A 57,444-nucleotide genomic window follows, 5' to 3' on the forward strand; every position below is an offset into this window, starting at 1 on the left:
TCAGCATCCGCCGCAACCCGAACCCGGCTGCGCCGCCTTGTCGATAGCCCAACTCGATCAGGCGCTGCTGCCCCGCAAAGACCTTTTGCGAAAGCTCGCGACTATATTCGCCTGCCATTGCCCGCTTTAAACCTTTGACGACGGTGGACATTGGGCTGCCATCATTCTCGAACTGTTCCGCGCAGTATTCGACCGAAATGCCCGCCCGTTTGCAGATATACTCGTAGTAGGCGCTTTCATCCGCGTCCTGAAAGCGCCCCCAACGGCTGACATCGTAAACGAGAACAGTTCCGAATGCGGCCTGGCCAGTTTCGATGTCGTCGATCAATTGCGATAGGCCTGCGCGGCCTTGAATTCTCAATCCGCTTTTACCTGCATCAGAATAGGTTCGGATAATTCTGTAGCCGCGTTCATTGGCATAGCGCTGGATGGCGTCGGCCTGGTTTTCGGTCGAGTAGCGCTGATGCTCTGTCGACATGCGAACGTACTGTGCGGCGTTCCAGCGGTTTTCCCTGTCTGTCTTGTTCTTCGGCCAACTCAATGCTGCGGCTCCCACCACTCAAATTTGCAAACCTGTACGGGAACTCTGCGATTCCTTTCTCAATCCTAAAGGGAGAGGTCCGGAAACATGTTTCACAAAAAGGGCAACACGTTTCATCGAAAGTGCGACGAGCGCGTTTCGGCGTCAGAATACAGAGAGGCGATCAGCGACGCTCTTTCTCAAGAACTGGGTGGGGCAGGGCGAGCTACAAAATCAACGATGCGGTGGACTGGAGCAAGTGAACGAACGGCTAAGAACTGGATATCTGGCTCCTACGGACCAACAGGCGAAAACCTGATCGCATTGATGAAGCATTCAGACACAGTTTTTGCGGTTGTACTCGAATTGGCGGGACGGAGCGAAGCGATATCGGTAGCCCGGCTAAAGCTTGTCAGAGAAGAACTGGCCGGAATTTTGAGTGATTTAGATACGATTTGCGCCGATGGGGGCGATCAAAAACCAGATTAGCCGCTTTCGATTGCTCCAACGCGATGGAAAGCCTTTGAGTCGCAAATGGCAAAACCCGTGCGTCCATGAAAATCTGAATGACTCAAAATCAGTGACTTAGCTGTCGATTAATGGCAAAACTATGTGTCGCCTGACAATCCAACAAAATCAGTAACTTATGTGGTGCTTTGGGTGCCATTGGTTGTATAGTAACTCCATACTGTTCCCGATAGTGTGCCATGTCTTTTTTGATCAGGCGACTTTACGTGCGTTGAGCATTTGCCGTGCTTTATCAGCCACTTCCTTCTTGGCGAACTTGGCGTACTTCTGAGTCTGGACAATGGTTGCATGACCCAGAAGGTGAGAGACTTCTTCCAGCCTCATACCGTTGTTCAGCATCCGCGTAGCATAAGTGTCCCGGCAGGAGTGGATCGTTGCCTTGCCTTGGGTAGCCAAAACACGGGGGCTTGAAGGACAGCATTCGGTCATGGCTCGCCTTAGGTTCTTGATGGCCCTGTCCATACTGACGAAAGGCTGGGGTTGGTTTTGCAGCAAGGACAACACCTCAAACAGGCGGTCAGAAATGGGAACAAAGACCTCCTTTTTGGTTTTGAAGTTGTAGTTGTCGATATAGCGCTCACGCATGTCGATGGCCCCCCAATCGACCAGTGTCGCCTCTCGAAGGCGAACCCCTGTGTCAATCAGGTAAATGAATAGGTCGTGGGCCTTCGACCATGCTGAGGCGTCGGGGTATTCGGCCTGTTTGGCAATGCAGTATTCAATGACCGTTCGTTCTTCTGCTTCTGACAGGGAGCGACATTTGACGAAGCCTTCGAGATTGGACAGAACGGGGTGTCGGGCCAAGATCGACGAAACCACGTCCTTCAGCTTGTACCGATCCCTAGGGTGGTAGCCATGTTCGGCAATGAAGTCGTCGTTGAAAGACCTCGGCCAACGGGATGGGGGCTTGCCTCGCCCGATAGAGGCGACAACGATCCGTTTTGTGACCTCTCTGGGTATCCCGCCGATCTGGTAAGGATTGCGCTGGAAAACGGTTAGTCTTGCGGCCCATTTCATTCAAGCCCCACTCAGTTATCGGGACGGCCGGATCGATAGAGACTCGGGGGTGCGTGATGACAATAAGTTTCGGCATTTAGTCCGGCAAAAGAACGGGCCCTTTGTCAGCGAAGCCCATTTTGATTTCGGCGCCGGGATCAAGCGGCGCATCGACGTCATCGTGTACGGCAAAAACCTGTCCAAATGCACCGATCAGCGTATATTCCATCCGAACACCAACATAGGTCGCCTTCGCCACCTTGGCCGGTATGCCTTGGTCTGAGCCGATCACCAGACGTGAGGGTCTCACTGCAATGGTTGCGGATCCTTCGGACAAACCGCGATGTGGCAGCGTATAGCGGTAGCCTTCTATTTCTATGGTTGCCGCATCGCCATTGATATCGACGATTTGGCAATCCAAAAGGTTCGCCTCACCTATGAAATCGGCAACAAATTGGTCGTTCGGGGCATCGTAAAGCTGGCGTGGTGTGCCCATTTGGGCGATCGCTGCGTTACGCATGACGACAATCTCATCTGAGACCGCCAGAGCCTCCTCCTGATCGTGGGTGACGTAGACAACTGTCAAACCAAGATCTTTCTGGATTGCCCGAATATCCTCTCGCACCTGACGGCGAAGCTTGGCATCGAGATTGGACAGCGGCTCGTCAAACAGCAGAACCTGCGGCTCAAGAACCAGCGCCCGGGCGACGGCAACACGCTGTTGCTGCCCACCTGAAAGCTCAGAGGGAAGACGGTTGTCGAACCCCTGAAGACCAACCAGTTCCAATCCATACAGGGCGCGGCTGCGGGCCTCGTCCTTTGCAAAGCCCGAGAATGTGAGGCCATACATCACGTTTTCCAGAACGCTCATGTGAGGGAAAAGCGCGTATGACTGGAACACCATGGATACGTCACGGTCGGTGGCAGGCAATTTGGTCACGTCCCGATCACCAATTAGAATCTTGCCCGAGCTTGCCATTTCTAGTCCGGCAATCATGCGCAGAGTCGTTGTTTTCCCACAGCCTGACGGACCAAGCAGTGTGACGAGTTTTCCTGCCTCGACATGCAGATTGATATTGTCAACGGCGACGACGTCCTTGCCGAACACTTTCGACACGCTCTCAAAGCGTACCGGGGCGGCCTTGGAACCGATTTTGGTGTCGGTCATCGCGATGTCTCCGTTCCATGTTGCGTGCGCCGGCCAATCTGAACCCGGCCGACAAGCAGTTGCAATAAGCCGACCGCCGCGAGCATCACAAAGATCAGCGTCGTCGAATAGGCGATCGCAAGGCCATAGTCGTTATTTTCGACCCGACCGATGATGTAGCTGGTCGCCATGTCATATTCTGCACTGACCAGAAAGATGACGGCCGAGATCGCCGTCATGGCGCGAACAAAGCTGTAAACAAGGGCAGCAAGGATGGCGGGGCGTAACAGCGGCAGGATCACGTTTCGAAACGTCTGCCACGAGTTTGCACCAAGGGTCAGCGAGGATTCATCAAGACTGCGGTCCAGCTGCGACATGCTTGCGATCCCCGCACGAACGCCAACCGGCATATTGCGGAAAATGAAGCTGACAACAAGGATGACGCCCGTGCCAGTGATTTCGATTGGCGGAACGTTGAAAGCCAGAATGTAGCTAACGCCGATTACGGTGCCCGGGATTGCAAATGACAGCATGGTACCGAACTCAAAGGCGTTCTTGCCTGCGAAGCTCTGCCTCGTCAAAAGGTAGGCTGTTACCAACCCAACCGCGGCGGTTAATGGCGCTGCAATGGCCGCGATTGTGATGGTGGTCCAGAAACTGTCCCAAGCGGCCCCGGTCCAGCGTATGCCCTCCTCTTCAAAACGGACTGAGAAAGCGGTGATGTAGTGCTTGATTGTCAGCGAGTTATCGACTCCCCAGAGCTCGACCACACTGCCGTAGATGATCATCGCGTAAACAACAATTGTGAACAGCGCCCAGCCCAAAGCGATGAGCAGCACGGGAACCGAAAGACCAGTCGGCATTAGCGGATGCACCCCGGCATCCCCTTTGCCGGTGACGGTTGTATAGCTTTTCTTCCCCAGCCAAACACGCTGTGCGTAAAAGGCGGAAAGAGTAAAGAACAGCAGCACCATGGCCAGAACCGCGGCCCTGCCTTGATCGTATTGAGCGCCAACGATGGCGAAGAATATCTCGGTCGAAAGCACGTCGAAATTCCCGCCCAATACAAGCGGATTGCCGAAATCGGCCATGCTTTCGATGAAGCCCAGAAGAAATGCGTTCGCAAGACCGGGCCGCATCAGGGGCAAGGAAACCGTCTTGAATGTCTGCCATCTGCTGGCGCGGAGCGTTTGGGCCGCTTCTTCCATCGACGGAGAGACGCCTTCAACAACACCTATCAGAACAAGAAACGCAATTGGCGTGAACGCGAGTGTCTGCGCGATCAGGATGCCTGGCATTCCGTAAAGCCAGCGTGTCGGCTGGGTGCCGAAAAGCTCGGCAACGAAGCGGGTGACAGACCCGGACAGGCCAAAAAGCAGGATGAGCGCCAAGCCGATCACGAATGGCGGGGTGATTATTGGCAGAACGGTCAGAGCCCGCAGCGCGCGTTTATGGCGAAAGCCTGAGCGCGTCACGACCAGTGCAAAGCAAAGCCCCAGGACCGTGGTGATGACGCCAACGAGGATGGCAAGGAACAGGGAATTCCATGCGGCACCGCAGCGCGCGCCCTGAAAGCACCCCAAACCCCAAAGTCGATCATCGAAAAATTTTGAGAAGAAAACTGCAATAGAATAAGCGCCGTCTTCGGTGATGAAGGCAGCGAAAAGCATCTTGGCGATGGGAAAAAAGACGAAGGCCGTGACAATTGTAATTACGCCGCCAATGGCACTGACGACGAAAACGTCGCCGTTAATGGCACCTCTTGCCGCGATCCCCTGAGTGAGCAGGAACAGAAAGCTTGAGGCGCATATCATCGCGCCGTAGCCCATTCCGAACTGACGGTCGCCAAGTTCGCCAAACATCGCCTCCAACCAATTGAAGTTGAAGCCTCTGATGCCAATGCTGAACCCCTGAGCGATCAGCCAGCCGAAGCCAAGTGCCCCTGACAGGATCAGTATTCTGGCGTACATTGGATCAGATTTAGGGCGCTTCAACACCAGAAGCGGCAGGGCGAGTGCGATCAGGAGCGGAGCGAGCCAGAGTTTTTCGCCTTGGCCGATCAGAAACGCGGCCGGGGCATAGTCCTCATCGAATGGGTAGCCGTCCACCAGCCACTCGAACGACCACAGGCCGCCGTCGATCATGTACCAGGGCAACAGGCAGTATCCGACCCACCCGGCGATGATCCAGAAGATCAGGACCGGATGGGTCGTTTTTGAGGTTTGGTCAGTCATTTACTGCGGCAGAGTCGAAACCTCTTCGTCCCATTTCTGCAATAGACGCTTCCGTTCGTCTGAGGAACCGTACTTTTTGAAGTCATAGTCGATCAGCTTGATCTGACTCATGTCAGGCGCGCTATCCGAAGTTTCCGCGCTCTTATTCGAGGGTACCTGAAACGCATTGACCTGAAGAGCAAGGTTCTGAGCTTCGGGTGACAATGCCCAGTCATAGAACTTTTTCGCTTCTTCTTCGTTGCGGGCTCCTTCAATAATCGACATCGAGCCAATTTCGTATCCTGTGCCCTCGCACGGTGCGACGACCTTAATCGGGAATCCTGAAACGGCCTGCTTCACAGCGTCATGCATGAAGACGATACCAATGGTGTTCTCACCACGACCGGCGGCCTTGATCGGCGCAGAACCAGACTTGGTATATTGGTTGATGTTCGAATGCAGACCTTTCATGAACTCAAAGCCTTCATCTTCGCCAAAGATCTGCACCATCGACGCAAGCGTGGTATATGCCGTACCTGATGAGTTCGGGTTCGCCATCTGAACGTGGCCCTTGTATTCGGGCTTCAGCAGGTCTTTCCAGCAGGCTGGTTCGGGTAGGTTATTGGCAGCAACAAGATCGGCATTGTAGCCATAGCCGAGTGCGCCTGAATAGATGCCGATCGTCTTGTTGCCCGCGCTTTCTGCCTGGGATATCGCCCAATCATGAAGCTGGTCGCGCATTGGCGAAACGTATTCCATCGTCAGGCCCTCTTCGGCAGCCTGCAAATGCGGATCACCCGTACCGCCCCACCAAACGTCTCCTTTCGGGTTCGAACTCTCGGCGCGGATTTGTGCAAAGGTTTCACCTGACGACTTCCGGGTCATGTTGACGTCGATGCCTGTCGCATCTTCAAAGCTTCGCGCCATGAGTTGGCACCAGTCTTCCTGTGCCGAACAATAGAATGTCAACTTATCGGCCTGTGCCGCCGACAATGACGCAGCCAGGGCAATCACCGATCCAACCGTAATGGATGTCAATTTACTCATTTTTTTCCTCCCTTTGAGCTTAATGCGTCCGGGTTTCCCGGTTCTTTCATGCCCTTCCTCATGCAGCCTTGCGAAGTTTCTTTATGACAATTTTGACTTCTGGATCGTCTGTTAGATTATTCAGCAAATCTGACAGGTCTCTTTCTTGAACCAACTTTGCGGCCTTTGCCGGTGAGAACCAATGACGCGTTCGTTCACCTTCTTCCTTCCAGCGCCGCTTCAACTTTTCGACGACCAGAGGATAAAGGGTGACGCGGCAGCGAACGCTGCTTCGCTCCTCGTATCGCTTATCATAGAAAAAATGACCGATGGGCCGTTTCGATATGGTGCCGACAGCGCCTGCTTCTTCTTGGGCTTCTATTTCGGCAGCATGCCATGGTTTTTTGCCGTCCACTAGCCAACCCTTCGGGATGACCCACCGGCCGGTATCCCGCGAAGTGACCATAAGAACGCGCAACTTGCCAGTCTTGTCCCAGCGCATCGGAAGCGCCGCAATCTGATCTGCCGTTTCGCTGTCGCCCATGCCGCCCCTCAATGCCACACGATCAAAAACCAAAAGGAAGCTGTCTTATTGGCAAGTCGGCCGGTTAACGCTTTGCCTTGGCTCGTATTCTGAATTTGATCAACCTGTGCATCTTCGCTTTGCGCTTCGAATTACTTGTGTTCGCTCGAATTCTCACAACCTTCTGAGGGTTATGCAACAAAAAATATTGCATTATGACCGAAAGCCCACAAAAGTAGGTTTCGAAGCCTAGTCGGGTCGTCGGATGTCCAAAACAAAAACGCGCGGCAAAATGTCTGAAAAGAACCAGAGCCGGGTAAAGAAGTCCGACCGGCGCCAACAGATATTGTTGGAGCTGAAGCTGCGCCCGCACGTTCGCATCAACGAACTGGCACAGCGTTTCAACGTCTCCAACGAGACGGTACGTAGAGATTTCGATGCTCTGTCGAATGACGGCTTGATAGCGCGTGCACACGGGGGGGCATCAGCCGCTGCGCAAGGGCACCATCCGGGATTGGATGAACGGACAAACGCTCAGGTTGAGGAACGCGAACGGATAGGTGCAATAGCGGCAGAACTGATTCAGAGCGGAGAAACGGTTATGATCGATTCCGGCTCGACCACAATCGAAATGGCGCGTGCACTGGCTTATATTGGAACCCCTTGTACGGTAATCACCAACTCCATTCCCGTCGCTATGACCCTTGGCCATGGGGCTGCACAAGTCCTGTTATGCCCAGGGGAATATTTGGCAACTGAGTCTGCAACTATAGGAACCGAGACGCTGGAGTTTCTGTCCCGTTTCAACGTCGACAGGTGCATGATTGGTTCCTCGGGGTTCTCGACGGATGGTCCTTCAGAAACAGTGCGGGGCTTTGCAGCAGTAAAGAGGATGATGCTGACGCGTGCCGAGAAACGGCACCTTCTTGTTGATTCCGGGAAATTCGGCCGGAAGGGCCTGTCTCAAGTAGGAGATCTCAACGACTTGGATTCCATAGTCACCGACAAAAAACCAACAGGAGAATTGCGTAACGCTATTGAGGGCGCCGGGGTCGACGTTCTCGTTGCCGGGTAGATATGAAATGACCGATTAACAGCGGCCAAAAAGCACCGCATATTACTGGGAGGAAAACATGAAGATCGATATCAAACTATTGCTTGGGGCATCTGCAATCGCGCTCATGTCGATAAGTGGAACGGCATCGGCGCAGGATTGTCCACGCGGTGACTTGGACGAGCGTTTTTGCGATGCCGACGGGGATCTGATCGCGGATATCCCCACAGATCCTTCCGAGCAAATCGATCCAGACACCTTGATCTTTGCTTATACACCGGTTGAAGACCCCGCCGTTTACAAAACTGCGTGGTCAGACTTTCTTGACCATTTGAAAGCAGAAACGGGCAAGGACGTTGTCTTTTTTCCAGTCCAGAACAACGCAGCCCAGATCGAGGCGATGCGTTCGGGTCGTTTGCATATTGCCGGCTTCAACACTGGTTCCAACCCACTGGCGGTAAACTGTGCCGGGTTCCGCCCGTTCACGATCATGGCCTCAAAAGACGGTAACTTCGGCTATGAGATGGAAATCATCACCTTTCCAGGCTCGGGCATCGAAAAGGTTGAGGACATCAAGGGCAAGCAACTGGCTTTTACTTCACCTACATCCAATTCCGGGTTCAAAGCGCCCTCTGCGATCCTGAAAAGCGACTTTGATCTTCTGCCCGAACGCGACTTTGAGCCTGTCTACTCGGGCAAGCACGACAACTCGATCTTGGGTGTTGCCAACAAAGACTACCTGGCGGCCTCAATTGCGAATTCGGTTAAATCGCGGATGATCTCACGCGATGTGATCAACGAAGACGATGTCATTACAATCTACAAGTCGCAGACCTTCCCGACCACTGGGTTTGGCACCGTTTACAACCTGACGCCCGAGTTGCAGGAAAAGATCCGCAATGCCTTCTTCAATTTCGATTGGGAGGGGACGACACTTGAAGCTGAGTTCTCGAAATCAAACGAAGGCCAATTCCTTGAGATGACATATCAGGAATTCTGGGACGTCATTCGTAAAATTGACGCTGCAAACGGCGTTTCTTACGCCTGCCAGTAACCTTTGGCTCATCCGGCGGGCCCGAAATGGCCCGCTGTTCACCCTAATCTGGGGCATTTCATGCTGTGTCTTCAAAAGCTCACGAAAACATACAAGACCGGAGATCAGGCCCTGAAGGCCATCGATCTTGAGGTCCCAAAAGGACAGGTTCTTGCCTTGATTGGGCCTTCGGGCGCGGGCAAATCAACCATGATCCGTTGCATCAACCGCTTGGTTGAACCTTCAAGCGGCGGTGTCCTGTTGGATGACGTGGACCTGACCAAACTCGGATCGGGTGCATTGCGGAAGGCGCGCCGCGAAATGGGCATGATCTTTCAGGAATATGCTTTGGTCGAACGCCTCACGGTGATGGAAAACGTCTTGTCCGGCAGGCTGGGCTATGTGGGGTTCTGGCGCAGTTTTCTACGGCGGTATCCGCAGGCAGATGTGGACGAGGCCTTCCGGTTACTCGATCGGGTTGGACTGTTGCACATGGCGGATAAACGGGCGGATGAACTATCGGGTGGTCAACGTCAAAGGGTAGGCATCTGCCGCGCCTTGATTCAAAATCCGAAACTGTTGCTCGTTGATGAACCGACTGCGTCGCTAGACCCCAAAACTAGCCGTCAGATCATGCGCCTAATTACAGAGCTATGTCAGGAGCGCGGGTTGGCGGCCATTATCAACATCCATGACGTGGCGCTCGCCCAAATGTTTGTTCCGCGCGTCGTCGGCCTCCGCTTTGGTGAAATAGTGTATGATGGCCTTCCAACAGGCCTTACCCCAGAGAAGCTGACCGAGATCTATGGGGAAGAAGATTGGGAAGCGACCATCGAAAAAGTAGACGAAGATGAAGATGTCGAGGCTGCAGAATGAGTCATCGCGAACTAGACGACATGCTCGGAAAAGGCTGGCGCAAACCTGCCTTTGTCAAAAACCCGTTGCTCCGCTGGTCATTGCTCCTCGGCTTTTTCGCCTACCTGATCGCCGCCTTTATGACCATCGAAGTTGATTGGGGCCGTGTCTATGAAGGGTTGGATCGAGGGTGGGCGTTTGTACTTGCGTTCACCAGCCCGGACTTCATTTCACGGTGGTCAGATATTTGGAGCGGCCTTCTGGAAAGTATCGTAATGACCGTGGCCGCGTCGGTCGTGGGCATCCTGATTTCGATCCCGATTGGGTTGGGGGCTGCCCGCAATATCGCGCCATTGCCAATCTACATGTTTTGCCGAGGCATTGTCGCGATAAGTCGGGCATTACAAGAGATTATCGTTGCCATTTTGCTTGTGGCTATCTTTGGCTTTGGCCCGCTGGCCGGATTTCTGACGCTTTCTTTCGCCACCATCGGGTTTCTCTCAAAACTTCTGGCCGAAGATATCGAAGCCATGGACAAGGTTCAGGCCGAGGCGATTAAGGCCTCTGGAGCGCGTTGGCCACAATGGATCAACTATGGAGTTCAGCCCCAGGTTATGCCGCGACTTGTGGGCCTTTCCATGTATCGGATCGACATCAATTTCAGAGAAAGCGCGATCCTCGGGCTCGTAGGGGCTGGTGGAATTGGTGCAACATTGAACACCGCATTCGACCGCTATGAATACGATACCGCGGCGGCCATTCTTATCCTCATCATCGGCATCGTCATGGCGCTTGAGTACCTTTCCGGAATTATCCGAGCGAGGGTTCAGTAATGCCGGTTCTAGGACGCGATGATATCCAGATCTGGCGCCGACGGACAACGGGTCAGAGTCTGGTTAGATGGTTCGGCTGGCTGTTGGGTGTAGCAGTCTTTGTTTACTGCTGGCAGTTGATCTCGGAATCGACGACTTGGTTTTTCGTCTGGGATGCGCCCCGCATCGCCAACGATATTTGGACCCGTGCAACGCCTCCTAAATGGGATTACATCACCCAGTTGGGTCGCCCGATTTGGGACACGCTGAACATTGCCACTCTGGGTACAATAATTGCCCTATGCATGGCGGTACCAGTTGCCTTTTTGGCCGCCCGCAACACTACGCCGTCGGCTCTGTTCGTCCGGCCGATTGCCCTTTTGGTCATTGTCTCGACCCGCTCGATCAACTCGCTGATCTGGGCGCTTCTTCTTATCGCGATTATTGGTCCCGGCGTCTTTGCCGGTGTCATAGCAATCGCCATCCGTTCCATCGGGTTTTGCGCAAAGCTTCTTTACGAAGCGATTGAGGAAATTGATCATACGCAGGTCGAAGCAATCACGGCGACAGGTGCTTCACGCTGGCAGGTCATGGCCTATGGAATCGTTCCGCAAATCCTGCCTGCTTTCGCGGGCATTGCCGTCTTCCGTTGGGATATCAACATCCGAGAATCCACGGTGCTCGGGCTGGTTGGAGCCGGAGGTATCGGGTTGCAATTGTCTGCTTCGCTCAACGTACTGGCTTGGCCGCAGGTCAGCCTGATCCTGATTGTAATTCTGGTCGCGGTTATGATCAGCGAATGGGTTTCGGCGAAAGTACGAGGAGCCATCATTTGACCGGGTTCGCTGCGCAAGAGGCATTTAACGCCTACGAGGCTGTGCGACATCGCCTTCCGCAAACCACATCTACTGAAGTGAGCTATCGACGAGCGGACACTCTGGAGGACATAGCGCATGAGTTTGATGTGTTCCTCCTCGATGCCTTCGGGGTTCTCAATATTGGTGATACGGCAATCCCGGATACACCAGATCGGGTCAGGTCGCTGAAAGCCGCCGGCAAACGTGTTCTGGTTGTGTCAAATGCCGCAGGGTTTCCCCACGCAACTCTTATGGAGAAGTATAGTAGACTTGGGTATGATTTCGCGCCGCAAGATGTGATCACCAGTCGGGCCACATTGTTGTCGGAACTAAACGGCCAAAGTGAGTTGCATTGGGGACTAATGGCGACCCCCAGTGCCGGACTTCGCGATCTGGAGGAGCTAAAACTATCCTATCTGGAGGATGACCCGAAGCCCTATGAAGCCGCCGACGGTTTTTTGATGATCGGGTCAGCGGTTTGGACTGACACTCGGCAAGCCATGTTGGAAGCTGCTTTACTAGAGCGTCCCCGCCCAGTATTGGTCGGCAACCCAGATATTGTCGCTCCGCGCGAGTACGGTTTTTCCAAGGAACCCGGTCTTTACGCGCATCGGCTAGCAGACCGGACAGGCGTCGCCCCTCAGTTCTTTGGAAAGCCTTTCGCCAATATCTATGATCTTGCATTCCATCGTCTCGGGCGCATCGACAAGTCCCGGGTTCTGATGGTTGGCGACAGCCTGCACACCGACATTTTGGGTGCACGAAATGCAGGCATAGCTTCCGCACTTATTTCTGGATTTGGTTTCTTCGCAGGGCATGATTTTGAAGCAGCGATCATGAAGGCAGGGATAATCCCGAACTTTGTCGTAAGCCGGCCTTGATTCTAGGGCGTTCCTCTTAGGCACGCCTTTCGGTTGACTCGAATGTCGGGTGAATCTGCGGGGCAAACATGCCGACCGTATGCTTGCAGCACCGCGTGTGAAAGGCAGCTTTGGGGAACCCCACCGCAACAACTTAACTCTAAAGGCACGTTCGGATTGGGCAGCGAGGCGTACTTTGCAAAGCCCGCTTTACTGCGCATTGCTGTCATAGGAGCTTCGCGCAGCATCAGTCAATTTGGGCTCGAACCGAACCGCTGCTGCGGTGCGACCGTAGGTCTGGTCTGGATTGGCGAACGGCAAGTGCCGCCCGCCAAAATGGTTTAAATGTCGATTTGCTCGGCGATGCTCAGCGCATCTTCAAGCTCGACACCAAGATATCTGGCAGTGCTGTCGACCTTTGTATGCCCGAGCAGCAGTTACGCATACCTCGCGACTATCGTCATCTGAGATGTTGGCGGAAAGCGTATCCAAAAACTGACCGAGACGTGAGACCCTCGCAAGCCACGACGGTCGCTCCCCGGCACCCGAGTTATGTGAGATCACTGTAACATCTGACAGCTTAAATCTTGAGGCGATCACCAGATGGCTATTGATATCCCCATAGATTGCATCTCGCGCAGTCGCGACAAAAGGAAACCTTTGCCGTGCAAAATCTCAGAGCTTTATGCACATGAATCCCGCTTGATTGAGCGCCCAATCCCAAAGAGATTGAGCGAGTGGGCTTAGCGCATGGTGAAGGTTATCATCTGGTCTCGATACGCGCGGTGTTTGCCTTTATCAGCGCGTCACCTATCCGCTGATCGTCGAATGGGACTCATTTGACATCTGACATCCATGGAACAACTCTACTCTGAGGGCTATTTCATGGATCGAGAGCCGACAGGCAAACATTCGCTCATAATTTGTAAGTCCCTTGTTTGTCAAATTTCTTTTACATAGCGTTTCTCATTAATTTACAACTTAAGCGAGATTTTTATGTTTGATGTTATTGTCATCGGTGGCGGTGTTGCAGGTTTAATGTCCGCCTATAAGTTCACACAAATCGGACTGTCCGTAGCCGTCATTGAAAAAAGTCCCACGCTAGCCTCGGGACCGTCAACCCGAAACGAAGGATGGTTGCATCGCGGTTCGTACCATGCCGCATCGATAGCAGATCGAACAACAGCGATACAGGTGGCTCAGCGTTGTATTTACGGTCACGAGCAACTGTTAAGCTTCTGTCCTGAAGCTATCGAAGATAGAGACAAGCGGCCCTTGGCAATGCTCGCTGATGGCCACAGAACAAGTGAGGTGATGTCTCGATGGGATGAAGCTGGCGTGTATTACCGCCAACTGACGACCAAAGAGGCACAAGCGCGCTGCGAAACTGCCGATTTCTCCAGGGCAGCTACTCAGTTCGAAGTCAAAGACGTCAGTATCAATACACGACTGCTGTACAGAAAGCTTGTCGCGCAAGCCAAGTATGCGGGCTGCGAATTTTACCTCGGATGCGAGATCCAGGCCATCGACGGTACGCAGGTGGTTGTTGTCGATGGGGATGCTCAGCGTAGAACACTATCCGCACAGAAAATTCTCTACACTGCAGGCGGAGGCGCCGCCGCATTGCTTCAGAGGTTTCATGCCGTGACATTGCCGGTTCGGTACTGGAAAAGTCACCTCGTGGTAACCCGCCGCCTTGCGGATATGGGTGTATTCTATCTGGACCCGAACCAAGCTGCCATGATGCATCATGGTGAAGTCAGCGTCATTGGGTTTAACGAAGACGCATTGCTCAGCGAAACGCCAGACTATGATGTAATACCTGAACGCGCCAACAATCTCCGTTTGGGCATCGGCCGAATTTTTCCCAACTGGCGACCTAATGGCGCCATTGATGTAGCATGTGTGAAAGTAGACTTGGCCGTCGATCGCAAAGACGCCCGATCCTTGAATATTGCAATTCAGGAGCCGGTCAAAAATCACATCGTTGCACTACCAGGAAAGCTAACCGAGACACCCTACCTCACCGACATTCTTGCGTCAAAAATTCACGGGAGCATTGAAGAACCTTTAGTGGCTAAAAGGCCATGCGATGCATTTGAAACAAACGCGTTGGCGGCAGAATAATGCTGGACTTTAAAAGGCTGGATGCGGCCCGTGAACACAAGGGTTTCCTGAGTATTGACGCAACAATGGAGCTGGGAACCAACAATACGATCCTTGATCCGTTTTCTGTTTTGATATCGTCGAATGTGACTGTTGGTGACGGCAATGTTTTTTATCCGGGTGTCACAGTAAACTCAGCCGCCGATGCTCAAATCGACATCGGGAACGGCAATGAATTTCACAGCGGAACATTGCTTATCGCGACACATGGCGGAATCTCAATAGGGTCTCACAACCAATTTGGGGACGGCGGCTTCACTGCCAAGTCTAACCGACCCGGCGCTTTTGTTGTTATTGGTGACCGCGGTCGATACGCGAACAATCCATCAGTGTTTGGTGAAACCCGCCTTGAAGACGGTTCTCAGATACTTGGCAATATCGTCGTTGACTCCTGCATTCTGGAGTCAGGAGCGTCGTTCGAAGAGATCGAGCCGGATAAGAGAGGCGCCGTGCTCAAGGGCTGGGGGGTCGCGCGCATGATCAGGGTCGCAAGAGGGCATGTCATCAACGGTGAAGGCAATTTCGACGAGGAATTCACACTGCCGCAATCCCATTTCCACCCGAAAGTAAAATAGCATGAGTAGGTTCAATCTCGGACTCGGACTGCTTTCAGTTGGCAGGCCCTGGGGAGTGAGTCAAAGTACCCCTCCATCAAAAAACGACGCTATCGATCTGATAACTGAGGCCAGGGCAATCGGTGTGAACTTCTTCGACACAGCGCCAGCCTATGGCGCCAGCGAGGAGATCTTGGGAGAGGCGATAAACTCTGTTCCTAACGATTTTTCCAACGCCACGGTGGCCACCAAAGTCGGCGAACACTGGATTCCCGAAACGCGATCGACATACGTTGACCACAGCTACGATTGTATGCGCCAAAGCATTGATCGCAGCTTAGATTTGTTGGGTCGTATCGACATCCTGCAAATCCACAAAGCAACGTCCGATGTACTCGCGCGAAAAGAGATCGAAAAAGTTGTTTCCTATGCTCGTGGTCTTGGCATCAAAGAGTTTGGCGCATCTGTTTCGGATCAAGACGCCGCGATGCGGGCAGCGGAAAGCGGACTATTCAACTGGTTACAGTTTCCACTTAACATCAGAAACCAGAAATTGAAGTTAGTCCCCAGCCTGCTCAGGCGAGCTGGTATCAAGGCTATAATCAACCGCCCATTTGCTATGGGAGAAATTGCTGAAGACGGTGCTCTTGGTCGGGCCAAGGCTTTTGAATTCCTGTTCACAGCTGATCTACCACCTGGGTCCGTGATATTGAGCGGGACATCTTCTGTCTCACACCTGATTGAAAACAAATCCAGTTTTGAGAGTGCATTGAATGAGTTGGATAGCCTTCGGTATTCTGGCGGGCATAGTTCTAGGATTCTATGACTACTGGACAAAGAAGGCCATGGAAGGGAACGGTGTCTTTGCCGTTGTCTTCTGGTCATCGATGTTTGGTGCTGCAGCCTGGTTACCATTTTTTACCCCCTTAACTGCATCCAGCTCCTTTCATGTCGATATTGCACAAACAAACTTCGCCGATCAGATTCTGATATTGGTGAAAGGCTTGGCGATGACAGCATCTTGGCTATTTGCTTACTTTTCTGTTCGCGAGTTACCAATGTCGTTTTCCGGGGCCGTCAGGGCATCCGGTCCGATTTGGACTCTACTGGGAGGAATGGTGGTCTTTGGCGAATTTCTCTCGCCAATCCAACTCACAGCTGTTTTTGTCTCTGTGCTCGCTTACTATATTTTGTCACGTATCGGAAAGTCGGAAGGTATTTCTGCACTCAGAAGCCTTCCGCTCGCGATGATGCTAATTGCTACCATTCTTTCGGCAATGACGACTGTCTATGATAAGTACATCGTTCAAATGATCGGGTTGGCTTCAGGTGAAATTCAAGCGTGGTCGGCGATACATCGGTTTTTGATGGCAGGCGTAGTATTCGGCTTCGTAGCCTGGAAACAAGAAGCCGTTCCCAGCCTCCAATGGTCAATATGGATTCCCCTTACGGGGCTGTCGTGGGTTATTGCCGAATGGATTTACTTTCTTGCCATAGCAGACCCTGCAGCGAATGTGACTTACTTATCCATTTTTCGACGCACCAGCCTTGTCGTAGGATTCTTGCTGTCGGTTACTCTGATCGGAGAACGTAACGTCGGAAAAAAATCCATCGTAATTGCCCTGATTCTGGTCTCGACGATTACACTGATTCTAGAAAATTGATCATAACCGTTTAAGCCAATTTTACAGATCGAGTTGCGAGGACGGGCACAATCCCTATGGGATTGGGCGGCAGTGTTGTTGGGAATTGCGTGGCATTTCCCTGGGAATACGCATGCCGAAAAAGGTCGATGTGTTCGGGCTTGATTTCCTGCAAAACAGCGACGTCAGGTTGCAGCGCAGCAAAGCAATCACGAATGAGTTCGCCATTCTTATTCGTGTCACACATGTTCCAGCATAGGAGTTTCAATGTGACTCTCCGGTATTTGGCCGTCGATGTACCGCGGCCTAGCTAATCATTTTCGGACCGCCAGTAAACCTGCCCCGATTACCATCGAAATCCCGAGCAGTGTCACAAAATCAGGGACTTCTTTGAAGAAGATCATACCCCACAAAACAGCAAAGCCGACATAGGCGAAGTCGGAGGTCGAAACTACGGAAGACCGCCCATACTGATAGGCAATGGCAGTACCCACGCCGCCAATCAAGATGACGATTGTGAGCAGTCCTAGAGCCAGCGCTTCGCCTGCGCCTATGTGAACCCATTCTGCCGGGAGAAACGGACTGCCGAAATCAGGCACTACGATCGAACCGACCAATCCAACCAGAATAAACGCTATATTCAGTACTATCGCCAAGATGAGCGGATGTTCCTGCTGGCATTTGGTGCGGGTACGGACACGAATTTTCGTTTGCTGAGGATCAACTTTATCGCACCTCTCAGATGCTAAAATGCTCGCTTTGCGTGGCGATATCGCTATGAGAAAGTGCCACCGCCCTGTCTGGCATGGTCGTTGCGGTCGAACCAAACCAAAGACAATTGTATCAAGCCATTATCGTCGAGGGTCCACTCCTCCCAGCCCAACAGGCGAACAGGAGAATCTTCACGCCTTCCGGGACCGACGAGCATACCGGTAAAGAGAGCGTGGTTCCCTGATAAACGAAAATCATGCAGTAACACAGAAGAACCAGGAAAATCGCGGAAGAACGGTGCTGCGTAATCCGAAGCAATCGCTCCCCGACCTCGAATTGCTTTGCCGGAATTGAGCCGTGCCGCCCCATCTTCAGCGAAATGTGCTGCTACCTGCGCCGGATCGTTGGAACTCCACGCAGCAGCATACGAAGAAGCTTTCTCCAGCGCATCAGCAAACAACATTTCGGTTGCCCTTTCTCGAACATGGCCACTCTTTGGCTTTGAGGGTGAGACCATGGATGTATCTTAGACGCGTACGTGCAATAAGTCATAGGTCTCCGCGTTTTTTTGGCGTTCGATCACAGCACAGCGAAAAAGCCGCTCCTCCGAGCCGGGCGCTCGCAATACTCGCAACGACAGCGTCGGACGCACACAATTTTCTGTTTTCTGCGGAGATGACGAAAGTCGGCTACACATTTGAGCCAACCGATATTCCATCAGCACATGTCTCACGCGCTTCACTGCCACGTTCCCAAATTCGTGAGCGCTATTCCGTGGACCCAATCAGAGCATACGACTAGCATCTGTGATTACACAGCACGAAGGGGAGACAAACATGTCGAAGTTCACCAAAAGAACAACTGCTCACGCGGTAGTTGCACTCGTAGTCTGCTGTTTCGCAACGGCCGCACAGGCGCAATCGGCAGGCGACGAGATGTCGTTTTTCATCACTAGTGTGGGCAAGGGGGATGGTGCCAATCTAGGCGGCCTCGAAGGTGCCGATGCTCATTGCAATGCACTTGCTTCGGCGGCCGGTTCTTCCAAAACATTTGCGGCTTATCTAAGCACCTCAATGTCCATTGATCGCAGCACTGACCCGATGACAATCACCAATGGCATTTCTGCACGCGACCGGATCGGGTCGGGTCCTTGGTATAATGCCAATGGAGAGCTTATCGCCAACAATGTTGAAGACCTGCACAGTGACGGTGTGAATATCAGCCTACAGACTGCGCTCGACCAAAACGGTAACCCTGTCAATGGGCGCGGCAGTCAGCCGAACAAACATGACATTCTGACTGGATCCGATTCCGCAGGACACTTCTCGACGGCAGGTGGCGATACGACATGCAGCAACTGGACTTCGAATAGTGAAGACGGATCTGCGATTGTTGGGCACCATGATCGTGTAGGTCTCAACGATGCTCGAAATATGCTGTCCTGGAACTCATCGCACGGCTCGCGCGGTTGTGGAGAGGAACATCTGCCACGTTCTGGCGGGGCGGGCCTGTTTTATTGCTTCGCAACTAACTGATCGTGCAGCATTGGTGCGCGTGTCGCCCGCATTGAACCTAATATTGCCAAGTCAGTTTTGGGGATCGCGTTCTGGAAGCGGTTTTTGGGCAGCAAAGCCCAATTGCCCTTTCGGCCTGTGGCCGACACTGAATTAGGAGATTTGAATTAGGAGATTTGCAATTTCTATCGACAGTTTGGCGGACACTGAGATTGGAAGACACTTGGCCGACGCTGCACGCCATTCCCGCATGGTTTTCTTCACCGGGCTACCAGCATCAGGAAAGTCATTCCTGTTGCGCCAGCAGATACCCGTTTCGGTCTCCTTGGGACGTCGTGTGCATATCATGCGTTGGGATACGGGGCTCGCGGCGTTTCAGACCGAGGACATTCTCGCGAGGTATCCAGATGTTTCAGATGGAACTCATCCGTTGATCCGAAAGGCAGCCGGACTGTGGGGCCGGAGAGCCCTGGCGCGATGGCAGGTAGAGCATACCGACCCCACAGACATGATTGTCGGTGAAGTCCCTATCATCGGAAACAGGTTTTCCGAGTTCATCCAGGCGCAGCCGGATCAGGTTGAACCAGCCTTAGCATCCGAGGAAACCACATTCATCTATCCTGTTCCCACAAAAAGCTTGCGTGCCAATCTCGAAGCCATCCGAAGGTCTACGTTTGCGAACCCAAAACATCCTGATGAGGCCAGAGATGCGCCTCCATCGACAATGGAACTGGCTTGGCGCCAGACATGCGCCAAGGCTGCGGAATTGGGCTTAGTCTCTGAGGTGGATATCCATTCTCCGTACGAGGAGACGATCTATGTCCGATTTTTTGAGCACCTGCTGCAACACCGAAACTCCATCGGAATTGGGTTCGATACGATTTATTCCGATGCCGGGTCAGCCCATGACCTGAATGCGAACTTCTTGGAACTCCGTGCAAGCCCGGATGAAGTACAGAGTGCAATCGCGGAGGTCGAGGCTGTTTCTACAGTAGAAGAAGCGGCCCGAGACGTTGAAAACTGGTATCAAGTTTAGTTTCAGGCAATATTCCGCTCCTTAGGGTATCTCGAAAATTGCAAAGTCCGGTCTGGGCTGCGAACCAGCCAATCATGCAAGCTGCGGAGAACGGCAACTCTGAGCCCTGAGCGGAAGTGTCAAAACCTTGCTGCGTGCGCTCGCGGCACGAGAATCGCCGCGACCGCATCATTTTCGGCTCGGCTGCGCGGCGCGAAAACCAGCCGTTCCTGCATGCCGCAGCGAAGTTGATTAAGGCAATCTACAGGGTGCGGACATAGCACCAATTCGCTGCGTTTGCTCGAAGGTCGGCAAATTAGCCAATGCTTGGGTTGGAACCGAGCCTTCAGCGCGGCTTCCGAATTTTACCAGTCATTCGTAAACCATCACGAATGTTTAATCCCATCATCGTGAGGTTGGCTGCGCCAGCGATCAACTCAATCACCTGAATCGTGCAAAATGTGCTGTCGAATTCGCCAGCAGCGGCTTTACCCGCCAGAAACCAGGCGGCGGGTACAAGGATCAGCAAACCATTCAACGCAATGACAGGCATTCGGGTTTTCTTGGCTTTCGTAAGCGCATCTTTGCGTTTCCGGCCCATTGCCATGCCCGATCCGCCAGCGATGGCCATTGCCGGGATGAGAATGAACATGCCTTTCAGGATCAAGGCCTTGACGGTTGTGACAGCTTCATGGCTCGCAAAAAGTTCGCTGGTGACCGTTGATGTCCAGAAGAGGAGGATCATCACAAAGCCGATGCCGCCCGCGATGGCGTGAATCTTTGTTTTCATAGCGGCTCCCTCAAATTGGCTTTTGGAAAGGGCTTCGTCAGGCCGTGCAGCAATTCGGCACCGCAACCTTCTCGAACAGGTGGGGTGCTGTCACAGCGCTTGAGGGATAGTGGCTGAGCTGCCGCTGGAACTTGGGGTTTGAAAACGCGATGCGGAAGTCCGCAACAGAGTCCCAGACCGCGTAGTTCAGGTACATGCTTCCGTCACCAATGGCCTTATGCAGTTGAGTGCTGATGTATCCGGGCTGCTTCTTCATCCATTGGGCATCGCTCTTCCATGCCTCTACCAAGGCGTCTTGGTCATCGGGATCGACTGTGAAGAGATTGACGAGAACGACGGGTCCAGCGTCGATGTCCAATTGCCGTTCAATGGGAAACTCCGGGTCGAGGTGTTTGAAACTTACCATTTCGGTGCTCCTTGAAAGTAGCTTCATTTTGGTGTCGTGTTGTCATATTTAGGAAACATCAAGCACATTGACAACACGTTGTCAATAAAATGAGGAATCGACATGCCGGATGAACGAAGGACCGAAGAAGGAGAAGCCGTGACAGCGCTGATACTGGATGTGTTTCGGTTGAACGGTCGATTGCAGCTTGCCGGTGATCGCCTCGTATCAGAACTCGGTCTGACAAGTGCCCGATGGCAAATCCTTGGCGCCATTGCTTATTCTGATCGGCCGGAATCCGTTGCCTGGCATGCACGGACGATGGGTGTTCATCGGCAGGGCGTTCAACGGATCATCAATGAATTGAGCAAAGAAGGCATAGTGGAGTTTCAGCCGAACCCACACCACAAGCGGGCGCACTTGGTCGTCATGACTCGAAAGGGGCAGGAGTTGTACGAAGCCGCGATTGCGAGACAAATCCCATGGGTGAATGAACTCTCGGAAGGCCTGTCGCCAGATGATATTGCAACAGCGCAAAATGTTGTTGACCGTCTCAAAACACGTCTCGAAGAAGCCTCAACGCGACAAGAATAAAGCCCATATCACAGTTGACGCTCATACAGGGTGCAGCGTCGGTCATTCTAGGCGATCCCGGCACCTTCGCCGCGAGATCCATGAAAGGCAATTCCGGGATGGATCGCCTTTCGCCGCACGGCGCTCGAACTGGTCGGACTCGGACCTTTCTGCCATTCGATTCTTTCAACCTAAGGCCCTCTTTACGAGCTTCGCATCCGCAGCCAAAAACACCAAGGGCGGAAAGCTTGCCTTTCGCTGCGCTTGCATACCGGAATCCGATTAGACAGAGGTGGTTGGGCCTAGCCGCATTTCTCATGACTTCGGGTCTGCTCACTTAAGGTGCGGACGCGTAAAGGCGATTTACCGAGTTTTTTTGCTGAACTTGTTAGGTTGAATTTCGCCAAAACTAACGAAAATCCTCGATCACTGCTGGGCAGCTGTTTGCCACTCTGGCCTCATTGAAAACATTGGATGGCGGAATTGCGCAGAATGCGAACTTTGCAAAGTCTAGCGTACGGCCCAGAGCCGACATTCGGGCTGGTGTACCACGCTGATCGCTTTGTTCTAATCAGGAGTGAAGGTGCGCCTGAAAGATCTGAATTTCAAAGCGAGACTTGCTGGCTTTCCCTCGCGCTTGCGGGTGGATGAGCAATGTTCGATTGATTGCACTAAACAGCATCTGCGTGTCAAAGGAATTTGCCACAATAATAGCGCACCTTCGTAGTTCCGACACCTTTCAGAACCAGGTTCCGGCCAGAGATTGTCAAAAAGGAATCCTTGCTTCTCCGATCGTTTCGATAAGCGGTGCCAAGTGAGATTGGTAGTTTCGCCATTTCTCCTTTGACGAACTGTACAACGGCTGGCGCACTTGCTGAACGCTTGCAGTTCGGACGCGCCGTTCTCCTTTGTAAAACTCGAGACAACGATGATCCCACTCGAGGTTGCAATATGCTATCAGGCGCCGTGCTTCGAACTCGATATCATCGATCAGGCTTTCATAGTGAACGGTGTGAAAGCTGCCAGCCGGGAGAACGTCCTTCCAATGCTGCATAACGCGCACATAGGCGTTGAAATATCGACCCAGTTCGATCTGGTCGTAGCTGTGGAGCTGACTGCGCTGAAAAACCCGCGTGAAACAGGACAAACACGTATCTAGTGGATTGCGCGCGACATGCACGATCCGCGCGTTGGGCATGATCGCATGTATCAGGCCAACCATCAGAAAATTCGCAGGCATCTTATCGACGATATAAGGATTGCCAGGCGCATGCGCGTTAAGCTGCTGGACATATTTCTCGGCGCGTTTTGATAGCTCCTGATCCGACAGAGCGGCGATCAGACTGCCAGTTTTCTTGTTTCCTCCGCGCAGCTGATCAGAAAAAAGCTTGTGCATATAGCTCAGTTCTCCGGCCCCGAATACGTCCGGATGGCTGGAGAGGATCGACTCTGTCAGCGTGGTTCCAGATCGGGGCATGCCAACCACAAAGATTGGCTGGCTGCTATCCACAGAGTTTTGGCGGAGTTTTTCGACCAGTTCCGGCGTAAACACAGAGATCAGATCGTCGGCTGTTTCCTCGATCTGGTCGGCATCAAAATCGATAATGCTGCGCTTCAGCGCGGCCCCCTTTGCGAAATGTTCAAAAGCGCTGTCGTAGCGCTTGAGGTCCTCATAGCATTTTCCCAACGCGTAGTGATACGATACCGATTGTTCAGGAAGCAACTTGTCGGCTTCGGGCAACGCGGCCACAAGAGCCTGAAAGTCGGGGTTATCCTCGGTAACTTTGTCCAGCCTGACCAACGCGATCTGCGCATTCAGACGCGCCTTGTCCCGTTCTGCCGCCTTGTTGAACCAGCTGCGGGCGGCGTCAAAATTGCCCCGTTCCATCTCCAGATGGCCCAATGCGATCATTGTGGCCGAGAAATCCGGTTTTAGCTCAAGGGTCTTTTCGTAATTGGCAAAACCAGCCTTGAGATCGCCAAGGTACGATTTGCAGACGGCAATATAGTGATAAGCAGGCGCGTGGCTGGGATCTATGCGCTGCGCTTTTTCAGCCTCGACAAGGGCAAGTTCATGCAGGTTTTTTTCGGTCAGAACCTGTGCAAGCCCGACATAAGCCTCGGGCTTCTTGTCATCCAGCGAAATAGCATTCCGAAAACAACGTTCGGCTTCGTCCCAATCACACTGCAAAACGTATAACCGTCCCCGATTGCGATGCAGCTCTGCGGAAACATGCCCCTTGCCAAGATAGTCATCAGCCAGATCTTTGGCCTCTTCCAGTTCGTCTGCTTCTATCAATACGGAAATTAGGTTGTTGACACTCTCCAGATAGCCCGGGCGCAAATCCAGAACCCGACGGTAGAATGAAACCGCCGCTTCCCTGTCCTCGTTGTCGCGCGCGATTGACCCCAGATTGTTCAAGGCCGCAATCAGATCGGGATTAAGGGCCAACGCCCTTTTCTGAGATGCCTCGGCTTCGGTCAGATCACCCATGTCATAATAGGCCAGCCCAAGGTTTGAATGCGCATTTGCAACCCCGGGAGCAAGCTGGACCGCGCGTTTGCCAACTTTGAGTGCTTCTTCAGGTTTTCCGTTCGTGCGCAAAACCTCGGTGAAATTCGACAGGAACCCAGCATTGTCCGGCTGCAATCGGATCGCTTCGCGCATGGCATTTTCGGCAGGCCCGGTCTGACCGGTTTGAAACGCGATTATGCCAAGCAGCTGATGCGCGGGGGCATATTCGGGCGCAGCTTTGAGCACTTGGTTCAGAACCTTGACAGCTTTGTTCAATTGCCCTGCTTCAAAGGCCTGAGCCCCTTGGTTGTAGGCCTCTCCTAGGGACAAAGTCTGATTTTTTGGCATTCAAGTAGCTCCAAGCTGACGCACGGCAGCAACCTGATCTCAGGCGCCGTCAAATTGCCACATTGTGTTGCAGATTTCCTACGGATTTCCAACAGCAATAGGTCATCTTATGCAATGCATAATTGGTAGATTGCTTATATGTTAACGACTTTTTAACAGTACATGAGCGGAGCCGATCGCGAAAACGCGGCGAGCTTCGAGAAAAAAGACAAAAAAAATCTGACGGGATAGTAAATGTCTAAAAATGGGTCGAGGGCGAACGCCCTCAAGCTCCGTGGGGGGCGTCTTTTCAAGTGGAAAGGCCAAATTGTCAGTGCAGCTCCTGCTGCGTTGCTGGCGCAAGTATCGATGGTTGCACTGAGTGCCGGGCACGTGCATGCGGATACGATTTCGAATGTGGTGACGACGCCTCAGGTTTTCTCGACCGATGCGGATCACGAGGTGACGGCAAGCGGCGCCATCGAGATTACATCTTCAACTGCCGCCGCCCTGACAATCACTACGGATTACTCCAGCACGTTTACCAATAACGGGTCGATTTCGGTCACTGCAACCGACACGGATACAGCGACGGGCCTGCGGCTGGATGGCGGTCTGCTTGAGGGCGGTGAACTGGTGAATAACGGCACCATCTCGCTGGATATTACGGGCTCTGATCCCGAAGATATTTATGCAGTGCAGGTCAATGGTGATGTCGCTGGTTCGATCGTGAACAACGGCACCATCGAAGTTGATGTGTCGTCAACCGATGGGGACATCGAAGCCTGGGGTATCTACGTCAACGGAGACCTTACGGAGACCGGTGAAATCCTCAACACCGGCACGATAAAGGTCGATGGGCTTATCAACACGTCCGCGGGAAGCACCGCATCAATCTACGGTATTGTCGTTGATGGCGATGCTGGAGGTTCCATCAGAAATACGGGCACAATCGATGTTCGCGCCAGATCCTTCGCCGACGATTACGCCTATGCTTGGGGCATCTATGTCGAGGATGATCTGCTAGAGACCGGTGAGATTGTGAACTCGGGCACAATAAAATCGGTTGCCATCACCACCAGCGACAGCACTGCATCTGCATCCGGGATTTTCGTTGACGGCGATGCGTCTGGTGTGATCGTGAACACGGGCACGCTGGACATTTTCGCATCCGCTCCATCGACCTACGAGGCAATCGCTTATGGCATAGCCGTCGATAGCGATCTGTCCGGCCGAATTGAAAACAGCGGTACAATCAAAGTAACTGCCTTGGCGGTTGAGTCCGACGCTTCGGCATATGGTATCTTCGTCGATGATGATATGCTGGAGGGCGCAACCATCATCAACAGCGGCACGATCACTGCATTCGCAAGTGCCGATACTGATGATGAAGCTTACGCCGGCGGTTTTTACCTCGAAGATCTGGTAGAAGGTACCGTAATCAACTCGGGCACGATCACCGGGACGGCGCTTTCTCTTAACACTGGTGACGAGGCGACAGCTTCGGGCATCTATATTGGCGATGACGTTTCGGGAACGGTCACCAACTCGGGGACCATGACCTTGCGCGCCGAGGCCGCCGAGGATTCTGCAACAGCCGCCGGCTTTTATCTGACCGACAACCTGAGCGGTACCATCACAAACACGGGCAATATCACGGCCACCGCCATCTCAAGGGATACCGAGGCCGAAGCTTACGGCGTATACGTCGACGAAATCGCAACCGGAGACATCGCAAACTCGGGCAATATCACGGTCACTGCCCAAGGCGGGATGGATGGTGACGGGCTGTCACCGGACCAGTCAGCGGCAATCGGTGTTTACGCCAACGACATGCAGGGATCATTCTCGAATACAGGAGAGATCACCGTCCATGCGACCGGCTCTGCCGGAACACGTGCTGCAGGTATTCAATTCGACAACTTTGATGGCACGATCGACGACCTGGGAACCATCCGGGTTTCGGGCAATGACGAGGTTTATGCCGTATATCTCGGGACGGGTTCGGGTACGCTCAACGCTGATACCCAAGACGATGTTGAAGGCGTCATAAGGGTCGACGCACATAGCGTAAATCTCGACGCGCAGGGCGGCAGCTCTGTGTTCCACTTTGAAGACGCCACGCCGGGTGCGGGCGCTTTCACGACCACAGTGTCCGAAGAGGGCTCAGCCTGGTTCGTACAGGATGAGGGTGGAGCGGCACCGGTATATGCCGCTGTTGATGTTGATGACTTTGCGGTTTCAGGCGACGTCGTTGCCTTTTACGGAAGCGTCGTGGGCAGCAGTGGCAACGCTCTGAACTATGAGCCGTCAGAACAGGTTGCGCAGGGGTTCACCTTTGCGGGCTTCAGGCCCTTTGCGATGATCGACGCACAGTACCGTGAGTTCGATCCTGAAACCGGCAGTGACCTGGACGTTTCGCTTTTCAGTGGCAGCGCAGGGATTGCCGGTCAGATGGACAACGGCGTTGCGTTGGCTGTCGGCATGGGCGTGTTTTCGGCGGATGGAGACAACGAATCCGCAGATTTTGACACGACCGGCTTTTATCTCGACGCCGCTTTGGGGCGGCAGATTGGGGCCTATACGCTTGAAGCAGGGTTTGGTTATGGCTGGCTCTCGACAGACCGCACTCGCCAAATCAATGGCAGCGATGACGCACATGCCGACTATGACAGCAGGCTGTTGACAGCGCATATCGCGGTCGAACGCGGCTTTGACGTCAGCGGTGATTTCGGGCTGATCGGATTTGCAAACGCGCGCTATACCAACCAGAAGGACGATGGCTATACCGAAACACGCTCAAGTGCCAACGCTACGGTGGGTGATGTCACCACCGAAGTCATCGAAGCCCAACTGGGTGTCGAAGCTGAAAAGCAGTTCGGCAATGGCGGTATCCTGAGCGGGCAGCTCAGCGGTATTCTGCGGCGCGATCTGGGAGCAACAGATGCGGATGTGACCGTGTTCTCCTCGACACAGTCGCTGATCTTTGCATCTACCGATTTCACCGGCGCTCGCGTTGCGGTTGGCTACGCGCAAGATCTTGTTGAGGATATTCAGCTTGAACTGAATGCCGAACAGGAAATTGGCGACGACGCCCAAGGCCCCTTCCTGCGGGCCGGGCTTCGCTGGTCGTTCTAAACAAATCATCTCTGCGGCACCCAAGGCGGTGCCGCAGAATTCAGCTCCAGGCTGAACGACGTCGGGCTAGGGAATGTATAGTGCCGACTATTTCACAAGCCTATTTGAGCGTTTCAAGGGGTTGTCAATTATCCGAACTTTGTTTGCACGTTTGCCAGAAGGCAATTGCGTGGCTGTTCTTTGAGTTTGTGTGAGCCGTCATTCGCTCGAAGTGGCATACCCGCCAAAACGGGCTCAATTAAGACCTTTACCGTAGCGTTGATGAATGGCTGCTCTGCATATTGGGTTGGAAACGCTTGGCGTTTGGGTCAGAAATAAATGATGCGATCTCTGCATTTCTTGATGTTTCGGTAGTCGATTGAGCCAAGAATCTGTGACGTTCCACATTTCCCCTGAGGCGACACATAGTTTTTCCATTTGGGCCAGAACCTTTCCTGATTTGGTATAAGTCGCTTTTCATCTTTGAAATCGCTTGTTTCATTCGATCCCGTCTCCCGGCCGGAAAACCGGGGCGTTTGGCTTGTCCAAATCCCCGGTGCAGCGTCAGACACATTAGGGTCGTTGGCGCTGCTTTTTCATTGGAGGCGGGATGCCAAAGTGAAGAAACAGAAGGACATTCGCGGCATATGCTCCCCTTCACAGACACCGCGATTCCATTCCGTGATGAAAAACATGTCCTTTTGGGGATGCCTTGGTGCTTGCCGCAGGTGTAGAAAACGTCCCCAAGCGCAGTTCAGGCTTGCGCGCGAAGGATGGCAATCAACCGTTCCGTCGCGTCCGAGAGCGTGTCCTCGTCAAAGGCCGCGTATCCGAGCAACAGCCCCTGCAGTTTTTCAGGCAATACGCAATGCGCTGACAAGGCGCTGATGCGCAGGCCGTCCCGCTCGGCCCGCTTGCTGATCTCAAGATCGGACATCTGATCAACCAGCGATGCCGTTGGCGGCACGCATAAGTGCATTCCGGACGCGTCTGGCTGAAGGTCCAGAAGGTCCGCGACCGGGGCCAGTGCGTTTAGCAAATGGCTCTGACGTCGGGCATAGACTCGCCGCATTCGCCGCAGGTGCATGGCGAACTCACCGCTGTTCATGAACGCAGCCAAAGCCGGTTGCGGGATCAAGGAGGCGCGCGGGCCGGCGCGGCGAAGATAGGCCACCGTGCTGCGCAGAAAGCGTTTGGGAACCACCAGATACCCGATCCTCAGCGCCGGACTTACCAGCTTTGAAAAGCTGCCGAGGTAAATCGTGTTGTTCAGACCGTCCAGCCCCGAGAGCGAGGGCAGGGGGTGCCCTCGATATCGGAATTCACTGTCGTAATCGTCTTCGATTACGACGGCGCCGGTCTGCTGTGCCCAATCCAACAGGGCGACCCGACGGGACAGGGGCAGGCTTACGCCCGTAGGATAATGCCGCGATGGGGTGATGATCGTGGCGCGTATGCCGCTTGGAATGCGCTCGATATCCATTCCGTCCTGATCGATGCGGACGGGATGGGCGCTGTTGCCCGTGTCGGCAAGGATTGTGTGCAGTTTGGGCCAGCAGGGGTCTTCAACCGCGACCTGTATGCCTGCGCCAAGCAGGCCGTGGAAAATCACCTCAAATGCTTCGCGTGCACCCGAAGTGATCACCACCTGACCGGGATCGCAGGACAGGTGACGCCACGCGGTCAGGTGGTCCGAGATCGCCTGACGTAACGGATACCAGCCCAAAGGGTCCGGGCGGGTCAGAAGCGCCGGCGACGGGCTGCGCCAGGCGCGCTCAAGGTAGCGAGCCCACTGCCGGTGCGGCAGCAGGGTTTGATCGGGCAACCCGGTTTGAAAGGGGCGCCATTCCTCGGCCACCGGACCGGCCGGCCGGGGGATCGGCTGTGGCTGCGACAGATGGGTGATTTCGCTGGCGACAAAAGTGCCACTGCCCTGCCGGGTGACCAGATACCCTTCGCTGATCATCTGATCATAGACCGCCTGCACCGTCGTGCGCGAGATCGAAAGCTCGGACGCCAGCGTTCGACTGGCGGGCAGGCGCGCACCGACCAGATTCGGAGACTTTGAGACAATGGACCGCAACGCATCCAGCAACTGCGCCTGCAATGACGTCTTCAGCGACGTATCCAGTGAGATCGCAAACAGGTCTCGATCCAAATTGGCCTTAGAAAAAGTTTCAAAATTGGACATTTGCTGACATCCAATATCCGGGCATTACGGTCATAGCAAGAACAAACCCGAGCTATGACTATGAACGAGACACTGGATATCACCGACAGAACGCGCCTGCGCAGATCGCACGAGCGAGGGCATTTCGACCGCGCCACGATCAACCAAATTCTGGACGCGCAGCCCATGTGCAGCGTGGGATATGTGATCGATGGCAGGCCTTTTGTCACGCCAACCCTGCAATGGCGCGAGGGCAATCACGTCTATTGGCACGGCTCCTCGGCCAGTCGCGCCCTGCGCAATGCGCGCGATGCACAGGTGTGCCTGTCGGTGGCGATCCTGGATGGTTTCGTTTTGGCCCGGTCGGGTATGCACCATTCCGTCAATTCGCGCTCGGTCACGCTGTTCGGATCGGCATTCAAGGTCGAAGACCCTGAGGAAAAACTGCAAAGGCTTGCCAGGTTCGTGAACGGCCTGTTTCCGGGGCGCTATGAAGGTCTGCGGCCGGATTACGCGCAGGATTTGAAGGCGACCATGGTGTTGGGCATGGAGATTTCCGAAGGCAGCGCCAAGATTCGCACCGGCGGGCCCAAGGATGACGAAGAGGATTATGGCCTGCCGATCTGGGCCGGGGTCATTCCCGTCAGCACCACAGTCGGAGATCCTATCCCCGATCCCCGCAACATCGAGGGTGTCCCGGTGCCCGCGCATGTGCAGTCTTTTCAGTTGTAGGGCAGTGACATGACAGACCTTTCGGTAAATCTGAACGTTGCTGCCTTGCTTCGAAACCGGCGCGAACACCCGTGGCCGGATGTGGTGGATCTGGCCCGGATCGCCCTTGCAGCGGGTGCTGCTGGTGTGACGGTGCATCCCCGGCCAGACGAACGCCATACCCGGCCCGGCGATGTGCGGGCGCTGCGGGTGCTGCTTGATGCAGAGTTTCCGGATCGGGAGCTGAATGTCGAAGGTTATCCTGATCCCCGGTTCCTGTCGCTTGTTCACGAGGTTCGCGCCGATCAGGTGACGCTTGTGCCGGATGATCCCGCGCAGGCGACAAGCGATCATGGCTGGGATTTCGAAACGCAGGGCGCGATGCTGGCAGAGGTGGTTGCCGGGCTTAAGAGAAACGGCCATCGCGTATCGCTGTTCAGCGACCCGGACGCGGCGCATATGGATCATGCGGCCCAGACAGGGGCGGATCGGGTCGAGCTTTACACTGGCCCGTTTGGTGGTGCCCACAGCGATCCCGTTGCTGAAGATCGGGAGCTTGAGCGTCTGGCCGAAGCAGCAGCCGCAGCCAAGCGGCAGGGCCTGCAGGTCAATGCGGGTCACGATCTTACGGTTAACGGGACGCGCAAGCTGATTAACCGCATCCCGTCGATTGCAGAGGTCTCTATCGGCCATGCGCTGTTCTGCGATGCGCTAACATTCGGGATGGCCGAAACTGTCCACCGCTATCTGGGGTCCTGTGCATCTGCCGAAGGATGAAGGCTGCCGGGGAACTGTGCCGCCGAATAGGGCAACGTTGAAAAGCAGGAATGCATCTGGCCCTGGGAACGCGCACTCGCCTTGCCCGGCGAGTAAGCTTGCCGCCTGTTCGAAGCGCGTCACGCTGAGGGCGTGCTTTCGCGTTCGTGGTGGCTGAAAATCAACTGGCTGGACTGGAACTCGGACCTGAAGTCCGCCGTTCGGCCGGACAGCGCGCCGTAGAATTTCAGCAGGCCGGGTTCGATGTGACGCGCCTGCGCAATGCAATCTTGGCAGATCGCCTCGACCTGATCCGGTGGCTGACGACCCCGAATGGCCTCAATCAGTTTCCTGTGGGTTGCGTCCAGCTTTTGAAATGCGGGCGTGTCCAGCATGGCCTTGTCGCCTACCAGAACAAAGACAGGCTCCAGATCGGTGCGGCCCTTGAGGTCGACATACCCGGCTTCGAGCATGGCCATGTCGTGCATGGTTTTTTCGTATACCGAACAGGAAACCAGGATGTCATAGTCGACATGGCGGCAACTTTGTTCGATCCGCGCGGCGACGTTCACCACATCCCCAATCACGGTGTAGTTGAACCGGCGTTTGGACCCGATATTGCCGACGCAGGCCCGACCGGTCGCACAGCCCGTGGCCAGGGCAATCGGTGGCCGCCCCGCCATGACGTCCGAGGCATTGAAATCGGTCAGCGCCTGCCGCATCAACAGCGCCGCTTGCGCCGCGCGGCAAGGGTGATCCTCGACCGGAAGCGGCGCGTTCCAGAAGGCCATCACCGCATCGCCGATGAATTTGTCGATGGTGCCCCGTTCCAACAGAATCTGATCTCCGATCTGTGAAAACAACTGGTTCAGCAGGGTGACAAGATCTGTGGCCGACACCGACTCGGAAAGTGGGGTAAACCCCCGGATATCGGAGAACATGACCGTGATTTCCTGTGTTTCACCGCCCAATTGCAGCTGATGGCCCGTCCCCTCCATCTCATCCAGGATTTCGGGCGCGACATAATGCGAAAAGATCTGCCGGATCACCCGCTTTTCCCGCTCGGTCGAAATGAACAGATATCCTGCGAGAAGGCCGAAATTGGCCATGCCTCCCGCCAGCGGAAAGGTGACATCGAACAGAACCAGCTGGTTCTGAAACGCCAGCCAACTGATGGCAAGAACAACCGCTGCCGAGGCGCCGCCCGCCACGAACGAGGCCACCGCGCCGAACCGGGCCATGACAGCCGTGACCACGACGCCCAGAGTGACGAAAGACAGCAGCTCAAGGGCGGCGGTTACATCCGACCGGCTCAGCATTTCCCCGGTCAGGATCTGTTCCAGGATTTGCGCGTGGATCGTCACGCCCGGAACCGATTCACCCAGCGCCGTCTGGTGCATGTCGAACAGCCCTGCGGCCGAGGTGCCGACCAGAATGATCCGGCCCTCGATTTCGGCGCGTATGGCGGGATCGTCCTGCATCTGCATGATATCGTCGGCCGACAGGTACAGATCCGGATTGTCGCGCCTGTACCGAACCCAGACTTCGCCGTTTTCCGTGGTCGGCAGCCGAAATTCTCCGATCTCGACCGCCAGCATGATGCCGGCTTCGTCCGGCGTGCCCTCGGCAATGACGATGGATTCGTCCAGCGCGACCCTGAGCGCTTCGATGCCCAGCCCCGGCAGCGCCCCGTCCGGGCCACCCCAAAGGACGGGAACGCGGCGTATGATGCCCATGCCGCCCAGCGGCGAAACATTGACCCCGCCGATGCCCGCCGCGCTGCGATCCAGCGGCGGGGCAGGGGGTGTCCAATGCGGGACCGAGACCAGCCCCGCAGTTGGCGTTTCCCCGATTTCGATGATCCCGGCGTGGGGCGTGACGGCCCGTCCGTCACCGGATTGCCGGGCGGCTGCCCCCAGAACAACTGGCCAATTTGCGATTTCCAGCGCGAACAGCACGTCATTGTCCAGTTTCGAGGCGTGGTGGTCCACCGACACCACACCAGCAAGCGCCGGATCATTCAGCAGCCGCGCGGGTGAGAATCTGTCGGGTTCTATGAACAGCATGTCAAAGGCGATCGAGGCGGCGCCGTATTCGCCCAGATTCCTGACCATCTGCGCCAGCAGGGTTCTGGGCCAGGGCCATTGCCCCCAGTTGGCCAGCGACTGTTCGTCGATATCCACCACGCGCACCGGAAGGTCCGGGTTGTATTCGCGCGGTGAAATGCGCTGCAGCAGATCAAAATAGATCAACCGGGTCATCCGCACCGGGTAAGGGTCAAGGACCCTTATGAAGCACCCGAACAGGATCAGTCCAAGCCCCACAAGCTGAAAGGCTCGTCGTCGCCCCGTTCTTTCCCTGGGCTTTCCGGTCACGTTAGCCTCCGAATGCCGTGGTCAGCCCTGAACGTGCGGGCGTTGTCACGGCATCGCCTGAACTGGTGTCATCTAGCGGGGCCTGCATGTCTTTAGCCGCCGCTGTTACCGCCATTCCCGTCAGCTCCTCCGCCGCCGGGGGTGCCCCCGAATCCTCCGGTGTCGCCACCGATTGTGCCGCCGCTTCCCGGACCGCCACTGCCCGAGCCGCCACCGATCGAGCCGCCGCGCCCATCCCCGCTGCCGCTGCTGGCTCCGATATTGCCGCCAGTGCCGTTGTCACTGCCGGTGCCGCTGCCAATGTTGCCGCCATTGCCCTGACCGACGCTTTGCCCCGAAGGGGGGGCGCTGCGCGGTTCTGGTGCTGCGGCGCTCTGGACGCTGCCTGATTCAGGATCAGGGCGGGTGTCACGCGCCTCTGACCGTTGTGGCAGAGGCGGGGACTCCGTCCCGCAGCCTCTGAAATCGACTTGCAGAGGCACCAGCAACTGTTCCTGCGACTGAACAAACGGGAACCCGTTTTTCAGCGCCTCGTCATAGCTTTCCTGATCGATAGGGCGTCCTACATTGCCAGCTTGCGTCGTTGCCAGCAGGCTGCACTGGCGCGCGGCTTCGCGGCAATTGCCGCTTTGGCCGCACATTTCTACCCGACCTTGCAGAACCAGCATGGCGCTTTGCGTGCCGGGTACGACCCAAAGGTCAAAAGTTGTGCCCCGCACGGCCATGGTTGCGGTCGGCGTGTTGATGGAATAGGCGCGCTTTTTGCTTTTTCCGGAAATAAACCGGAAGCTGCCGCCCAATGCCTGAACCGCGAAACTCTTGGCCTTTCGATTGCCGCGCAGCATTGTCACGTCCAGCATCATCCGCGCGTTCGGGCCGATGGCGATTTTGGTTTCGTCAACGAAGACAAGTTGAACCACACCGCTGCGGTCGGTTGATATGGAGTCGCCCGAGGCAACCTCCATACCGGTCCGCAACGGCTGGGTTTTCCCCGCGCGCGTGATTTGCGCGCCTTGTTTGACGCCGATGACTTTCCCGATTTCAGCTAAAACCTGCGATGGCAGTAGCAAAACACAGCAAACAACAAGTAACGATCTCAACCAGAACAAAACCAGCTTCCTTCCCCCACAGGTGGTCCCGGGCGTATTGCACCCGTGCTCGGTTTGGCCTCATAAAATTCAATTACATGAATTTGAAATTATTAAATCCATACAAATATGCCTTAAAACCTGCGTATCTGGCAAGTTTTCTGTGCGAGATGGATCTATACCCGATTGAACGGGTGTCGGCCTGTCCAGTTTCAGGATCAGCTTGGCAGATATTCTCGTGCATTATCCCTGCAGTTCTACGGGCGCTGGCGGCCCGACCTGAAGAAAAAGGCCCGAATCCGGTGTGTCGGCTGGCTTACCGACCTTCCCGAATCCAGCGTGCGGCTTTTTCCGCGATCATCAGGGTCGGAGCGTTGGTGTTGCCGCTGGTAATCTCGGGCATGATGCTGGCATCGACCACACGCAGACCCTTGATGCCCTTGACCCTCAGATAGGGATCGACCACCGCGGTCGGATCATCCTCGTGCCCCATCTTTGCAGTGCCGACAGGGTGGAAGATGGTGCTGGCGATGTCGCCCGCCAGCTTGGCCAGTTCCTCATCGGTCTGGAACTGAACGCCCGGTTTCCATTCCTGCGGGTTGTATTTCTGCATCGCCGGTTTGGACATGATTTCGCGCACCTGGCGCAGACTGTCGGCGGCGACCTGGCGGTCGTCGTCCGTGTCCAGATAGTTCGGTGCGATCATCGGCGCGTCGGTGTACTGGTTCGACCGGATGCGTACATGGCCACGGCTGCTCGGGTTCAGGTTGCAGACGCTGACGGTGATGGCGGGGAACTCGTGCAGGTCTTCACCGAATGCCTCAAGGCTCAGCGGCTGGACGTGGTATTCCAGGTTTGCATGGGCACGGCTTGGATCGGATCGGGTGAAGGCCCCCAACTGGCTGGGCGACATGCTCATCGGGCCAGAGCGTTGCAGCGCGTATTGCAGGCCGATCCTGGCCTTGCCCAAAAAGCTGTTGGCCAGCGTGTTCAGCGTCCTGGTCCCGTCCACCTTGAATACCGCGCGGATTTGCAGGTGGTCTTGCAGGTTTTCCCCAACGGCGGGTGCGTCCAGCACCACGTCGATACCGTGGGATTTCAAAAACGCGCCGTTGCCGATGCCCGACAATTGCAGGATCTGCGGTGAGTTGATGGCACCCGCGGACAAAATGACCTCGGCCGAGGCGTTCACGGTCACCGGTTGCCCCGCACGGCGCACAACTGCGCCGGAACATCGGGTCGCGCCATCAGGGGTGGTGTCGAAGGTCAGACGCTCGACCTGTGCTTCAGTCCAGATAGTCAGGTTCTGACGCTCTTTCGCCGGGCGCAGGAAGCCTTTCGAGGTGCTCCAGCGCCAGCCCGATTTCTGGTTCACGTCGAAATAGCCAACCCCGGCATTGTCGCCCGCGTTGAAGTCGTCGGTGGATTCGATTCCGGCCTCTCTGGCAGCCTCGGCAAAGGAATCCAGCACGTCCCAGCGCAGGCGCTGTTTTTCCACGCGCCATTCGCCGCCATGCCCATGCAGGTCCGAGAACCGGCCGTTGTCGCCGGTTCTCGGATCGGCACCATTGTCCAGCTTGTAGTGGTTTTCATGCGCCTTGAAGTCCGGGACCGAGTTGTCCCAGCTCCAGTCCTCTTCACCGCTCAGTCTGGCCCAGTTGTCATAATCCCGCGCCTGACCGCGCATGTAGATCATGCCGTTGATCGAGGAACAGCCGCCCAGTGTCTTGCCGCGCGGATAGCGCAGGGTACGGCCGTTCAGGCCCTTGTCGGGCTCGGTCTGATACAACCAATCGGTGCGCGGGTTGCCGATGCAGTACAGATACCCGACAGGGATGTGAATCCACGGGTAGGTGTCCTTTTTACCGGCTTCCAGCAGCAGCACCCGTTTGGACGGATCCTTGCTGAGGCGATTGGCCAGCAGGCAGCCTGCGGTGCCGGCCCCTATGACGATGTAATCAAACGTTTCGACAGACATGGTCAGGCTCCGGGGTCAGTAAGTTGCGGGCAAAGGGGGGCGCAATCAAGGAGCCCTCCGACCGGCGCTGCAGGATACCGAGCCATGTATCTTTGGCAACGCTCTTGCTGCGTGCGTCGCAGGTTTTCTGCTTGGTGATCGGGCTTTTCAGATCTTCGCCGTTTTCATTTTTTCCCTGAGCTGGAATTTCTGGATTTTCCCGGTTGATGTCTTGGGCAGGTCCGTAAACACCACGGCCTTGGGCACCTTGAAACCGGCCAGATGTTCCCGGCAGAACGTCATGATTTCATCGCCCTCTGCGTGGTGGTCCGGTCGCAATTCGACAAAGGCACAGGGCACCTCGCCCCATTTGGGGTCGGGCTTGGCCACGACGGCGGCGGCCAGAACGGCGGGGTGACGGTAAAGAACCGCCTCGACCTCAACTGACGAGATGTTTTCGCCGCCCGAGATGACGACGTCCTTCAGCCGGTCTCGGATCTGCATGTAGCCATCCGAATTGACCACAGCGGCGTCTCCGGACCAGAAACGCCCGTTGTCGAAAGCTTCGGCTGTGGCGTCGGGGTCCTTGTAATAGCCCTTCATGACCGTATTGCCGCGAATGGCGATCTCGCCCTGAGTTTCACCATCCCGGGGGACCGTATCCCCGCTGTCGCGGTCAATGACGGCAACGGAGTCGACCATTGGAAAGGCAATGCCCTGTTGCGCTTGCAGACGGGCTTGTTCGGCAGGGCTTTCGGCGTCCCACGCCTCTTGCCACAGGCACTGAGAGATGTGGCCGTAGGTTTCCGTCAGGCCGTAGACCTGCATGACATCCAGCCCCATCGCCTTTGTTTTCTCAAGCACCGAAGGCGGTGGCGGTGCGCCAGCGGTCATCACTTTGATCGCCGGGGCGAAAGGGGCGCTTTCGCGGCTGTCCAGTTCGGCCAGCATCTGCAGCACAATTGGTGCCGCACCCAAATGGGTCACGCCATGTTCGTGGATTGCAGCCATGATCTTTTCTGCCGCCGGAACTCGGGTGAACACCATGGTGCCACCCTGCAGCGCCATCACCCACGGGTGCCCCCAGCCGTTGCAATGGAACATCGGTACAACGGACAGGTAGACCGGATAGCTGGGCATCTGCCACGCGGCAACGGTGCCAAGCGCCATCAAGTACGCGCCGCGGTGGTGATACACCACGCCTTTCGGGCGCCCGGACGTACCCGATGTATAGTTCAGCGCAATCGCATCCCATTCGTCGTCGGGCAGGGCAGGGCCTGTGTGTTCACCTTTGCTCAAAAGCTCGGAATAGTCCTGCCTGCCAAGGCTGTCCCCGTCCGCCGCATTTGGGTCGGAGATTTCCACAACCGGGATTTCACGGCCAAGCAGATCAAAGGCTTTCGACAGAAGCGGCACCAACTCACGGTCGACAATCACCAATCTGGTGTCGGCGTGGTCCAGAATATAAGCAATCGTCTCGGGTTCCAGCCGCGTGTTCAGCGTGTTCAGAACGGCACCGGACAGGGGCACTGCGAAATGGAGTTCGAACAGCTCGGGAATGTTGGGGCAGAGCACGGAAACCGTGTCGCCCTTGGCGATGCCCATTTCAGCCAACCCCCGCGCAACGGCGTGCGAGCGCCGGACGACCTCGGCCCAATCGCGCCGAAGGTCTCCGTAGATAACGGCCGTGCGGTCTCCATGCAGCGCCGCCGCGCGGTTCAGGAATGACAACGGGGACAGCGGCACATGGTTGGCCGCTGTCTTTTCCATCGCTTCAAAGTGTTTTTGCATGGTCAACCCTCCCAAACAGACCAGCGTGAGGTGGCTCAGGTTTCCCCAAAACCCTTCGGAACCGGCAGATCCGGCAAGGTTTTCGCCCGTTTCGCCAGACTACGCCCGATCACGACCCGGCTGATCTCGGTTGTGCCGTCCACGATACGCAGCATCTGGCTGAGCCGCGACAGGCGGTCCAAACCATAGGGTTTGAGCAACCCCATCCCCCCAAGCACCTGTGTGCAGGTGTTGGCCGCCTTGACCGCCGCATCCGGGACAAACCGCTTGGCATGCGCAGCCATCACCGGACCTTCAGGGGTTCCGAGCGCATTGGCCGCCGCCCGATACAACAGGCGCGAGGCCTCCAACTCGGTTGCCACATCGCCCAGCATCCACTGAATGCCGTCCAGATCCAGGTTCTTGCCGCCGAACATCTTGCGGTTCTTGGAATAGCTCAGCGCCGTGTCCAGCGCGGCCTGCATCAATCCGCAGCAACCCGATGCAATCGATACACGGGCGATGTCGATGGCCATCAGTGACCCCTGCAGCCCTTGCCCGACCGGCAGAATGATGTTGTCTTCCGAAACCACAACGTCCTTCATGTACATCTCGGACAGGGGCAGGAAGCTGTAGCTGGGCGTTTCATAGCGCGGCCCAAAGCTCAGGCCCGGAGTGTCGGCAGGGATGGCAATCATCGCCATATCCTGATGCCCGGGTTGGTCGGTTGTCTTTACGACGGTGAAATAGATATCGGCCTCACCCGCAAGGCTGACCCAGGCTTTGGCGCCATTGATGGTCCAGGTTCCGTCCGAATTGATCACTGCGCGGCTGTACATGTTGGTCGCGTCAGAGCCCGATTGCGGTTCCGTCAACGCGAAATTCGCCAGCTTCCGGCCGGATGTCAGATCGCGCGCCCACTGGTCCTTGAAGGCTTCGGTGCCATAGCCGCATCCGGCAAAGGTGCAGATATTGTGCATCGACAGGGCAAAAGCATAGGCCCCGTCGGCGGTTCCCAGTTCCTCGTAAACGCGGATGCCGTCGCCAAGCGAAAGCCCCTGACCGCCAAACTCCTCGGGCGCATAAAGACCCGTAAGACCTGCAGCCCCTGCCTTGTCTGACGCAGAGCGGGGCCAAGCCCCTGACTGGTTCCAGGCATCAACATTCGGGGCAACCTCAGTGGCGGCGTGTTCGCGCGCCGCATTCAAAATTTTTTCGATATCGGCAGACAAGCGGGACCTCCCAAATTCCGGCACCTGAGTTATTTTTCCTGTCTAAGCGAGTTTTTCCTTCTAGAGTATGTGGAAAATTCTGAGTGAGGGATTGAATTTTTCAATGACAGCCAGCCTGCCGACACTCAAGGGCCTAAGGGCATTCGAAGAGGCCTATTGGCATGGCAGCTTTACGCTGGCAGCCAAGGCACTGAATGTGCAGCAGCCTGCAATAAGCTATCAGATCAAACAGCTAGAGCAGGATCTGGGTGTCGTTCTTTTCGAAAAAAAACATGGTCGCCTGGTACCTACCCCGGACGCAAGCGAGCTGTATGAAACCGTGTCCCGGGCTTTTCGAAACATTAGAACGACGGCGGCCCGGATTCGGGCGAAAGACGGTGACGGGGTTTTCACTGTCGCGACCTATCCGGGAATCGGAACCTACTGGTTGTCATCGCGCCTGCCGGATCTGTCGGAACAGCTGGGCGCGCAGGTGAAGGTGATCACTCTGGTCAAAGACGCGGACTTGTTCCGGGAACCGGCGGATTGCTGGATTCTCTTTGGGCAGGGTCACTGGCCGGGATTTGAGGCCCGAAAGCTGATTGACGAGGCCGTTTGCCCCGTCGCGTCCCCCAGCCTGATCGAGCGATACCGCAAGCTGGATGGCAGCATTGATGTCTCCAACATTCCGCTGATCGAGCAGGACGATCCGGAACGGCGTTGGCTGAGTTGGGAGGCATGGCTGGATCGCTCTGAGGACGATTGGCGTTTGTCCGACAACCGCGTCGTGGTCAACGATCACGGAATGGCGCTGCATCTGGCCCTGTCCGGGGTCGGGGTCGCGCTTGGATGGATGGGGATCATTCAGGACCTGATCGACGGAAAGAGCCTGGTTCCCATGTCACCCCACCACGCGCGGTCGGATTTCGGATATTGGGTTCTTGGCCGGGAAGGCTTTTGGGAAACGACACAAGGGCGGTTGGTCATGGGCCTTCTGAAAAACTGACGGTGCGTTTTGCGAATCTGAAGCCCGATCCGGGGCTATGCCGTTGAAATCGGCTGGCCGGACACTGCCTGAATTCGGTGCAAAACAGCTCTATTTGGAACGATTTCAAGAAGTTCCGGGATATCGAAGAAAACTGCCGATCTGTTCAGAATCGGCCTTGTATTTCCAGCGTTTGCAAGGATATACCCGTCGGCGGAGACGTGGCCGAGTGGTCGAAGGCGCTCCCCTGCTAAGGGAGTAGGCGGGAAACCGTCTCGAGGGTTCGAATCCCTTCGTCTCCGCCACCAATCTTGGCGAAAGATATGGTGTTAATTTTCAATGCCTTAGCGGATAGGTATTTCCCGCATCACCACACGCCATCACCACACAAAGATTCTATCGTTCGGTGCCACTTTCCAAATACCGGCTGGACAATGGAAGATGCCATCTGTTGGATTGAAGCGAGTTTGTTGAAACCGTTCGATCACAGGTAGTATATTGCAGATTAGAGACGTAGTTGTGTCCAAGGCTGCTTCGCCAGCGGATTACGCTTGGAGGGAGATGCGGCATTTCCAAAACACTGATGCAGTGACGAAGTCACTCATGGAATTGCATGGAGTTCCTGCAAAGCACCGCCCTAACGTGATGAAACAAGCGGAACAGTTGCGACTTTGTCTGTCACTGGCAAGAGACTACTTCCAGGCAGCTCAAGGTGTTTCTCTCGGGACCCGACCAGTGTTGCTCTATTACTCTGTCATGCACCTCGCATTGGCTGAAATCCTATTCAAGCAATCTGGGGACAGCAGTATAGACAAGGCAAGAGCAGAACACCGGCATCATGGCCTTCAGTCTACTGTGGGTGCAGTCCAGCCTAACCAAGCGTTTGAAGTATCTGGGAGCCTGTTGACGGCTAAGCCGATGTATGACCATTCCCGTTCTGGTAGGTTTGGTACTTTTGAATTGTGGCATAGGTCGGCCGGTCATCTACCCGCGTATGGTTTGCTGAACGACACCAATCGCGGGATCACGTCTAAGCGCTGTTTGTCAATTGTTTACGGGGGGGAAATGGAAGAGTTTCCTTCCTCAGGGATGACCCTGCTCGACTGCATGAAGCGGATACCTTGTCTTCTTTATTCCTTGGATCAGAAGGGAATAGACGTTGAGCTAGTGCGCGGTAGGTCGGATGCTATTGTAAATGGGGATGACTTTGAGTCGGTGACGACCATCCATCCCACTAGAGAAGCTCTGCTCAACGAGTACTTAGAGAACTACTTGGTTCCTCCAGCGCTTGTCCCGTCAATAGATGTGCAACAAGGAGCGAGCACCACAGCAGTTATTCGCCTCAAACTTAAGGTAGGCTATCCATCTGGTTGTAGGATTCCTCACGTCATGGTCGACGAAGATGGCCAAAATTACTTCCAACCTAGCGAACTGCCCCTAAACGAGTTCGGCTACTTCTATGTTGCTCTGTTCATTGCCGGGAATTACGCGAGGTATTACCCTGACTTATGGGTCAAGGACATTGAGGCGTCTTCCGAACTAAGTTTCTTCATCGAGGTGCTGGTTGGAGCGACGAAAACTTGCTTTGGCTGGGGTGGGGTGCGGGGACTCCACTTGGCCGCTGTGGGACTCACACAGGCGCGCTGTGTGGCTCATTCATATCGTCGGGTAGCTCAGTTTCGCGATGGCCGCGCGCTTCTGGTTGAGGCTGGGTCCTGCGCTGTACAAACCGTAGGTGATTGACCGGTTCTCGTGGCCCACAATCGACATCGTGATCTCTTCTGGGACATTCGAGTGCTGGAGTTGTGTAACGACTGTCTTGCGGATGCTGTGGAAGCCCCATTGCCGCCCTTCGAAGCCCATTCGTTCCTTGAGCCGACCGAACCGTTTACCGATGGCATTGGACCTGTCACCGTATTTGTTCGAGGACAAACCGGAAAGGACATACCCGTCGGCGCTATTCGCACAAAGCTCAGACAGAGTGCCTTTGAGTTTTTCGTGGACGGGGACGATGCGATCCCCGGCATCGGTCTTGTCACTGACCCGCAAGGTGTCGTCTTTCACGTCTTCGACTTTGAGTGAGCACAGTGACTCTATCCGGCAGCCTGTCCACATGCCAAGCGTGACTAGATTGGCCAGAGCATCGTCTCCGCTGGTGACCGCTGAGTTCAACAGCTTTACCACGTCCACCGGCTCAAACGGAACATAGGGTGTCGCCTTTCCCCTTCGGTTCTTGCTCTGGGACCCGACTTTCAGGACGTTGGCAAACGGATCGTTGTCCCCCGTGACCACCCCACGGTCCTGTAAGTGTCTCCAATACCCACGCACCGCAGAAAATGTTCTCTGTAGGGTGTTGTCTTTTGTCCCTTCGTCCCTCAACTGCGCCACCCAATCTTTTACTGACTGGTGGTTAACATCGGAGGTCTTGGGAAAGTGCTGACAGAAGCGAACTAGGCTACCCCTGTACAGGTCTATCGTTTTTGGCTTCGTGTCTCGGGCTTTGGCCTCAAGGAAACTATCCAGATGCTCGTCTGTTTGCGCGTGTTCTCCTAAGGCGATTTCAACGAATAGCTCGCCTCGACGGATACCGTGGAAATCGTCATGGTCAGAAGGGTCTGCTTCCTGACTGGCCTCTTCCTTCATCTGTTCAATGATTATGTCCCTTGATGACGGTGCCGCGTTAGCAATCCGCTGTCGCCAGTGGTTCGCCCTGCGGTGCATCCTGTCTTCGGCGGTTTCTTTGGGGGCGGAGTCGTTCTCTGGACGGGTGGCATTCCTAATCATCTCCAGCCAGCTTACGTCAAAAGTGGCTGCTACCAGTTTGGCTGCCGCATGGTCTCCGGTGCCTGTGGATCTAAGGAAGCGCGACTTTCCGATGCGCTTTTGAGCGTCTAGTGGTATGTCCCTAACGGCATAGTAAAGTCGCCGTCGTTTCTCGAGTCTTGCCATCACGTCACCACACGTTATCACCACACGTTAGGTGTCTATTTCACCATATTTCCTTAGCTGCAAGGCTCAAATTAAATCACGTCAGTGAATCCCTTCGTCTCCGCCATCTACCATTATTGTAGATTGAGCGAGAACAAAGGCTGGCCTTGTAAGCCGTTGGCAGGCCCATGTCCCGACTTTGGACTATTGAGGCACGCTCATAGTGCGATTTGCGGGCAGAGCTGGTCCTGTGGTTAGATATGCATTTCCAGCCGCACCTCGGGAAAAGCCTGAAGCACGGTTTCAAAGCCTATCGTCGGCAGAGCGCACAAAGCCGTCGACAACCCGTCGGCAATGGCTGCGCTGGGGGCTGAGACCGAGACGACATGCGCCGGGCGCACTTCGCCCGTAGGGTTCAGGATATGTCCTTGATCACCAGTCAGCATGAAGCTGCGCGCGTCCGACGTGGCGACGGCTCGGTCCCGCAGTTCTATGGATTTGTGAACCTGACCTCCGGGTCCGGCCAGCCCGACCTGCCAGGGGTGCCCGTCTGCGCGTTGGCCCAAGGCCGAGATTTCCCCCATGTTCACCAGCACGTCCCGCAAACCATGTGCAGTCAAAAGCGCGCTGATACGGTCGGTGATGGCGCCCTGTGCAATGCCGTTCAGGGTCAGTGCCGAAACTCCGGGCTGGGGCAGGCGGATCATGTCCGGCTGAATGGTCACGCCGGACCATCCGACCGAGCGTCGGGCCGCGTCGATCTTCTCGGGGCTCTTACCGGTTGCCAGCGCGGACCAGAGCGGTTGCACGGTGGGGTCGAACGCACCGTCCGTGGCCTCGTGCAGCGCCGTGCAGAGGCTGAGAACGTTCAGCAGTTCCGGCGCGGGGCCCGACAGATAGCCGTCGCGGTTCAGGCGGCTGAGTTCGGATTGGGGGCGGTACAGGCTGAAGATGTTTTCCAGGCGGGCCATCTCGGCCTCGACGGCGGCGATGATCGGCGCGGCCTGGGCATCGGTCAGCCCCTCCAGCCGCAAGCTGGCCTCGGCCCCCAGCGCAACCCCGCGCCAATGGGCTGCCGAGGCGGGTTTGGCAACGGCTGGAAAGGCTGCACAGGCGGCGGACATGGTCAGAAACCGGCGGCGGGAGAGGGGGGTCATGAGGGGGTCTCCAGTTTCAGGTCCAGATCGACGGGGCCGAGAACCTGCGCAGCGGGAATGTCGGACAGCGGCATCTGCGCGCCACCATATTGGGTGATGAAGACATCAGCAGCGGCGGGATCGGCAAAGGGGACAACCTCGGGTGCGCCCATGCCTCCTGCAACGTTGGCACCCACGACAAAGCTGGCATCATCCGCCGCGATCCAGTTGGAAATGCCCGGCTGCCGCCAGTTTTGTGCAACCCCCATGTCACTGACGTAAACAGCGGTGATTTCGGCATCGCGTTCGGGGCTTTTCAGATAGGCCAGCATGTCGCGTACCTGAGCAAAGAACAGCGGTGCGGGATATCCTTCCAGATGAATCTGCCCTTTTGGCCCGCCATGTTCGGCGATGTTCATCTGACAGAAATAGCTGAGCGCATCCGGGGTCAGATCAACCGGGTCGGGGGCTTCGGCAACCTCTTCCTTGCAGGCGGTCAAAGCGACCAGAGCGATCAGGGCAAGACGTTTCATGGCTCGACCCTCCGGAATGCGAGGCGGGCGAGGGCAAAGCCCAGCACCGGCCAGATCAGCAGCGAGGCGGGCGCGGCCCAGACGGGCAGGGCCTGTGCGGCTCCGGTCATGCCCGAGGCCATGGCGACGCCTTCGGTTGCGGCGATGTTCCAAAGACGGAATGCGTCGGCCGGGTTGGCTACCATCACCCATGGAAAGACGGATTGGGTGAAGGTGCCGCCCTTGTCCATGACGACGGCTCCCAACAAGCCCAGATCATAAAGGACGACAAAAACCAGCCAGAGCCCGGCCGACAGACCTGCCGCCGCCGTAGCCCCCTTTGCCAGGGCGGACAGCAGGTAACCCAGCGCCAGAAAAACGGCGCCCAGCAGGATGGAAGTGAGGATGAGGCGGATCAGCGCCATCAGGCTTTCCGGCCCCGCGCCGCCAAAGAACGCGGCTACCGCACCTGCGGTGCCGAAGCCGACGGTCATGGCAAAGGCCAAAGCGGCCAGATGGGCGGTGAATTTGCCCAACAGGATTTCTCCGCGCCCTGCCGGGTAGGACAGCAGCAGCGACAGGCTGCCCCGATCCACGTCGCCTGCGATAGCGTCGAACGAGATCATCAGCGCCAAAAGGGGCGCAAGGTAGACCGACAGTGTGGTCATCGAGGCGACCGAAACGGTCAGCATGTCGACGCCCAGCGTGCCGGTGGGGGCGCTGCCTGCAAAGGTCAGCGCCAGCGCGAACAGCACCATGATCAGCGTGGCGACCAGCAGCCAGCGGTTGCGGCGCAGGATCAGCATTTCGGTGCGGGTGATGGCGAGGAAGCGGGTCATTGCATTTCCTCCTGAGCATAGTGGCGATAGAGGTCTTCCAGCTTGGGCGGTGTCATCTCGACATCCGCCACGGCCTCGCCCAGCCCGGCGATGCGGCGCAGGGCCTCCATCTTGTCATCGGGGGAACAGAGCAGTTCCACCGACGCTCCATTGATCCGGTTGCCGCCCAATTCGGCGGCCAGCGCATCGGGGTTGGCACTGGCTCGTACGCGCAGGCGGATCGGCAGACCGGCCAGAGCAGACAGATTGCTCAGCGTGTCGTCGGCAACCATCCGGCCTTTGCGCATGATGGCGATGCGGTCGGTGCGGGCCTCGACCTCGGTCAGGGCGTGGCTGGCGATCAGGACGGCGGTGCCCTGTGCGGCCAGTTCGTCGATAATGGCATAGAGATCCTGCCGGGAAATCGGGTCCAAGCCAGAGGTTGGTTCATCCAGCAGGGCAACTTTCGGCTGGCCCAGCAGCACCTGCGCCAGACCCAGACGTTGCCGCATCCCTTTGGAATAGGCTCCGATCCGGCGGTCCAGTGCGTCGCTCAGGCCGACACGGTCCAACAGGCCGGGCACGTTGGCCTTGGTCCCGGATAGCTTTGCGAACAGGGTCAGTTGCTCGCGGCCGGTCAGCGCGGGATGAAACGACACCGCTTCGGGCAGATAGGCCGTGTCCCGCCGCGCCTGTGCGCTGCCGGGGGTGGTGTTGCCGATCCGGATGGCTCCGCCATTGATCGGCGTCAGGCCGAGGATGGATTTGATCAGGGTCGACTTGCCCGCGCCGTTATGGCCCAGCAGCGCCACGCGCTGGCCGGGGGCAAGAGACAGGGTGATATCGTCAAGAACGCGGATCTTTCCACGGTCCTTGTTGACATGGTCGATAGTCAGGGCCTTATCCGTCATGAGGCACCTTTTTCATAGCTGGGGGTTCAGGGGCTTGCATCAATGGGTTGCTGTCCATCACACCACCCGGCAGCAGCGCCGGGAAGGCCGATTGCGACCAGCGCACCAGTTGCACGGCTGGCGAGCCGAGCAACAATTTGGCTGAGGGTTGGGTCCACAGCACATGGTCCATCGAGTCATTGGGGCGATAGGGGGCGTCGGCGATACCGTTGCCATCCACATCATAGGCGGCAAAATCGGACCAATAATTGCCGCGCCCTTCTTCAGACCACTCGACCCATTTGGTCGAGACGTATTTCACCTGCGTCCGGTTGCCGACAAAGGCGTTGCCGACGATCCGGTTGCGCTCGGAGCCGGCGGTAAAGTGGATGCCGATGCCGCAACCCTGGAACCAGTTATCGGTGAAGTCGTTCTTGTTCGAATTATACAGGAAGGTGCATTTTTCCTTGGCGCCTTTCACCACGTTGCCGGTGATGGTGCTCTTGTTGGCGTAGTTCAACATCACGCCATGTTCGCGGTCGTCAATCGAGACGTTGTTGGCCACGGTCACATTGGTCGTGAACATCACCGCATAGCCCAGATCATTGCCGATCGAGACATTGTCGCTGACGACCGAGTCGTCGGCATACATGTAATGCACGGCGAAACGCAGGTCGCGAAACAGGTTGTTGGTGAAGGTGTTTTTCTTGGACGAGTTCACAAATATCCCGTCGCGCCCGTACTTGATGTCATTGCCATCAACCACCGCACCCGGCGCGTTCCAGACATAGATGCCATTTCCGCGGTCGTTCATCCGCTGGTCCTGTCGCCCTTCGATCCGGTTGCCGCGTACGATGCTGTCCTTGGCACCATGAATGTCGACACCGTAGAGATTGCCCAACAGCACGTTGTTCTCGACCACGGGGGCCTTGGCCGTTTTGGTCAACTGGATACCACTGTCGATCCCGTCATGGTCCGAGCCTGAGCCGATCACCGTCAGCCCGCGCACGGTCACGCCCGGCCCGGTTACAGTGATGACGCTGCCAACACCTTGTCCGTCAATGGTGGCCTGTCCCTGCCCGTCGATGGTGACGGGCCGGTCCAGAACCAGTGTTTCGGTGTAGACACCGGGGCTCAGGCGGAGGGTGTCTCCATCCGCCGCCTGCGCCAGTGTTTCAGTGATGGCCCCCGCCTGGTTGGGCACGTCCCAGTCCGCCGCCCAAAGGGGCGAGCCAAGCAGGAGCGGTATGAGCAGGGGCCAACGCATGGTTTAGGCTCCTGCCGGCTCGACCAGCATCCGGCCACGCATTTCCATGTGCAGCGCATGGCAGAACCACTGGCAATAGAACCAGTGCACGCCCGGACGGTCGGCGGTGAAGGTGACCGAGGCGGTTGCCAGCGGCCCAATCTCCATCGCGATGCCGTAGTTGCCCAGGCAGAAGCCATGGGTCACGTCATCCACGTCGTCGAGGTTGGTGATGTAGACCGTCACCTCGTCGCCCTGTTTGACCGTGAACTTCTCAAGGCTGAAGGTCGGCGCCTGCGAGGTCATGTAGACGCGCACCTTGTTGCCATCGCGGATGGGCTCTTCGGCGCCTTCTTCCAGATCGATGCCATCGGCTTCGGCCTGTTTGCGGGCGTCTTCCCAGGTCACATCGTTGCGGTCCCACACGTTGACCGGGTTGACGATGTCACGGCGGACGATGATCGAGTCATGCGGCTCGGCAAAGGTCGGGCCATCGTGGACCACCTTCATCTCGTCGGTCGAGATGTCGATCAGCTGCTCGTTCTCGGGCTTCAGCGGGCCGACGTTCAGGAAACGGTCTTTCGAGAACTTGTTCATCGAAATCAGCCATTTACCGTCAGCGTCTTTGGTCTCACCCATCGAGGTCGAGTTGTGGCCCGGCTGATAATGCACGTCGACCTTCGAGATGATCGGATCGACGTCTTCGCCGTTATAGGCCTTGATCGCCTTGTCGATGTTCCACTTCACGACCTGGCTGTCCAGGAACAGCGTGGTGAACGCGTTGCCCTGACCATCATAGGCGGTGTGAAGCGGGCCAAGACCCAGCTGCGGCTCACCCACGATGCACGACCGCGGGTCGGCGTCGCTTTCGAACAGGGCGTCCAGCTTGGTCACGTCCATGATCGAGACGGTGGGCGACAGCTTGCCGTTGATGCAAACGTGCTTGCCGTCCGGCGCGGTGTTGATGCCGTGCGGCGAGTTCGGGATCGGGATGTAACGGGTGTATTTCTTGTTCTGACCCTTACGGCCGTCCAGAACCTTGACGCCTTTCAGCTCCTGATAGTCACCGGCTTCGATACCCTTTTCGATCTCGGCCAGGTTGAAGACAACGACGTGGTCCAGCTCGTTCTCGGTCATCTCGGCCAAGTTCATACCCATTTCCGAGTTGTACGAGGTCGAATAGGCGTATTTGCCCTGATAGTCGCAGTCGGTGTTGTCGAGGTTGCCCGACACGATCACCTGCCATGCCACTTCCATCGTGTCACCGTCCAGCGCGGTGAAGATGTTCACGTATTGCGACGGATCGTCCAGCACTGTGCCGTCATTGACCAGCGGTGTTTCATCTTCACCATTGGCAAAGACATAGCCGGTGCGCGGGAATTTCTGCGGACGCAGACCGTGGATCGCCTTGGCGTTGGGGATCTCGGTGATCTTGTCGCATTTCATCACGTCGCAGCGCACACGAGCGACGCGGGTGTTGGCCTTGTCGTTCATGAACAGGTAACGGCCGTCATAGGTGCCGTCAGTGAACGACATGTGCGGGTGGTGCAGGTCGCCGTTGTCATAGGTTTTCATGCCGCGCTTAGCCAGGAACTCTTTGGTTTCCGGCAGCAGGCCGTCGGACATGATCTTCAGCGACTCGTTGGTCTGACCCCAGCCGGTGGCCGAGCAGCGGTTGAAGACCGGCACGCGCATCAATTCGCGCATGGACGGGAAGCCCAGGATGCGCAGTTCGCCAGTCTGACCCGAAGACCAGAAGCCGTAATATTCATCCAGCTCGCCGGGTTCGAGATTGTACTTGGCCGCAGCGCTGGCTTCGCGCGCGGTCATCAGGGTCGAGCCCAGACCGGTCCCGGCCAGCACAGCACCGGTGGCGGTGGCCCCCAGCATCCCGCGGCGGGTGATGTTCAGTTTGTTTTCGTTGTCCGACATGATCGTTCCTCCTTTTTAGGAAACGGATTGCGGTTTGGCGTTCGGATGGTTCGCCGGTGGTTGTCCGAGGGGGGTCTTAGGGCTGACCGACCCTGTCTTGGCCCGCCGTTTAAGCTGGCGGATAACGACGGGACATTTGTCCTCGGACTGGTAGAGCACCTGACAATGCAGGCAGGTGACGCACTCGTTCGGGTTGATCTCACCAGTGGGGTGGATGGCCTGAACGGGGCATTCGTTGGCGCAGGTCTGACAGGGGGTGCCGCAATCCTTGTAGCGGCGCAGCCAGTCGAACATGCGAATACGGGCAGGGATCGCCAGCGCTCCGCCCAGCGGGCAGAGATAGCGGCAGTAGAACCGTTCAATGAACAGCCCAATCCCCAGCAGGAGAAGCGCAAAGACAACAAACGGCCAGTCGCGCATGAATTTCAGGATGATCGCGGTCTTGAACGGCTCGATTTCGGCGTATTTTTCTGCCAGCGGGATCGAGACAAAGCTGATGCCGAAGAGCACGAGGAAGATCATGTATTTTGCAGGCCAAAGCCGTTCGTTCAGTCCCCAGGGCAGGGTCCATTGCGGAATACGGCAGGCCCGCGCGATCTTGTTGGTCAGTTCCTGCAGCGCGCCAAAAGGACACAGCCAGCCGCAATAGGCCCCACGTCCCCAGAACAGCAGGGCGGCAGCAACGGCGAACCACTGGATAAAGACCAGCGGATCCAGCAGGAAAGCGTCCCACGAGAACCCGGTGCGCAGGCTGCCTGCCAGCGCCATCAGATTCACTACGCTCAGCTGTGCATTGGCGTACCAGCCGATGAAGAACAGGGTCATCGTCAGGTAGCCGATGCGGAACCAGTAGAAGACGCGGGCATTCATGGTGGCGTGGAACTGGAAGAAGAATGTGGCGGTCAGCACCAGCAGCATGACGCCCAGAACGCCGATCTCGACGGTGCGGTCCTTCCAAATGCGCTGCCAAAGGGCCGCCTTGGCGGCGGCTTCTCCGGTGGCATCGTCGACGACCGCGGGGGCCGCGGCCGGCAGAAGGTACTGTTCCGGCAGCTTGTAGCCCAGATCGAAGGTCAGAAAGGTCTTCTCGACCGCGCCCACGGCCCGTTGCACCAACAGTTGCAGGCGGAAGGGTTCGGCCGGGTCAAACTCGGCATCAGCGGGGATCTTGAAGATATCCAGTTCGGTAAAGCTGGGCGCATCGGGGGCCGCGACCTGACCCAGACGGCGTTGTTGCTTATCGAAGAACCGGACCGAACTGTCGCCCTGGATCAGCTGGATACGGTCGAAAATACCGCCCCGAACATAGCCCGAGCCCTTGAAGCTGTAGGTCCCGCGACCCAACACCAGAATGGCCTGTTCGCCTTCGTCCAGCCACTTGGTCAGGTTATTGTATTCGGCCTCACCCAGCAGGGATTTCCCGATCGACGGCACCGAGACCAGCGCCACGTGCATGTCGATGAAAGTGTCATCCGGTTCACCCCGTTCAGGGCGTTTGATGGCGCGCTGATCGCCGGTGGCCTCGAACGCGGCGTTGACCTGGCCGATATCCAGCGTCAGACGCCGCACCGAGCCGTCGCCCGAAAGCGTCGTCCAGTCATAGGTCGCATCCTGCGCCATATCGACTTCGCGTTTTGGCCCGTCAGCCTGCAGCGGGGACAGCCCGCCCAGACCCAGTGCGCGGGCGACCTTGATACCGCCGCGCACAAGGCTGTCGTCGATCACCATGATCGTGACCGTCGCGCCCGAGATGATGTCGAGGTCATGCCCTTCACCACCCGTTGCGGCCTCATGCTTGAGGTCGAGGCCGGTATAGCCTTCAGTCAGTTCGACCATGCGGGAATTGGGGATGCCGATCAGAACGATGGGTTCCGAGTGCTTGACCAGCTTCACCCCGGTCAGCACCGCATCGCCGTCGATGGCGGCCACCACGTGGATGGGTTTGCCGGAATATCCTGTGGTGCCCACGAAATCGGATGTCAGGAAAGCCCAGGCGACAGTTTCCCCGCCCTTCAGCACGGGGGCGACGGGCACGTCATCGCGCACCGGGCCAAAGGCATCGGCACCGGGGGCCAGATCGGCGGGCTCAATGTCAGGCAGGAAGCTGGCGAGGCTGTCGGCATGGGCGCTGATCGCCATCAGGCAGGACAGGGTAAAGGCCAGCAGGCTATGGATTGCGCGACTTACGACCACGGCGCACCTCCGATGACTTGGGTGGACGCCATGGACGCGCGCAGGGCGCGTTCAGTTATTTCTTGGGCCGCGTGCGGGGGGCCTCGGGATTCAGGCCACAGGCGTTTTACGCTGGTGACATTGACCAGATCGCGATTTTCGCAATATGCGGCGTGAACAAGACCGTCCCGTTGCAGAACGGGCAACTCCGGCACCGGAGCTGCCGAGGTGACGGCACACAGGGCGCAGTCGGCGCATTTCGGACAGGGCGCGGTTGGGTCCGTGGTGTCCTCTTCGAGGTCCACCTGAACCCAGACCGCCCCTGCCTCCGAGCAGATCTCCACCCACATGCTTTCCCCGGGACTCGCCAGCGCCGGGCCAAGCAGCTGCAACAGCAGAAGGAAGATGCCCGCCAAAGCACAAGCCGCGCGGGACGCGCAAACAGCTGACATGTGCAGAGGGTTGAGGGCGGGCATGGAGAATCCAACTCGGCAATCTTTCCTGAGTCGTAAGGGATTCTCTCGCGGCCATACTTGACTTCGGTTAGGCGCCGGAGATTTAGCCTTGGTCGTCCGCCTCATCCATCAGGCCACGCACCCAGCGCCCGGCCAGCCAGGATGCGGGTACACCCAAGGGGATTGACCACAGGATTGCGGTGACCGGCTCGATTATGCCAAACCCGGCGCTGTTGGCGATCAGACCTGCCAGAAACAGGTTGATGGCCACGGTCAGTGCCGTGGCCGGATAGAGCAGAATGGCCAGCTTCCAGACCGGCCATTTGCCTTCAGTGGCTGGTGCCTTCCGAGAAGGTGATCTTGTTCCAGACATTGTATTTCCCTGAAGGTTTGCGCATCGGCAGGCGGCGGACCTCTTCCAGCGTCTGCGCGTCATAGACGATCACAGCGCCGTCATCTTCCCAGATCGAGACCAGCGCGTGACTGCCGTCCTTGGTAAACTCCACATGAGCCACGGTTTTACCCGGGGCCGGACGCAGAGTCTTAACGATCTCAAGGCTTTGCTTGTCGATCACATGCATCGCGTCCTTGTTCGGCCCAAAGAACACATCGGCCCAGACATAAGGCGAATTTTCATGGCTGCGCATGAAGAAACCGGGCCCCTCGGTCTTGATCCGCTTGACGGTTTCCCAGGTTTCCATGTCGATCACCGACACCGTACCATCAGTCAGGTGCGGCGTGGCCATCACGGTCGTGTTGCCATGCTGCCACGTGATGCCCGAGCCCAGATGCGGCATCCCCGGCAGGTCCAGATCGGCCACTTTCTGCCCGATCACCAGATCGATCACCTGACCGCCATTGCCATCGCGCGAGGCCCCCATGACGTATTCATAGCTCTGGTCAAAAAAGAAATCGTCCAGATAATCCGGCGTGGTTATCTTGCGCACCGGGAACGGGTCAGGGTTCTTGAATTGCCCCTCGATGCGGAAATCATGCCCCAACCCGGATTGCGGAGGGTTGGCACCGTAGAAGACCTCCCAGATCTCGGGCACGTCTTTCAGCGCCAGAACGAAGCTTTCGCGCGGCGGGGCCTGATAGACAGCCGAGACACGGCTGGGAACGCCCTTCTTGCTCTTGACCTCGACGACCTTGGCGACCGACAGGTCCTCGGTCGACAGCAGGGTCAGGCTGTTGGGCAGGTAATTCGCCACGGCCACCCATTTGCCATCGCCTGACATGGCGATGTTGCGGCTGTTCAGACCCGCGCGCACGCGACCCACCTGTTTCAGCGCCCAGATGTCGTATTTCTGCACCCAGCCATCGCGGGACATTATGAACACATAGCGGCCATCGGGGCTGAATTTGGGGCCTCCGTGCACGGCAAAAGGCGTCTCGAACCGGTCCAGAACCTCGAACGTGTCGCCGTCCAGAACGCTGACATGGTGATCGCCGGTCTCAACCGCCAGCGTGATGTTCATCGGGTCGCTGTCCCACACGGGCGCGTCAACCGGGCTGTAATCCTCATCCAGAGTGCGGCTGGCCATGATTTCGGCCTCACCCCATTCCGGGTTGGTTTCCAAAGGCGACTTCAGCCAGCCGGCCAGTTCCTCGATCTGCAGAGCATCCAATTCATGGGAAAAGGCGGGCATCTGCGTAGCGGTACGGCCTTCGGCAATCACTGCGGCAATACGTGGCCCACGCATACGCTTCAGCGTCTCGGGGATCAGCGCAGGGCCAACCCCGCCCAGACGGTTTTCACCATGGCAGGATGCGCAGTGTTCGGCATAGTCGGCCGGGGCGTCGGCCCATGCGGTGCCCGCCAGCAGCAGCGAACAGAATGTGCCGATTTTCAGAGTGTCAAAAGAACTGATGCGCCGGGTCATTGCTTTTTCCTCGGAACGGCGTCACCTGCAGGCGCTCGCCCGCATCTTCGACGCCGATTTCTTGATTTGTCAGATAACACGCCGGATCTTCGGCCCAGGGGTCGCCGGTCAGCTGCAACGCACGAATCCGGGTATTGCCGCCGCAGACGTCCTTGAGCTGACAAGCCCCGCAGCGCCCCTTCAGCGGGCGCGGGCGGGTGCGCAGCATGGCGAGCATCGGATCATCGCTGGTCCAAAGCTCGGAAAACGGTTTGGTCTTCACATTGCCGACCGTGTAGTCGGACCAGTAGGTGTCGGGATGGACCCGGCCCAGATTGTCGATATTGGCAACACCCAAACCGCTGGAGTTGCCACCCCATGCGGCCAGATGTTCACGCACATGGGCGGCCTTGTCGGCATCAAAGCGCGCGCGGACCCAGTTCAGGAAATACCCGGCATCGGCGTCGTTGTTGCCTGTCACAATGTCCAGCTGGCGTCCGCCCGAGGCGGCCTCCCACGCGCGTTCCAGCAACAGATCGAGCCCGTTGCGGGTGCGCAGATGTTCGGCATCCTCGCCCCGGTTCTTGTCGCCGCGGCCAGCATAGACAAGATGAGACAGATAGAACTTGTCGACGCCCTCGTCATCACACAGTTGCAGCAGGTCCGGCAAATGGTGCTGGGTGCCTTCGGTCAGGCAGAAGCGCAGGCCCACCTTGATGCCGCGTTTCTTGCATTCACGCACGCCGCGCAGGGCGTCGGCAAAGGCGCCTTCAACGCCGCGGAACCAGTCATTCGTGGCGCCGATCCCGTCCAGCGAGATGCCGACATAGTTGAACCCTACATCGGCGATCATATCGGCGGTTTCGTCGTAAATCCGGGTGCCGTTTGTGGACAGCGCCAGCATCGGTACCAGATCGCGCGCGCGCTTGGCGATATCGAAGAAATCGAACCGGTCCAGCGGTTCCCCACCCGAGAGGATCAGGGCCGGGACGCGAAATTGGCCCAGATCCTCAAGGGTTACCATGGCTTGCTCGTGACTGAGCTCACCGGGGAAGGCCACATCCGCCGAAACGGTGTAGCAATGGCGGCATTTCAGGTTGCAGCGTCGCGTCAGGTTCCAGATCACCACCGGTTTCACCGGTCCGGGGCGGCGTTTGCGCACTGGTGTCGGGGTGACGAGTTGATGCATGTATTCTGTCAGGCGGAACATGTCTCAGCCTTTCGTTTTCAGGCGCAGCCCGGTCTTTTTCAGGATGCGCGTGGAATAGAGGATATCTTTGGCCCGGCAGGCATCGCCCAGTATGGCGGTGATCTCGGCGCGTTTTTCTTCGACCTCGTCGGGGTCCGTGCCGTGGACCATGGCAAACAGGTTATAGGGCCAGTCGGGCAGGGCGCGGGGGCGTTCGTAGCAGTGGGTGACAAAGGGCAGAGCGCCGATCTGAGTGCCCAGTTCGGTCACGCGGTCGTCCTGCACATCCCAAACGGTCATACCGTTCGAGGTCATGCCCAGTTTGTAGTGATTGGGTGCAGCAGCGATGCGGCGGATCACACCGCTCGATTTCAGGTCGGCCAGACGAAGCAGCAACTCGTCTTCGTCCAGGCCCAGACCCGCCGCAACCCGCGCATAGGGCGCGGGCACCAGGGGCAGGCCACCTTGCAGCGCCTCGATAATCTCTCTGTCTTTCGCGTCGATCATGCCGCCACCCGGAAGCCGATGAAAAATTCCTGCAATTTGGGAAAACAAAGAACTTCGATCCCCGTTTCCCGTTCGATCGCCTCGGCGGTGGCCTCGATCCCCTCGGGGGTTTCGGTGGCCAGCACGAACCACATGTTCAGCCGGTGCGTGCGTTCATAATTATGGGCAACCTCGGGATGCGCATTGACTTTGGTCAGGACGGTTTCGAAATTCTCGGGCGGGACGGCCATTGCGCACAGGCAGAACGCGCCGCCCATGGCAGCGGCGTCGAAAAACGGGCCAAAGCGGGTGATTACCCGCTCGTCTTTCATGCGTGTCAGGCGGCTCAGCAACTCGGTTTCCGAAATGTCCAGTTCGATGGCAATGTCAGCATAGGGATGCGTGGTCAGCGGCAGGTCATCCTGCATCCGGTTCAGAATCGCGCGGTCGGTTGTGTCCAGCGTCATGCGGCGGCCTCTCTGGCTTGGATAAGTGCGCCGGTCTGTTTGAAGCAGCGGGTCGAGAACAGCACTTTGTGGCGCGCACCGGCCAGTTCCGGCAGGGCGGCGGCACCCGAAAGGGTCTCCAACGCTTCGTTGCGCGACCGGGCGTGGATCATGGAATAGAGGCGATAGGGCCAGACATCCTCGACCGGGTTGCGTTCATAACAAAGAGTCACACCGGGATGCGCGGCAAGGGCGGGACCGGCGGTGCCGACCTGATCGGCGGGCATGTCCCAGACCACCATCGCATTGGCCGACCAGCCAAGCGCGCGGTGCCGAACGATCACGCCCAGACGCGAGATGATGCCCGCATCATGCAGTGCCTTGATGCGCGCCATCACGTCCGGCGTCGTTCGACCCAGTGACCGGGCCAGTTCGGTAAAAGGTTCGGTGACCAGCTGCAGGCCTGAACTGAGCGCCTGCAGCAACGGCCGGTCGCCGTCTCGCATGGCCGAGCTGTCGACTTTGCGGGGCCCCGGCACGTTGCGGGTTTTGCCCGACATGCGGAACCCCAGATCGACGTTGAACGGACGGACCAGCCGCAGATCCAGCACTCGC

The 57,444-nt window shown here is 56.8% G+C and carries 51 protein-coding genes, 1 tRNA gene and 1 pseudogene (1 of these 53 only partly in view); 20 read left to right on the plus strand and 33 right to left on the minus strand.

Going from position 1 to position 57,444, the window contains the following annotated elements; genetic code table 11:
* Window positions 1-478 (minus strand): recombinase family protein (locus ACR0NT_RS12835; RefSeq protein ID WP_480443179.1); only part of this gene is annotated, 478 nt, incomplete at its 3' end.
* Window positions 479-628: 150 nt separating this feature from the next.
* Between ACR0NT_RS12835 and ACR0NT_RS12840 the strand changes: the two genes are divergently transcribed.
* Window positions 629-1,009 (plus strand): hypothetical protein, encoded by a 381-nt coding sequence (locus ACR0NT_RS12840; protein ID WP_480443180.1) that lies wholly within the window; start codon window positions 629-631, stop codon window positions 1,007-1,009.
* 231 nt (window positions 1,010-1,240) lie between these two features.
* Here ACR0NT_RS12840 and ACR0NT_RS12845 read toward each other — a convergent pair whose 3' ends face one another.
* From ACR0NT_RS12845 to ACR0NT_RS12865, 5 genes are all read right to left on the minus strand, one after another.
* On the minus strand, window positions 1,241-2,065 hold the full coding sequence (locus ACR0NT_RS12845; RefSeq protein WP_170448323.1) for a tyrosine-type recombinase/integrase: 825 nt from the start codon (window positions 2,063-2,065) through the stop codon (window positions 1,241-1,243).
* 76 nt (window positions 2,066-2,141) lie between these two features.
* A complete protein-coding gene (locus tag ACR0NT_RS12850) occupies window positions 2,142-3,212 on the minus strand; it encodes an ABC transporter ATP-binding protein (protein WP_170448325.1) in 1,071 nt (356 codons plus the stop codon).
* Window positions 3,209-5,425, minus strand: coding sequence for an ABC transporter permease (locus ACR0NT_RS12855; RefSeq protein WP_170448327.1), 2,217 nt, complete (start codon window positions 5,423-5,425; stop codon window positions 3,209-3,211). Before ACR0NT_RS12855 ends, ACR0NT_RS12850 begins: the two co-directional genes overlap by 4 nt.
* Window positions 5,426-6,451: an ABC transporter substrate-binding protein gene (locus tag ACR0NT_RS12860; protein ID WP_170448329.1), complete on the minus strand. Its 1,026-nt coding sequence runs from the start codon at window positions 6,449-6,451 to the stop codon at window positions 5,426-5,428.
* 58 nt (window positions 6,452-6,509) lie between these two features.
* Window positions 6,510-6,974 (minus strand): NUDIX domain-containing protein, encoded by a 465-nt coding sequence (locus ACR0NT_RS12865; RefSeq protein WP_170674262.1) that lies wholly within the window; start codon window positions 6,972-6,974, stop codon window positions 6,510-6,512.
* 244 nt (window positions 6,975-7,218) lie between these two features.
* Here ACR0NT_RS12865 and ACR0NT_RS12870 point away from each other — a divergent pair, with 244 nt between their 5' ends.
* The 6 genes from ACR0NT_RS12870 to ACR0NT_RS12895 are packed head-to-tail and all read left to right on the plus strand — an operon-like array spanning window position 7,219 to window position 12,445.
* On the plus strand, window positions 7,219-8,028 hold the full coding sequence (locus ACR0NT_RS12870) for a DeoR/GlpR family DNA-binding transcription regulator (protein ID WP_170674260.1): 810 nt from the start codon (window positions 7,219-7,221) through the stop codon (window positions 8,026-8,028).
* A gap of 58 nt (window positions 8,029-8,086) precedes the next feature.
* On the plus strand, window positions 8,087-9,061 hold the full coding sequence (gene phnD / locus ACR0NT_RS12875; RefSeq protein WP_170448335.1) for a phosphate/phosphite/phosphonate ABC transporter substrate-binding protein: 975 nt from the start codon (window positions 8,087-8,089) through the stop codon (window positions 9,059-9,061).
* Between the two features lie 60 nt (window positions 9,062-9,121).
* On the plus strand, window positions 9,122-9,916 hold the full coding sequence (phnC, locus tag ACR0NT_RS12880) for a phosphonate ABC transporter ATP-binding protein (RefSeq protein WP_170448336.1): 795 nt from the start codon (window positions 9,122-9,124) through the stop codon (window positions 9,914-9,916).
* Window positions 9,913-10,728 (plus strand): phosphonate ABC transporter, permease protein PhnE, encoded by an 816-nt coding sequence (gene phnE / locus ACR0NT_RS12885; RefSeq protein ID WP_170448338.1) that lies wholly within the window; start codon window positions 9,913-9,915, stop codon window positions 10,726-10,728. The genes phnC and phnE (ACR0NT_RS12885) overlap by 4 nt, the downstream gene beginning before the upstream one ends.
* Window positions 10,728-11,543 carry a phosphonate ABC transporter, permease protein PhnE gene (gene phnE, locus ACR0NT_RS12890; RefSeq protein ID WP_170448340.1) on the plus strand — a complete coding sequence of 272 codons (816 nt, stop codon included), beginning with the start codon at window positions 10,728-10,730 and terminating at the stop codon, window positions 11,541-11,543. Before phnE (ACR0NT_RS12885) ends, phnE (ACR0NT_RS12890) begins: the two co-directional genes overlap by 1 nt.
* The gene (locus tag ACR0NT_RS12895; RefSeq protein ID WP_170674258.1) at window positions 11,507-12,445 is read left to right on the plus strand and encodes an HAD-IIA family hydrolase; all 939 of its coding nucleotides are present in this window, start codon (window positions 11,507-11,509) and stop codon (window positions 12,443-12,445) included. Before phnE (ACR0NT_RS12890) ends, ACR0NT_RS12895 begins: the two co-directional genes overlap by 37 nt.
* A gap of 320 nt (window positions 12,446-12,765) precedes the next feature.
* Here the strand turns inward: ACR0NT_RS12895 and ACR0NT_RS12900 are convergent.
* A pseudogene (locus ACR0NT_RS12900) lies at window positions 12,766-12,861 on the minus strand (integrase); the annotation flags it as partial.
* 559 nt (window positions 12,862-13,420) lie between these two features.
* Between ACR0NT_RS12900 and ACR0NT_RS12905 the strand changes: the two are divergent.
* From ACR0NT_RS12905 to ACR0NT_RS12920, 4 genes are read left to right on the plus strand one after another with little or no spacing between them, the layout of a single operon-like run.
* Window positions 13,421-14,551 carry an FAD-dependent oxidoreductase gene (locus ACR0NT_RS12905; RefSeq protein WP_170448343.1) on the plus strand — a complete coding sequence of 377 codons (1,131 nt, stop codon included), beginning with the start codon at window positions 13,421-13,423 and terminating at the stop codon, window positions 14,549-14,551.
* The gene (locus ACR0NT_RS12910; protein WP_170448346.1) at window positions 14,551-15,165 is read left to right on the plus strand and encodes an AraC family transcriptional regulator; all 615 of its coding nucleotides are present in this window, start codon (window positions 14,551-14,553) and stop codon (window positions 15,163-15,165) included. The genes ACR0NT_RS12905 and ACR0NT_RS12910 overlap by 1 nt, the downstream gene beginning before the upstream one ends.
* 1 nt (window position 15,166) lies before the next feature.
* Window positions 15,167-15,970: an aldo/keto reductase gene (locus tag ACR0NT_RS12915; RefSeq protein WP_480443184.1), complete on the plus strand. Its 804-nt coding sequence runs from the start codon at window positions 15,167-15,169 to the stop codon at window positions 15,968-15,970.
* A complete protein-coding gene (locus ACR0NT_RS12920; protein WP_170448348.1) occupies window positions 15,918-16,808 on the plus strand; it encodes a DMT family transporter in 891 nt (296 codons plus the stop codon). Before ACR0NT_RS12915 ends, ACR0NT_RS12920 begins: the two co-directional genes overlap by 53 nt.
* 293 nt (window positions 16,809-17,101) lie before the next feature.
* Here ACR0NT_RS12920 and ACR0NT_RS12925 read toward each other — a convergent pair whose 3' ends face one another.
* Window positions 17,102-17,443: a hypothetical protein gene (locus ACR0NT_RS12925; RefSeq protein WP_170448351.1), complete on the minus strand. Its 342-nt coding sequence runs from the start codon at window positions 17,441-17,443 to the stop codon at window positions 17,102-17,104.
* Between the two features lie 119 nt (window positions 17,444-17,562).
* Window positions 17,563-17,961, minus strand: a complete 399-nt coding sequence (locus ACR0NT_RS12930) for a nuclear transport factor 2 family protein (protein WP_170448353.1) — start codon at window positions 17,959-17,961, stop codon at window positions 17,563-17,565.
* Window positions 17,962-18,334: 373 nt separating this feature from the next.
* Between ACR0NT_RS12930 and ACR0NT_RS12935 the strand changes: the two genes are divergently transcribed.
* Both ACR0NT_RS12935 and ACR0NT_RS12940 read left to right on the plus strand, forming a co-directional pair.
* Window positions 18,335-19,033 (plus strand): hypothetical protein, encoded by a 699-nt coding sequence (locus ACR0NT_RS12935; RefSeq protein ID WP_480443186.1) that lies wholly within the window; start codon window positions 18,335-18,337, stop codon window positions 19,031-19,033.
* Window positions 19,034-19,235: 202 nt separating this feature from the next.
* Window positions 19,236-20,048: a DEAD/DEAH box helicase family protein gene (locus ACR0NT_RS12940; protein WP_170674249.1), complete on the plus strand. Its 813-nt coding sequence runs from the start codon at window positions 19,236-19,238 to the stop codon at window positions 20,046-20,048.
* Between the two features lie 325 nt (window positions 20,049-20,373).
* On the opposite strand, the gene ACR0NT_RS12945 is transcribed toward ACR0NT_RS12940, so the two are convergent.
* Window positions 20,374-20,817 (minus strand): hypothetical protein, encoded by a 444-nt coding sequence (locus ACR0NT_RS12945; protein ID WP_170674247.1) that lies wholly within the window; start codon window positions 20,815-20,817, stop codon window positions 20,374-20,376.
* A gap of 37 nt (window positions 20,818-20,854) precedes the next feature.
* On the minus strand, window positions 20,855-21,223 hold the full coding sequence (locus ACR0NT_RS12950) for an antibiotic biosynthesis monooxygenase family protein (RefSeq protein WP_170674245.1): 369 nt from the start codon (window positions 21,221-21,223) through the stop codon (window positions 20,855-20,857).
* Between the two features lie 102 nt (window positions 21,224-21,325).
* Here ACR0NT_RS12950 and ACR0NT_RS12955 point away from each other — a divergent pair, with 102 nt between their 5' ends.
* Window positions 21,326-21,796: a MarR family transcriptional regulator gene (locus ACR0NT_RS12955; protein ID WP_170674244.1), complete on the plus strand. Its 471-nt coding sequence runs from the start codon at window positions 21,326-21,328 to the stop codon at window positions 21,794-21,796.
* 745 nt (window positions 21,797-22,541) lie between these two features.
* Here ACR0NT_RS12955 and ACR0NT_RS12960 read toward each other — a convergent pair.
* The gene (locus ACR0NT_RS12960; RefSeq protein ID WP_170674242.1) at window positions 22,542-24,638 is read right to left on the minus strand and encodes a sulfotransferase; all 2,097 of its coding nucleotides are present in this window, start codon (window positions 24,636-24,638) and stop codon (window positions 22,542-22,544) included.
* A 348-nt stretch (window positions 24,639-24,986) separates the two neighbouring features.
* Here ACR0NT_RS12960 and ACR0NT_RS12965 point away from each other — a divergent pair, with 348 nt between their 5' ends.
* Window positions 24,987-27,755 carry an autotransporter domain-containing protein gene (locus ACR0NT_RS12965; RefSeq protein ID WP_170674240.1) on the plus strand — a complete coding sequence of 923 codons (2,769 nt, stop codon included), beginning with the start codon at window positions 24,987-24,989 and terminating at the stop codon, window positions 27,753-27,755.
* Window positions 27,756-28,488: 733 nt separating this feature from the next.
* Here the strand turns inward: ACR0NT_RS12965 and pdxR are convergent.
* A complete protein-coding gene (gene pdxR / locus ACR0NT_RS12970; RefSeq protein WP_170674238.1) occupies window positions 28,489-29,925 on the minus strand; it encodes a MocR-like pyridoxine biosynthesis transcription factor PdxR in 1,437 nt (478 codons plus the stop codon).
* A gap of 60 nt (window positions 29,926-29,985) precedes the next feature.
* On the opposite strand from pdxR, the gene ACR0NT_RS12975 reads away from it, so the two are divergent.
* Window positions 29,986-30,636: a pyridoxamine 5'-phosphate oxidase family protein gene (locus ACR0NT_RS12975; protein ID WP_170674236.1), complete on the plus strand. Its 651-nt coding sequence runs from the start codon at window positions 29,986-29,988 to the stop codon at window positions 30,634-30,636.
* A 9-nt stretch (window positions 30,637-30,645) separates the two neighbouring features.
* Window positions 30,646-31,392: a pyridoxine 5'-phosphate synthase gene (locus tag ACR0NT_RS12980; protein WP_170674234.1), complete on the plus strand. Its 747-nt coding sequence runs from the start codon at window positions 30,646-30,648 to the stop codon at window positions 31,390-31,392.
* Between the two features lie 119 nt (window positions 31,393-31,511).
* Here the strand turns inward: ACR0NT_RS12980 and ACR0NT_RS12985 are convergent, their stop codons facing one another.
* The 5 genes from ACR0NT_RS12985 to ACR0NT_RS13005 form a co-directional block, all read right to left on the minus strand.
* Complete coding sequence (locus ACR0NT_RS12985; protein ID WP_480443190.1) at window positions 31,512-33,632, minus strand: CHASE2 domain-containing protein; 2,121 nt, start codon at window positions 33,630-33,632, stop codon at window positions 31,512-31,514.
* A 206-nt stretch (window positions 33,633-33,838) separates the two neighbouring features.
* The gene (locus ACR0NT_RS12990) at window positions 33,839-34,723 is read right to left on the minus strand and encodes a FecR family protein (RefSeq protein WP_480443192.1); all 885 of its coding nucleotides are present in this window, start codon (window positions 34,721-34,723) and stop codon (window positions 33,839-33,841) included.
* 427 nt (window positions 34,724-35,150) lie between these two features.
* A complete protein-coding gene (locus ACR0NT_RS12995; protein WP_170674230.1) occupies window positions 35,151-36,812 on the minus strand; it encodes a GMC family oxidoreductase N-terminal domain-containing protein in 1,662 nt (553 codons plus the stop codon).
* Window positions 36,813-36,959: 147 nt separating this feature from the next.
* Window positions 36,960-38,582 carry an AMP-binding protein gene (locus tag ACR0NT_RS13000; protein WP_170674228.1) on the minus strand — a complete coding sequence of 541 codons (1,623 nt, stop codon included), beginning with the start codon at window positions 38,580-38,582 and terminating at the stop codon, window positions 36,960-36,962.
* A 35-nt stretch (window positions 38,583-38,617) separates the two neighbouring features.
* The gene (locus tag ACR0NT_RS13005) at window positions 38,618-39,793 is read right to left on the minus strand and encodes an acyl-CoA dehydrogenase family protein (protein ID WP_170674226.1); all 1,176 of its coding nucleotides are present in this window, start codon (window positions 39,791-39,793) and stop codon (window positions 38,618-38,620) included.
* Window positions 39,794-39,896: 103 nt separating this feature from the next.
* Here ACR0NT_RS13005 and ACR0NT_RS13010 point away from each other — a divergent pair, with 103 nt between their 5' ends.
* The 3 genes from ACR0NT_RS13010 (at window position 39,897) to ACR0NT_RS13020 (ending at window position 42,500) form a co-directional block, all read left to right on the plus strand.
* Complete coding sequence (locus ACR0NT_RS13010; RefSeq protein WP_170674224.1) at window positions 39,897-40,778, plus strand: LysR family transcriptional regulator; 882 nt, start codon at window positions 39,897-39,899, stop codon at window positions 40,776-40,778.
* A gap of 194 nt (window positions 40,779-40,972) precedes the next feature.
* Window positions 40,973-41,062 (plus strand) — tRNA-Ser (locus tag ACR0NT_RS13015).
* Window positions 41,063-41,360: 298 nt separating this feature from the next.
* The gene (locus ACR0NT_RS13020; RefSeq protein ID WP_170674222.1) at window positions 41,361-42,500 is read left to right on the plus strand and encodes a YaaC family protein; all 1,140 of its coding nucleotides are present in this window, start codon (window positions 41,361-41,363) and stop codon (window positions 42,498-42,500) included.
* On the opposite strand, the gene ACR0NT_RS13025 is transcribed toward ACR0NT_RS13020, so the two are convergent.
* From ACR0NT_RS13025 to ahbB (ACR0NT_RS13095), 15 genes are all read right to left on the minus strand, one after another.
* On the minus strand, window positions 42,414-43,706 hold the full coding sequence (locus ACR0NT_RS13025) for a tyrosine-type recombinase/integrase (protein WP_170674220.1): 1,293 nt from the start codon (window positions 43,704-43,706) through the stop codon (window positions 42,414-42,416). The genes ACR0NT_RS13020 and ACR0NT_RS13025 overlap by 87 nt on opposite strands.
* 233 nt (window positions 43,707-43,939) lie before the next feature.
* The gene (locus ACR0NT_RS13030) at window positions 43,940-44,842 is read right to left on the minus strand and encodes an FAD:protein FMN transferase (RefSeq protein WP_170674218.1); all 903 of its coding nucleotides are present in this window, start codon (window positions 44,840-44,842) and stop codon (window positions 43,940-43,942) included.
* Entirely contained in the window at window positions 44,839-45,354 is a 516-nt protein-coding gene (locus tag ACR0NT_RS13035; RefSeq protein WP_170674216.1) for a nitrous oxide reductase accessory protein NosL, read from the minus strand. The genes ACR0NT_RS13030 and ACR0NT_RS13035 overlap by 4 nt, the downstream gene beginning before the upstream one ends.
* Window positions 45,351-46,172: an ABC transporter permease gene (locus tag ACR0NT_RS13040; protein WP_170674214.1), complete on the minus strand. Its 822-nt coding sequence runs from the start codon at window positions 46,170-46,172 to the stop codon at window positions 45,351-45,353. The genes ACR0NT_RS13035 and ACR0NT_RS13040 overlap by 4 nt, the downstream gene beginning before the upstream one ends.
* Window positions 46,169-47,062: an ABC transporter ATP-binding protein gene (locus tag ACR0NT_RS13045; RefSeq protein ID WP_170674212.1), complete on the minus strand. Its 894-nt coding sequence runs from the start codon at window positions 47,060-47,062 to the stop codon at window positions 46,169-46,171. The genes ACR0NT_RS13040 and ACR0NT_RS13045 overlap by 4 nt, the downstream gene beginning before the upstream one ends.
* A complete protein-coding gene (locus ACR0NT_RS13050; protein WP_170674210.1) occupies window positions 47,052-48,308 on the minus strand; it encodes a nitrous oxide reductase family maturation protein NosD in 1,257 nt (418 codons plus the stop codon). Before ACR0NT_RS13050 ends, ACR0NT_RS13045 begins: the two co-directional genes overlap by 11 nt.
* A gap of 3 nt (window positions 48,309-48,311) precedes the next feature.
* On the minus strand, window positions 48,312-50,219 hold the full coding sequence (nosZ, locus tag ACR0NT_RS13055) for a TAT-dependent nitrous-oxide reductase (protein ID WP_170674208.1): 1,908 nt from the start codon (window positions 50,217-50,219) through the stop codon (window positions 48,312-48,314).
* Between the two features lie 15 nt (window positions 50,220-50,234).
* Window positions 50,235-52,358 (minus strand): 4Fe-4S binding protein, encoded by a 2,124-nt coding sequence (locus ACR0NT_RS13060; protein ID WP_480443254.1) that lies wholly within the window; start codon window positions 52,356-52,358, stop codon window positions 50,235-50,237.
* Between the two features lie 44 nt (window positions 52,359-52,402).
* A complete protein-coding gene (locus ACR0NT_RS13065) occupies window positions 52,403-52,867 on the minus strand; it encodes a DUF2946 family protein (protein ID WP_480443195.1) in 465 nt (154 codons plus the stop codon).
* A gap of 82 nt (window positions 52,868-52,949) precedes the next feature.
* Window positions 52,950-53,219 carry a hypothetical protein gene (locus ACR0NT_RS13070; protein WP_170448397.1) on the minus strand — a complete coding sequence of 90 codons (270 nt, stop codon included), beginning with the start codon at window positions 53,217-53,219 and terminating at the stop codon, window positions 52,950-52,952.
* Window positions 53,176-54,729 (minus strand): nitrite reductase, encoded by a 1,554-nt coding sequence (locus tag ACR0NT_RS13075; RefSeq protein WP_170674204.1) that lies wholly within the window; start codon window positions 54,727-54,729, stop codon window positions 53,176-53,178. The genes ACR0NT_RS13070 and ACR0NT_RS13075 overlap by 44 nt, the downstream gene beginning before the upstream one ends.
* Window positions 54,704-55,918 carry a heme d1 biosynthesis radical SAM protein NirJ gene (nirJ, locus tag ACR0NT_RS13080; protein ID WP_170674202.1) on the minus strand — a complete coding sequence of 405 codons (1,215 nt, stop codon included), beginning with the start codon at window positions 55,916-55,918 and terminating at the stop codon, window positions 54,704-54,706. Before nirJ ends, ACR0NT_RS13075 begins: the two co-directional genes overlap by 26 nt.
* Before the next feature lie 3 nt (window positions 55,919-55,921).
* Window positions 55,922-56,404, minus strand: a complete 483-nt coding sequence (gene ahbB / locus ACR0NT_RS13085; RefSeq protein ID WP_170674200.1) for a siroheme decarboxylase subunit beta — start codon at window positions 56,402-56,404, stop codon at window positions 55,922-55,924.
* Complete coding sequence (locus ACR0NT_RS13090) at window positions 56,401-56,850, minus strand: Lrp/AsnC family transcriptional regulator (RefSeq protein ID WP_170674198.1); 450 nt, start codon at window positions 56,848-56,850, stop codon at window positions 56,401-56,403. The genes ahbB (ACR0NT_RS13085) and ACR0NT_RS13090 overlap by 4 nt, the downstream gene beginning before the upstream one ends.
* A protein-coding gene (gene ahbB / locus ACR0NT_RS13095; RefSeq protein ID WP_170674196.1) for a siroheme decarboxylase subunit beta crosses the window boundary here: on the minus strand, window positions 56,847-57,444 show its 3' portion. The gene runs 392 nt beyond the window's last position; only the last 598 of its 990 coding nucleotides appear in the window; its start codon lies off the right edge, out of view; it ends in the stop codon at window positions 56,847-56,849. The genes ACR0NT_RS13090 and ahbB (ACR0NT_RS13095) overlap by 4 nt, the downstream gene beginning before the upstream one ends.

The sequence above is a fragment of the Ruegeria sp. AB10 genome (genome assembly GCF_056542745.1).

Bases quoted from the DNA above. Each gene is read 5' to 3' on its own strand.
- ACR0NT_RS13040 (WP_170674214.1), bottom strand. From the start codon at position 46,172: ATGACCCGCTTCCTCGCCATCACCCGCACCGAAATGCTGATCCTGCGC.
- ACR0NT_RS12870 (WP_170674260.1), top strand. From the start codon at position 7,219: ATGTCCAAAACAAAAACGCGCGGCAAAATGTCTGAAAAGAACCAGAGC.
- ACR0NT_RS12895 (WP_170674258.1), top strand. From the start codon at position 11,507: ATGGGTTTCGGCGAAAGTACGAGGAGCCATCATTTGACCGGGTTCGCT.
- ACR0NT_RS12860 (WP_170448329.1), bottom strand. From the start codon at position 6,451: ATGAGTAAATTGACATCCATTACGGTTGGATCGGTGATTGCCCTGGCT.
- ACR0NT_RS12960 (WP_170674242.1), bottom strand. From the start codon at position 24,638: ATGCCAAAAAATCAGACTTTGTCCCTAGGAGAGGCCTACAACCAAGGG.
- ACR0NT_RS12840 (WP_480443180.1), top strand. From the start codon at position 629: ATGTTTCACAAAAAGGGCAACACGTTTCATCGAAAGTGCGACGAGCGC.
- ACR0NT_RS12910 (WP_170448346.1), top strand. From the start codon at position 14,551: ATGCTGGACTTTAAAAGGCTGGATGCGGCCCGTGAACACAAGGGTTTC.
- ACR0NT_RS13090 (WP_170674198.1), bottom strand. From the start codon at position 56,850: ATGACGCTGGACACAACCGACCGCGCGATTCTGAACCGGATGCAGGAT.
- ahbB (WP_170674200.1), bottom strand. From the start codon at position 56,404: ATGATCGACGCGAAAGACAGAGAGATTATCGAGGCGCTGCAAGGTGGC.
- ACR0NT_RS12905 (WP_170448343.1), top strand. From the start codon at position 13,421: ATGTTTGATGTTATTGTCATCGGTGGCGGTGTTGCAGGTTTAATGTCC.
- ACR0NT_RS13020 (WP_170674222.1), top strand. From the start codon at position 41,361: ATGGAATTGCATGGAGTTCCTGCAAAGCACCGCCCTAACGTGATGAAA.
- ACR0NT_RS12980 (WP_170674234.1), top strand. From the start codon at position 30,646: ATGACAGACCTTTCGGTAAATCTGAACGTTGCTGCCTTGCTTCGAAAC.
- ACR0NT_RS12845 (WP_170448323.1), bottom strand. From the start codon at position 2,065: ATGAAATGGGCCGCAAGACTAACCGTTTTCCAGCGCAATCCTTACCAG.
- ACR0NT_RS12865 (WP_170674262.1), bottom strand. From the start codon at position 6,974: ATGGGCGACAGCGAAACGGCAGATCAGATTGCGGCGCTTCCGATGCGC.
- phnD (WP_170448335.1), top strand. From the start codon at position 8,087: ATGAAGATCGATATCAAACTATTGCTTGGGGCATCTGCAATCGCGCTC.
- ACR0NT_RS12930 (WP_170448353.1), bottom strand. From the start codon at position 17,961: ATGTTGTTTGCTGATGCGCTGGAGAAAGCTTCTTCGTATGCTGCTGCG.
- pdxR (WP_170674238.1), bottom strand. From the start codon at position 29,925: ATGTCCAATTTTGAAACTTTTTCTAAGGCCAATTTGGATCGAGACCTG.
- phnC (WP_170448336.1), top strand. From the start codon at position 9,122: ATGCTGTGTCTTCAAAAGCTCACGAAAACATACAAGACCGGAGATCAG.
- ACR0NT_RS13025 (WP_170674220.1), bottom strand. From the start codon at position 43,706: ATGGCAAGACTCGAGAAACGACGGCGACTTTACTATGCCGTTAGGGAC.
- ACR0NT_RS12915 (WP_480443184.1), top strand. From the start codon at position 15,167: ATGAGTAGGTTCAATCTCGGACTCGGACTGCTTTCAGTTGGCAGGCCC.
- ACR0NT_RS13050 (WP_170674210.1), bottom strand. From the start codon at position 48,308: ATGCGTTGGCCCCTGCTCATACCGCTCCTGCTTGGCTCGCCCCTTTGG.
- phnE (WP_170448340.1), top strand. From the start codon at position 10,728: ATGCCGGTTCTAGGACGCGATGATATCCAGATCTGGCGCCGACGGACA.
- nosZ (WP_170674208.1), bottom strand. From the start codon at position 50,219: ATGTCGGACAACGAAAACAAACTGAACATCACCCGCCGCGGGATGCTG.
- ACR0NT_RS12850 (WP_170448325.1), bottom strand. From the start codon at position 3,212: ATGACCGACACCAAAATCGGTTCCAAGGCCGCCCCGGTACGCTTTGAG.
- ACR0NT_RS13000 (WP_170674228.1), bottom strand. From the start codon at position 38,582: ATGCAAAAACACTTTGAAGCGATGGAAAAGACAGCGGCCAACCATGTG.
- ACR0NT_RS13035 (WP_170674216.1), bottom strand. From the start codon at position 45,354: ATGAAACGTCTTGCCCTGATCGCTCTGGTCGCTTTGACCGCCTGCAAG.
- ACR0NT_RS12975 (WP_170674236.1), top strand. From the start codon at position 29,986: ATGAACGAGACACTGGATATCACCGACAGAACGCGCCTGCGCAGATCG.
- ACR0NT_RS13075 (WP_170674204.1), bottom strand. From the start codon at position 54,729: ATGACCCGGCGCATCAGTTCTTTTGACACTCTGAAAATCGGCACATTC.
- nirJ (WP_170674202.1), bottom strand. From the start codon at position 55,918: ATGTTCCGCCTGACAGAATACATGCATCAACTCGTCACCCCGACACCA.
- ACR0NT_RS12855 (WP_170448327.1), bottom strand. From the start codon at position 5,425: ATGACTGACCAAACCTCAAAAACGACCCATCCGGTCCTGATCTTCTGG.
- ACR0NT_RS13070 (WP_170448397.1), bottom strand. From the start codon at position 53,219: ATGTCTGGAACAAGATCACCTTCTCGGAAGGCACCAGCCACTGAAGGC.
- ACR0NT_RS12945 (WP_170674247.1), bottom strand. From the start codon at position 20,817: ATGAAAACAAAGATTCACGCCATCGCGGGCGGCATCGGCTTTGTGATG.
- ACR0NT_RS12955 (WP_170674244.1), top strand. From the start codon at position 21,326: ATGCCGGATGAACGAAGGACCGAAGAAGGAGAAGCCGTGACAGCGCTG.
- ACR0NT_RS12965 (WP_170674240.1), top strand. From the start codon at position 24,987: ATGGTTGCACTGAGTGCCGGGCACGTGCATGCGGATACGATTTCGAAT.
- phnE (WP_170448338.1), top strand. From the start codon at position 9,913: ATGAGTCATCGCGAACTAGACGACATGCTCGGAAAAGGCTGGCGCAAA.
- ACR0NT_RS13010 (WP_170674224.1), top strand. From the start codon at position 39,897: ATGACAGCCAGCCTGCCGACACTCAAGGGCCTAAGGGCATTCGAAGAG.
- ACR0NT_RS13030 (WP_170674218.1), bottom strand. From the start codon at position 44,842: ATGACCCCCCTCTCCCGCCGCCGGTTTCTGACCATGTCCGCCGCCTGT.
- ACR0NT_RS12985 (WP_480443190.1), bottom strand. From the start codon at position 33,632: ATGACCCGGTTGATCTATTTTGATCTGCTGCAGCGCATTTCACCGCGC.
- ACR0NT_RS13060 (WP_480443254.1), bottom strand. From the start codon at position 52,358: ATGGCGATCAGCGCCCATGCCGACAGCCTCGCCAGCTTCCTGCCTGAC.
- ACR0NT_RS13065 (WP_480443195.1), bottom strand. From the start codon at position 52,867: ATGCCCGCCCTCAACCCTCTGCACATGTCAGCTGTTTGCGCGTCCCGC.
- ACR0NT_RS13045 (WP_170674212.1), bottom strand. From the start codon at position 47,062: ATGACGGATAAGGCCCTGACTATCGACCATGTCAACAAGGACCGTGGA.
- ACR0NT_RS12920 (WP_170448348.1), top strand. From the start codon at position 15,918: ATGAGTTGGATAGCCTTCGGTATTCTGGCGGGCATAGTTCTAGGATTC.
- ACR0NT_RS12995 (WP_170674230.1), bottom strand. From the start codon at position 36,812: ATGTCTGTCGAAACGTTTGATTACATCGTCATAGGGGCCGGCACCGCA.
- ACR0NT_RS12950 (WP_170674245.1), bottom strand. From the start codon at position 21,223: ATGGTAAGTTTCAAACACCTCGACCCGGAGTTTCCCATTGAACGGCAA.
- ACR0NT_RS12935 (WP_480443186.1), top strand. From the start codon at position 18,335: ATGTCGAAGTTCACCAAAAGAACAACTGCTCACGCGGTAGTTGCACTC.